The 57,671-nt window shown below is 36.7% G+C and carries 54 protein-coding genes (2 of these 54 cut by a window edge); 34 read left to right on the top strand and 20 right to left on the bottom strand.

Features of this window, described 5'->3' with window-relative positions; all coding sequences use genetic code 11:
- Together GSB9_00113 and GSB9_00112 are read left to right on the top strand one after the other, a co-directional pair.
- Nucleotides 1–933: the 3' portion of a M1 family metallopeptidase gene (locus GSB9_00113; protein UKM63570.2), read on the top strand. The gene continues 618 nt to the left of window position 1, outside the view; the window shows 933 of its 1,551 coding nt (coding positions 619–1,551); its start codon lies off the left edge, out of view; the stop codon is at nt 931–933.
- A 3-nt stretch (nt 934–936) separates the two neighbouring features.
- Complete coding sequence (locus GSB9_00112) at nt 937–1,506, top strand: YdeI/OmpD-associated family protein (protein ID UKM63569.1); 570 nt, start codon at nt 937–939, stop codon at nt 1,504–1,506.
- Between the two features lie 3 nt (nt 1,507–1,509).
- Here the strand turns inward: GSB9_00112 and GSB9_00111 are convergent, their stop codons facing one another.
- The 8 genes from GSB9_00111 to GSB9_00103 form a co-directional block, all read right to left on the bottom strand.
- On the bottom strand, nt 1,510–2,793 hold the full coding sequence (locus GSB9_00111; protein UKM63568.1) for a glycosyltransferase: 1,284 nt from the start codon (nt 2,791–2,793) through the stop codon (nt 1,510–1,512).
- A gap of 15 nt (nt 2,794–2,808) precedes the next feature.
- Nucleotides 2,809–4,893, bottom strand: coding sequence for an HAD-IIB family hydrolase (locus GSB9_00110; GenBank protein UKM63567.1), 2,085 nt, complete (start codon nt 4,891–4,893; stop codon nt 2,809–2,811).
- A gap of 209 nt (nt 4,894–5,102) precedes the next feature.
- Nucleotides 5,103–6,569: a magnesium chelatase gene (locus GSB9_00108; protein ID UKM63565.1), complete on the bottom strand. Its 1,467-nt coding sequence runs from the start codon at nt 6,567–6,569 to the stop codon at nt 5,103–5,105.
- An 80-nt stretch (nt 6,570–6,649) separates the two neighbouring features.
- Nucleotides 6,650–7,777, bottom strand: coding sequence for a VWA domain-containing protein (locus GSB9_00107; protein ID UKM63564.1), 1,128 nt, complete (start codon nt 7,775–7,777; stop codon nt 6,650–6,652).
- Between the two features lie 90 nt (nt 7,778–7,867).
- Nucleotides 7,868–8,545 (bottom strand): Crp/Fnr family transcriptional regulator, encoded by a 678-nt coding sequence (locus GSB9_00106; protein ID UKM63563.1) that lies wholly within the window; start codon nt 8,543–8,545, stop codon nt 7,868–7,870.
- 51 nt (nt 8,546–8,596) lie between these two features.
- Nucleotides 8,597–9,436: a universal stress protein gene (locus tag GSB9_00105; GenBank protein ID UKM63562.2), complete on the bottom strand. Its 840-nt coding sequence runs from the start codon at nt 9,434–9,436 to the stop codon at nt 8,597–8,599.
- Between the two features lie 85 nt (nt 9,437–9,521).
- The gene (locus GSB9_00104; protein ID UKM63561.1) at nt 9,522–10,574 is read right to left on the bottom strand and encodes a response regulator; all 1,053 of its coding nucleotides are present in this window, start codon (nt 10,572–10,574) and stop codon (nt 9,522–9,524) included.
- A complete protein-coding gene (locus GSB9_00103; protein ID UKM63560.1) occupies nt 10,571–11,815 on the bottom strand; it encodes a PAS domain-containing sensor histidine kinase in 1,245 nt (414 codons plus the stop codon). The genes GSB9_00104 and GSB9_00103 overlap by 4 nt, the downstream gene beginning before the upstream one ends.
- Nucleotides 11,816–12,035: 220 nt before the next feature.
- On the opposite strand from GSB9_00103, the gene GSB9_00102 reads away from it, so the two are divergent.
- The 12 genes from GSB9_00102 to GSB9_00091 all read left to right on the top strand — a co-directional run bounded on the left by GSB9_00102 (nt 12,036) and on the right by GSB9_00091 (nt 25,971).
- Nucleotides 12,036–14,411 (top strand): heavy metal translocating P-type ATPase metal-binding domain-containing protein, encoded by a 2,376-nt coding sequence (locus GSB9_00102; protein UKM63559.1) that lies wholly within the window; start codon nt 12,036–12,038, stop codon nt 14,409–14,411.
- Nucleotides 14,412–14,486: 75 nt separating this feature from the next.
- Nucleotides 14,487–14,675: a cbb3-type cytochrome oxidase assembly protein CcoS gene (ccoS, locus tag GSB9_00101; protein ID UKM63558.1), complete on the top strand. Its 189-nt coding sequence runs from the start codon at nt 14,487–14,489 to the stop codon at nt 14,673–14,675.
- 14 nt (nt 14,676–14,689) lie between these two features.
- Nucleotides 14,690–16,870, top strand: coding sequence for a cytochrome-c oxidase, cbb3-type subunit I (ccoN, locus tag GSB9_00100; GenBank protein ID UKM63557.1), 2,181 nt, complete (start codon nt 14,690–14,692; stop codon nt 16,868–16,870).
- A 24-nt stretch (nt 16,871–16,894) separates the two neighbouring features.
- Entirely contained in the window at nt 16,895–17,080 is a 186-nt protein-coding gene (locus tag GSB9_00099) for a CcoQ/FixQ family Cbb3-type cytochrome c oxidase assembly chaperone (GenBank protein ID UKM63556.2), read from the top strand.
- Nucleotides 17,077–18,042, top strand: coding sequence for a c-type cytochrome (locus tag GSB9_00098; GenBank protein ID UKM63555.1), 966 nt, complete (start codon nt 17,077–17,079; stop codon nt 18,040–18,042). Before GSB9_00099 ends, GSB9_00098 begins: the two co-directional genes overlap by 4 nt.
- An 80-nt stretch (nt 18,043–18,122) precedes the next feature.
- The gene (gene ccoG / locus GSB9_00097; GenBank protein ID UKM63554.1) at nt 18,123–19,547 is read left to right on the top strand and encodes a cytochrome c oxidase accessory protein CcoG; all 1,425 of its coding nucleotides are present in this window, start codon (nt 18,123–18,125) and stop codon (nt 19,545–19,547) included.
- A gap of 50 nt (nt 19,548–19,597) precedes the next feature.
- A complete protein-coding gene (locus tag GSB9_00096) occupies nt 19,598–20,044 on the top strand; it encodes a FixH family protein (GenBank protein ID UKM63553.1) in 447 nt (148 codons plus the stop codon).
- A gap of 1 nt (nt 20,045) precedes the next feature.
- On the top strand, nt 20,046–20,747 hold the full coding sequence (locus GSB9_00095) for a sulfite exporter TauE/SafE family protein (protein ID UKM63552.1): 702 nt from the start codon (nt 20,046–20,048) through the stop codon (nt 20,745–20,747).
- Nucleotides 20,748–20,874: 127 nt separating this feature from the next.
- Nucleotides 20,875–21,546 (top strand): TetR/AcrR family transcriptional regulator, encoded by a 672-nt coding sequence (locus GSB9_00094; protein UKM63551.1) that lies wholly within the window; start codon nt 20,875–20,877, stop codon nt 21,544–21,546.
- 2 nt (nt 21,547–21,548) lie between these two features.
- Nucleotides 21,549–23,216 carry an ATP-binding cassette domain-containing protein gene (locus GSB9_00093; protein UKM63550.1) on the top strand — a complete coding sequence of 556 codons (1,668 nt, stop codon included), beginning with the start codon at nt 21,549–21,551 and terminating at the stop codon, nt 23,214–23,216.
- Between the two features lie 2 nt (nt 23,217–23,218).
- A complete protein-coding gene (locus tag GSB9_00092; protein UKM63549.1) occupies nt 23,219–24,568 on the top strand; it encodes an HlyD family secretion protein in 1,350 nt (449 codons plus the stop codon).
- Nucleotides 24,565–25,971, top strand: coding sequence for a TolC family protein (locus tag GSB9_00091; protein ID UKM63548.1), 1,407 nt, complete (start codon nt 24,565–24,567; stop codon nt 25,969–25,971). The genes GSB9_00092 and GSB9_00091 overlap by 4 nt, the downstream gene beginning before the upstream one ends.
- A gap of 62 nt (nt 25,972–26,033) precedes the next feature.
- On the opposite strand, the gene GSB9_00090 is transcribed toward GSB9_00091, so the two are convergent.
- Both GSB9_00090 and hemN read right to left on the bottom strand, forming a co-directional pair.
- Nucleotides 26,034–26,867: a universal stress protein gene (locus GSB9_00090; GenBank protein UKM63547.1), complete on the bottom strand. Its 834-nt coding sequence runs from the start codon at nt 26,865–26,867 to the stop codon at nt 26,034–26,036.
- A 28-nt stretch (nt 26,868–26,895) separates the two neighbouring features.
- A complete protein-coding gene (hemN, locus tag GSB9_00089; protein UKM63546.1) occupies nt 26,896–28,260 on the bottom strand; it encodes an oxygen-independent coproporphyrinogen III oxidase in 1,365 nt (454 codons plus the stop codon).
- 125 nt (nt 28,261–28,385) lie between these two features.
- On the opposite strand from hemN, the gene GSB9_00088 reads away from it, so the two are divergent.
- Together GSB9_00088 and GSB9_00087 are read left to right on the top strand one after the other, a co-directional pair.
- Complete coding sequence (locus GSB9_00088) at nt 28,386–28,967, top strand: superoxide dismutase family protein (GenBank protein ID UKM63545.1); 582 nt, start codon at nt 28,386–28,388, stop codon at nt 28,965–28,967.
- 209 nt (nt 28,968–29,176) lie between these two features.
- Nucleotides 29,177–29,527 carry a ribose-5-phosphate isomerase gene (locus GSB9_00087; protein UKM63544.1) on the top strand — a complete coding sequence of 117 codons (351 nt, stop codon included), beginning with the start codon at nt 29,177–29,179 and terminating at the stop codon, nt 29,525–29,527.
- Nucleotides 29,528–29,570: 43 nt separating this feature from the next.
- On the opposite strand, the gene GSB9_00086 is transcribed toward GSB9_00087, so the two are convergent.
- Both GSB9_00086 and GSB9_00085 read right to left on the bottom strand, forming a co-directional pair.
- Complete coding sequence (locus tag GSB9_00086; GenBank protein UKM63543.1) at nt 29,571–30,203, bottom strand: hypothetical protein; 633 nt, start codon at nt 30,201–30,203, stop codon at nt 29,571–29,573.
- Between the two features lie 4 nt (nt 30,204–30,207).
- Nucleotides 30,208–30,702, bottom strand: a complete 495-nt coding sequence (locus GSB9_00085; protein ID UKM63542.1) for a sigma-70 family RNA polymerase sigma factor — start codon at nt 30,700–30,702, stop codon at nt 30,208–30,210.
- Between the two features lie 637 nt (nt 30,703–31,339).
- On the opposite strand from GSB9_00085, the gene folE reads away from it, so the two are divergent.
- The 3 genes from folE to yidD all read left to right on the top strand — a co-directional run bounded on the left by folE (nt 31,340) and on the right by yidD (nt 33,846).
- Nucleotides 31,340–32,017, top strand: a complete 678-nt coding sequence (folE, locus tag GSB9_00084) for a GTP cyclohydrolase I FolE (protein ID UKM63541.2) — start codon at nt 31,340–31,342, stop codon at nt 32,015–32,017.
- A 43-nt stretch (nt 32,018–32,060) separates the two neighbouring features.
- Nucleotides 32,061–33,542, top strand: a complete 1,482-nt coding sequence (cysS, locus tag GSB9_00083; GenBank protein UKM63540.1) for a cysteine--tRNA ligase — start codon at nt 32,061–32,063, stop codon at nt 33,540–33,542.
- An 82-nt stretch (nt 33,543–33,624) separates the two neighbouring features.
- The gene (gene yidD / locus GSB9_03230; protein UOR30058.1) at nt 33,625–33,846 is read left to right on the top strand and encodes a membrane protein insertion efficiency factor YidD; all 222 of its coding nucleotides are present in this window, start codon (nt 33,625–33,627) and stop codon (nt 33,844–33,846) included.
- 178 nt (nt 33,847–34,024) lie between these two features.
- On the opposite strand, the gene GSB9_00082 is transcribed toward yidD, so the two are convergent.
- Nucleotides 34,025–35,488: an aminoacyl-histidine dipeptidase gene (locus tag GSB9_00082; GenBank protein UKM63539.1), complete on the bottom strand. Its 1,464-nt coding sequence runs from the start codon at nt 35,486–35,488 to the stop codon at nt 34,025–34,027.
- A gap of 283 nt (nt 35,489–35,771) precedes the next feature.
- Here GSB9_00082 and GSB9_00081 point away from each other — a divergent pair, with 283 nt between their 5' ends.
- The 3 genes from GSB9_00081 to GSB9_00079 all read left to right on the top strand — a co-directional run bounded on the left by GSB9_00081 (nt 35,772) and on the right by GSB9_00079 (nt 39,013).
- Complete coding sequence (locus GSB9_00081; protein ID UKM63538.1) at nt 35,772–36,839, top strand: DUF3810 domain-containing protein; 1,068 nt, start codon at nt 35,772–35,774, stop codon at nt 36,837–36,839.
- Between the two features lie 21 nt (nt 36,840–36,860).
- Nucleotides 36,861–37,655, top strand: coding sequence for an RNA methyltransferase (locus GSB9_00080; GenBank protein ID UKM63537.1), 795 nt, complete (start codon nt 36,861–36,863; stop codon nt 37,653–37,655).
- 122 nt (nt 37,656–37,777) lie between these two features.
- Nucleotides 37,778–39,013: a M48 family metallopeptidase gene (locus GSB9_00079; GenBank protein UKM63536.1), complete on the top strand. Its 1,236-nt coding sequence runs from the start codon at nt 37,778–37,780 to the stop codon at nt 39,011–39,013.
- Nucleotides 39,014–39,169: 156 nt separating this feature from the next.
- Here the strand turns inward: GSB9_00079 and GSB9_00078 are convergent, their stop codons facing one another.
- On the bottom strand, nt 39,170–40,021 hold the full coding sequence (locus tag GSB9_00078; protein UKM63535.1) for a polyphosphate kinase 2 family protein: 852 nt from the start codon (nt 40,019–40,021) through the stop codon (nt 39,170–39,172).
- A 182-nt stretch (nt 40,022–40,203) separates the two neighbouring features.
- Between GSB9_00078 and GSB9_00077 the strand changes: the two genes are divergently transcribed.
- Complete coding sequence (locus GSB9_00077; protein UKM63534.1) at nt 40,204–40,950, top strand: hypothetical protein; 747 nt, start codon at nt 40,204–40,206, stop codon at nt 40,948–40,950.
- A 347-nt stretch (nt 40,951–41,297) separates the two neighbouring features.
- Here GSB9_00077 and GSB9_00076 read toward each other — a convergent pair whose 3' ends face one another.
- A complete protein-coding gene (locus GSB9_00076; protein ID UKM63533.1) occupies nt 41,298–41,483 on the bottom strand; it encodes a hypothetical protein in 186 nt (61 codons plus the stop codon).
- Nucleotides 41,484–41,558: 75 nt separating this feature from the next.
- On the opposite strand from GSB9_00076, the gene GSB9_00075 reads away from it, so the two are divergent.
- Nucleotides 41,559–41,945, top strand: a complete 387-nt coding sequence (locus GSB9_00075; GenBank protein UKM63532.1) for a nucleoside triphosphate pyrophosphohydrolase family protein — start codon at nt 41,559–41,561, stop codon at nt 41,943–41,945.
- A 91-nt stretch (nt 41,946–42,036) separates the two neighbouring features.
- Here GSB9_00075 and GSB9_00074 read toward each other — a convergent pair whose 3' ends face one another.
- The gene (locus GSB9_00074; GenBank protein ID UKM63531.1) at nt 42,037–43,104 is read right to left on the bottom strand and encodes a branched-chain amino acid aminotransferase; all 1,068 of its coding nucleotides are present in this window, start codon (nt 43,102–43,104) and stop codon (nt 42,037–42,039) included.
- A 95-nt stretch (nt 43,105–43,199) separates the two neighbouring features.
- Between GSB9_00074 and GSB9_00073 the strand changes: the two genes are divergently transcribed.
- From GSB9_00073 to GSB9_00071, 3 genes are all read left to right on the top strand, one after another.
- Nucleotides 43,200–43,703: a DUF4920 domain-containing protein gene (locus GSB9_00073; protein ID UKM63530.1), complete on the top strand. Its 504-nt coding sequence runs from the start codon at nt 43,200–43,202 to the stop codon at nt 43,701–43,703.
- Nucleotides 43,704–44,411 (top strand): tRNA (5-methylaminomethyl-2-thiouridine)(34)-methyltransferase MnmD, encoded by a 708-nt coding sequence (gene mnmD, locus GSB9_00072; protein UKM63529.1) that lies wholly within the window; start codon nt 43,704–43,706, stop codon nt 44,409–44,411.
- Nucleotides 44,412–44,551: 140 nt separating this feature from the next.
- Nucleotides 44,552–45,463 carry a TIGR01777 family oxidoreductase gene (locus GSB9_00071; GenBank protein ID UKM63528.1) on the top strand — a complete coding sequence of 304 codons (912 nt, stop codon included), beginning with the start codon at nt 44,552–44,554 and terminating at the stop codon, nt 45,461–45,463.
- 12 nt (nt 45,464–45,475) lie between these two features.
- Here GSB9_00071 and GSB9_00070 read toward each other — a convergent pair whose 3' ends face one another.
- The 3 genes from GSB9_00070 to GSB9_00068 form a co-directional block, all read right to left on the bottom strand.
- Nucleotides 45,476–47,077: a hypothetical protein gene (locus tag GSB9_00070; protein ID UKM63527.1), complete on the bottom strand. Its 1,602-nt coding sequence runs from the start codon at nt 47,075–47,077 to the stop codon at nt 45,476–45,478.
- A gap of 122 nt (nt 47,078–47,199) precedes the next feature.
- A complete protein-coding gene (locus GSB9_00069; protein UKM63526.1) occupies nt 47,200–47,673 on the bottom strand; it encodes a DUF2846 domain-containing protein in 474 nt (157 codons plus the stop codon).
- 225 nt (nt 47,674–47,898) lie between these two features.
- Nucleotides 47,899–48,555, bottom strand: coding sequence for a YceI family protein (locus GSB9_00068; GenBank protein UKM63525.1), 657 nt, complete (start codon nt 48,553–48,555; stop codon nt 47,899–47,901).
- A gap of 151 nt (nt 48,556–48,706) precedes the next feature.
- Here GSB9_00068 and GSB9_00067 point away from each other — a divergent pair, with 151 nt between their 5' ends.
- From GSB9_00067 to GSB9_00062, 6 genes are all read left to right on the top strand, one after another.
- Complete coding sequence (locus GSB9_00067; GenBank protein ID UKM63524.1) at nt 48,707–49,264, top strand: nucleotide exchange factor GrpE; 558 nt, start codon at nt 48,707–48,709, stop codon at nt 49,262–49,264.
- A 50-nt stretch (nt 49,265–49,314) separates the two neighbouring features.
- Nucleotides 49,315–50,430, top strand: coding sequence for a molecular chaperone DnaJ (gene dnaJ, locus GSB9_00066; GenBank protein ID UKM63523.1), 1,116 nt, complete (start codon nt 49,315–49,317; stop codon nt 50,428–50,430).
- A 294-nt stretch (nt 50,431–50,724) separates the two neighbouring features.
- The gene (locus GSB9_00065; GenBank protein UKM63522.1) at nt 50,725–51,651 is read left to right on the top strand and encodes an ATP-binding cassette domain-containing protein; all 927 of its coding nucleotides are present in this window, start codon (nt 50,725–50,727) and stop codon (nt 51,649–51,651) included.
- 5 nt (nt 51,652–51,656) lie between these two features.
- Nucleotides 51,657–52,967 (top strand): ABC transporter permease, encoded by a 1,311-nt coding sequence (locus tag GSB9_00064; GenBank protein ID UKM63521.1) that lies wholly within the window; start codon nt 51,657–51,659, stop codon nt 52,965–52,967.
- 4 nt (nt 52,968–52,971) lie between these two features.
- A complete protein-coding gene (locus GSB9_00063; GenBank protein ID UKM63520.1) occupies nt 52,972–53,853 on the top strand; it encodes a mechanosensitive ion channel in 882 nt (293 codons plus the stop codon).
- Nucleotides 53,854–53,936: 83 nt separating this feature from the next.
- A complete protein-coding gene (locus GSB9_00062) occupies nt 53,937–55,100 on the top strand; it encodes a sigma-54 dependent transcriptional regulator (protein ID UKM63519.1) in 1,164 nt (387 codons plus the stop codon).
- A 72-nt stretch (nt 55,101–55,172) separates the two neighbouring features.
- Here GSB9_00062 and GSB9_00061 read toward each other — a convergent pair whose 3' ends face one another.
- Nucleotides 55,173–57,209: a dipeptidyl peptidase 3 gene (locus tag GSB9_00061; protein UKM63518.1), complete on the bottom strand. Its 2,037-nt coding sequence runs from the start codon at nt 57,207–57,209 to the stop codon at nt 55,173–55,175.
- A gap of 190 nt (nt 57,210–57,399) precedes the next feature.
- Between GSB9_00061 and GSB9_00060 the strand changes: the two genes are divergently transcribed.
- A protein-coding gene (locus tag GSB9_00060) for an SRPBCC family protein (protein ID UKM63517.1) crosses the window boundary here: on the top strand, nt 57,400–57,671 show its 5' portion. Its footprint extends 751 nt past the window's final position; 272 of the gene's 1,023 nt are visible here — the first part of the coding sequence; it begins with the start codon at nt 57,400–57,402; the stop codon falls past the right edge of the window.

Below are 57,671 nucleotides of genomic sequence, written 5' to 3'. Positions count from 1 at the left end.
TTTTCTGAGGTTTACGACGGTATGGCGGGTAATTTAGATATGAATTACTATGTCCTAAGAGACCATTTAGAAAAGGCAAAAAAACAGTTTACCGATGCCCCTAAAATGATGGAAGCTTTCGAGCATTGGTTCGGGCAATATCCGTTTTATGCAGATAGCTTTAAACTGGTTGAAGTGCCTTATTTGGGCATGGAGCATCAAAGTTGCGTTACATATGGAAACCAGTATAGAAATGGATATTTAGGTACCGATCTCTCGGGTACGGGATGGGGCTTAAAATTCGATTTCATTATTATCCATGAATCTGGCCACGAATGGTTTGCCAATAGTATAACCAACAAAGATGTGGCCGATATGTGGATACATGAGGGGTTTACCTCCTATTCCGAAAATCTGTTTTTAGATTACTATTACGGAAAAAAAGCCGCTTCAGAATACGTTATTGGAACACGCCAAAATATTTTAAACGACAGGCCTATAATTGGAGAATACAACGTTAACAGCAAAGGCTCTGACGACATGTATTTTAAAGGCGCCAACATGCTTCACACACTAAGACAACTTATTGATGATGATGAAAAATGGCGCTCCATCTTAAGAAAACTGAATATCACATTCTATCATCAAACAGTAACATCCCAACACATTGAAGATTTTTTATCATCTGAAACCGGAATTGATTTAACTGCATTCTTTAACCAGTATTTGAGAACAGTAAAAATCCCAACTTTAGAGTACGAGATTAAAAAAAACAAGCTAAAATACCGTTGGACAAATATTGTTGACAACTTCGATATGCCCATTCAAATTGCCGTAAACGGAACGGGACAATGGCTATTTCCAAAAGCTGATTGGAATACTGAAACATTTCAAGATAAAATCGATAATTTTAAAATCGCCCCAGATTTTTATATCGAGTATAAAAAACTTTAACCCTTGACCAAAATACCAGAATTATATTTTACTGATAGTGGTTGGCGCAACTGGCTACACCAAAACCACGCCAAGCAGAATGGGGTTTATTTAATTTTCTATAAGTTAGACCATAAAAATGATAGTATGCGCTGGGAAGAAGCTGTAAAAGTTGCTTTATGCTACGGGTGGATAGATTCTACCGTAAAAAGTTTGGGCAATGGAAAGCGACGCCAATATTTCACTCCGAGAAACGAAAAAAGTGTGTGGAGCGCTTTAAACAAAAAATACATAAAAGCTTTGAATGCGGAAAATTTGATGCCCCAAAGCGGTTTGAAATGTGTTGAAACTGCAAAACAAAATGGAAGCTGGAATACCTTGGATGATGTTGAAAACGGTATTATCCCTTCTGATTTACAAACGGAATTCGACAAGAACAAAACAGCCTACAATAACTACAAAAGTTTTGCGCCTTCATACCGAAAAAGCTATCTCTACTGGCTAAACCAGGCAAAACGTGAAATTACAAGAAAAAAACGCATAATCGAAATTATTCGATTATGCGCTGAAAATATAAAATCTAGAAACGTATAATATTTAACTTGTATAAATACTTGATTCCATTGATTGTTGGTTAATTGAACTGTTGAATATTGCCAAGATACGTTTTGCAATACCCGTCCAGCCAAAATTTCTACGAGCAAATCTAGCACCTTCCACAGAAAGCTCATTTCGTAATCTAGGGTATTGTAATGGCATCGACATCATAGCTCCAAATTCAACGGGACGGTGAGGATCGGCAAAAAGCGCTTGATTTCCAAAATCAATTAAATCGTAAAGTCCACCATGAACCGTAACCACACTTGGCGTACCACAAGCCATTGCTTCAATAGCTACCATTCCAAAAGGTTCGTACCGAGATGGCATGGTAAAAATATTGGCTGCCCGGTACACATTGGCCAAATCCTTATCGGCCACATAATTCTTCCAAGTAATTTTATCCGAAACACCGAGTTCTCCAGCTAATTTTTTTAAACCGGCAACCCCTTTATCATCTTGTGCAGACTGGTCTCCGCCAATGGCTGCTACCAAACGGGCTTCCGGACAAAGTTCGAATACAGTTGGCAAGGCCTGTAACAATAAATCATACCCTTTATTGTGTGCCATTCTTCCCAATGCCAAAATATCGGTGGGATGAATATCATATTTGGCTCGAATTTTATCGTTTTCTTTTGATGGTACCGGATAAAAACGGTTTTCGTCAATACCCGGCGGAATCATACCACAATTACGAGGTAAAACATCATATTGCTGCGTAAGTAAATCAACTTGAGGTAAGGTGGTTGCAATCACGTAATTACACATTTGATAAACAAAATACTCTTTGCGTATACGCTCTTTAAAACGGTATTTTTTCTCCATTTCCTTTTCGTCCATATCGCTTCCCATGGTATGCTGCTTCCACCACCCTAGCGAATGGGGGGTGTGAACGTGGGAAATACCAAGCTCTTCGGCAATTTTTTGTCCTGCCCAACCAGCATCCCAATAATGGCTGTAAACAATATCGTACTTTTTGTTTTCCTTTTTTATAGCCGCTAAAGTGTTAGTTACAAACTTTTTTAGATGATCGTGCATATCTTCTTTCCTAATGAATTTTTTACCTCCAAAAGGAATACGCCAAATACTATAATTTTCATCTACGTGGTCGTATTCAGGTTGGTCCTCAAATTGACGGGTTACTAAATCGACACGCTTTCCTAACCTACTAAATCGCTCTGCAAGCTCTAAAACATAAACTACCTGCCCTCCTGTATCTGGTTTTCCTAATTCGGCATTTGCACCTACATATCCGTGCAAAGAGATCATTAAAATTGATTTCATAGTTTTTTATTTTAGTTATTTATTAATTATTTTTAAATGATGGCAAGCAGAAATATACTGTGCAGCAGACCAAGCCTGGTAAGCTTTACCCATGGCCTTACCTGTAGTACCATGGGCCCATTCGGTGAATTCCCATTCTTCGGTTAGACCTTCTTTATTTATAAGTGCCAATTTATGGAGCTCAGAAACGGCCACATCTTTAAGACCTAGTTTATTTATAAACTTCACCCAAAAGCCTCCCACAAATGGCCAAATACCACCGTTGTGATAATGGTTTGGCAAGTTTAACAGGTTAACTGTATAATAGGGTCTCCAATCTGGATCTCCTGGTGTTACCACGGGATAGACATTTGACACTGGAAAGGGATCATTTACTCCAACGCCCAACATAAATTTAAAAGTTTGGTGTGCTTTTTCGGCATCAACGGTGCCGTGCAAAAAGGCCAATACATTACCAAACACATCACAACGCCAACTAAAATCGAAAGGTGTAGTTTGTGCTATTAAATATGAGGTATCGCCTAACGTAAATTGTCGTTCGGCAAACGAAACCGATTGAAAAAGTTTCTGTTGGGTGGATGGCCAAAAGTTTTGTAAAATTTCTTTTTTAATAACTTGAGACCACCTGATATACTCCCCTGCTTCTTCATATTGACCCAACATTTCAAGCATTCGCCCAAAACACACATTGGCTCGGTACCACAGAATTTCATCGTAAAGGATATTATAACTACCACCGAATAAATCTGTCCAATCTCCTGCTTCGGGTATTTCTAAAAGCGCATCGTTATTACTGTCGTGCGCACCTAACCAACGCATGGTTTCTTTAATATCCGAAATATATTTACGAAGGAAATCAATATCCTTGGTTACATTTACGTATTCATAGAATGCAATAACCACCCAAATTCCACTATCAATCGAGCAGATACCTCCAACTCCCGAATAATCTGGCACGTTATCTTTAATTCTAACATTTGACGGTATTTGTCCGTTACGTGAAATGTGCTCAAACAACGTAATTAAAGTTTGTCGCTGACATTTATGAATTTCTTTATCCCTAATTAACGGAAGCGACCCAATAACAGTTATAGCACCATCTCTTGCCCATACACTGTGATAGTTTTCATCAGTACCACTAGGCACATTATCTTTTATAGAACAGGCCGAAAAACCCAAAGGCGTAATGTTTTTCTTTAAAGCCTCTATTGCCTTTTTGTAGCCCTCTTTGATTAATGCTATTTTTTCATCCTCATCCTCAAGAGCGATGGTATTTAATTCCTGTTGAATGATGAAGTCCTCGGAATGGTCTTTCTCCATAGCCACAAGTGCTTCATTTGGCAAAACACCATAATATACCAACCCCTCAATAACACCGTTGCTATGCTCGCCTTCTGCATGGTATATTTGTCTGTATTTAGTGAACTTATACAGTTCTTCATGGGCATTGGCTACAACAATACCCTTTATATCCTGAAGATCGAACATTGCCGAATCGTTACCACTATCTCCAGCTACAAGTGTTTCATTGGTCTTTATATCTAATTTTTTAAGCAACCACTGTAAAGCGTTTCCTTTATTGGCATATTTGGGCAAAATATCTAAAAATTTCTCACCTGAATAGACTACATTGATGTGCATATTGGCGTTGGCAAAATCTTTTTCTATGCCGTCAATAAGATCTGGTGTGGCATCATAAAAAAAGTAACTTCTCTTATATGAATGCTGAAATCTTGAGGGCTGTTCGCTAATGGGGTGGTTTATACTTTGAATAATATTCTCTACAGCTGCAATATCCCAACCATCATCCAATACATCGTTAAACTCCTTTACAACACATTGATTTGGATAATCGTATATATGTGTACCGACCCCTGAAATTATATAATCAGGTTCTGGTAAGACGCCCTTTTTTATGAGGTTTTTAACATCATCCACAAGACGCCCAGTGTTATAGGTTAGCAGGACGTTAGAATCATGCTTGTATTTATTCCAAATTTTGGTAAAATTACCTTTTAGGGTGTGAAATTCAATTAATGTATTATCAATATCAAATGATAAGAGCTTTATAGGGCTCTTTTTCACTAAATCTTTATCCATATGTTAAAAACCTTCTTTTTAAATTTTTCGACGTTTTTGCTCAAAAACCATCAAAAAAACTGCGTTTATTGGCTTAATATATGGAAAAATTACGCCAAAACCTACATTTTTAAGCATGCAGATTATTTTTTGCTAGAACAAAAAAATAAGATTGTTTTAAATATGGATTTAAAAATTTTACCGGGTTTAAGTTGTAAATTGAAAATGCACTAAATGCCGCTAATAAAACTTCCGTAAGGATCTTTAAATTGGGTTCCTTCAGAAAATCTGTGTTTACTTAAGAGTTTAAATTCAACTAGCCCCCAAAGCACAAATTCCCTAACAAAGCAATTATCATGTTCTGAAACATTGGGCTGAAACTCATTTAACAAAACGGTTAAAGGCGTAATGGATGTTAAAAGGCTTTTGTACTCCTTATCGCTTAAATCGTCTAGAAGTTCAAAACCTTCTTGATGGTTGAAAAACCACGAAACAACCTCATCATAAGGGCTTTCTTCATTTTGCTTTTGGAGTTTTTCAATTTTAGGAAACATACTAGGGAACAAACTTTTAACAGCTTCTCCAATTAAGTTTTGCGCTACGACTACCGCACCCTCTTGCTCACCTTCGTAAACCAACTCAACCTTGCCGGTAATGGAAGGAATAATACCTATAAAATCTGAAAGCCTTACCGTTGTTTCTGAATCTCCACTCAGGAGTGCACGTCGCTCGGCAGTACTCAACAGGTTTTCCAATGCTGTAATACTTAAACGGGCGCTCACACCACTTTTTACATCGATGTACTCACTCTTTCTGGCTTCAAAAACAATTTGTTCTAATAGGTCTCTGGCCAAATCAGGAACCTTCACTCCTGTCTTTTGGCTTTCAACCAATTTAGCTTCCTGTTGGGTAATCAGCTTGGCTGTTTCAATATTTACAGGATAGTGCGTTAAAATTTGCGAGCCAATTCTATCTTTTAAAGGCGTCACAATACTACCTCTATTAGTGTAGTCTTCTGGATTTGCTGTAAACAAAAATTGGATGTCGAGAGGCAAACGCAATTTAAATCCTCGAATTTGGATATCACCCTCCTGTAAAATATTAAATAGTGCGACTTGTATACGAGCTTGTAGATCAGGCAATTCATTAATAACAAAAATACAGCGGTTAGCTCTGGGTATCATCCCGTAGTGAATCACCCTATCATCGGCATAACTTAATTTTAAATTGGCCGCTTTTATAGGATCGACATCACCTATAATATCAGCAACGGTAACATCTGGAGTGGCCAGTTTTTCGGCAAATCGTTCACTTCTATGCAACCATGCAATTGGCGTGTTGTCTTCCTTTTCTTTTAGTAAGTTTTTTGCATAACGGGAAATTGGCGAAAAGGGGTCATCATTAATTTCCGAACCTTGTACATATGGGATATACTCATCTAACAAATTCAGCATTAAACGTGCTAACCTTGTTTTTGCCTGTCCGCGTAGCCCTAAAAGATTGATGTTATGGCGCGATAGTATAGCACGTTCCAACTCTGGAATTACAGTGTTTTCGTAACCATGTACGCCTTTGAATGTGGTTTCTTTGTTTTTAATTTTTTGGATTAAATTGTCTCGCAATTCATCCTTTATCGATTTACTTTGGTAACCTGACTTTTTTAAATCACCAAAGGTTTTTATTGTTTCTATTTTCATATTTTTTTTAATTATTGGGACATCTCGACAACGCTCGATGTAATAACTTCTTGATTTTAAACTTGAATTCTTATTCTGAATTACCCTCTAATACGCTTTTTTCTATTGGATTCGTAATCTTCAAAAATCATTTCTCCTAAGCCCTTTAATCCTGTGTAAAATGCTTTGCCTTGATTGGCATATGAAAACTCCCGTACAAATTGCATAAGGTAAGGGTCTTTGGCTATCATGAATGTTGTGATTGGAATGTGTAACTTTCTGGCCTGCTGCGCCATCATATAACATTTACCGGTAATTTTTGGATTTAGACCAAAACTATCCTTATAATATTCTCCATTTGGCAAACACAAGCAACTGGGCTTACCATCGGTAATCATAAAAATTTGCTTATTGGTGTTTCGCTTTCGCCGAAGTAAATCCATTGCCAATTCTAAACCAGCAACCGTATTAGTGTGATAAGGCCCCACTTTTAAATAGGGTAAATCTTTTATTTCTATTTGCCAAGCATCATTACCAAACACCAATATGTCTAGGGTATCTTTTGGGTAACGTGTTGTGATAAGTTCTGCTAACGCCATAGCTACTTTTTTGGCGGGTGTAATTCTATCTTCGCCATAAAGTATCATGCTATGGCTGATATCAATCATTAAAACGGTACTCATTTGAGATTTATGGAGGGTTTCCTCTACGACTAAATCATTTTCGGATAGTGTAAAATCGGAAATACCATGATTTATTTGTGCGTTTTTTAAACTTTCGGTCATAGAAACCCTATCCAAGGCATCCCCAAATTGATAATTCCTAAAATCTCCCGTACGTTCATCGCCTACGCCCAGGTTTTTGCTTCTGTGATTACCTTGACCACTGCGTTTTATTTTACCAAATATTTGGTCGAGTGCCTGTTGGCGAATGGCTCGTTCAGTTTTAGCGGTAATTGCCAAACCGCCATTGCCATCGAGGTCTATTTCTTCTCGCAGGTAACCTTTCTTTTTGAGGTCTTCAATAAAATCGTCAATAGTGTATTCCGGCGTAGTTAAGCTATATTCTTTATCCAACTCGCGAAGCCAGTCGATAGCCTCATCAAAATCACCCGAAGTGTGGGTTATCAACTCCTTGAATATTTCGAAAAGTTTATCGAAAGGCGATTGATTTGGTGCTTGATAGCTTTTAAAAACAAATCCTTTTTTGAGTGTGTATGTTTGTTTCATAGCTGTATAAAATTACTATTTTTTATACAACTCGAAAAACAAATACCATTAGATTTATTTATGCCACAGAAAGTTACATAAATAGTTTTTTTACTTGGCTTGCTTTAAACCTTCTAAGTTTTTAATTTTAATATGTTTTCCTGTAGTAGAAACAAGCCCTTCTTTTTTGAACTGCGATAGTACACGAATTGCAGATTCGGTAGCAGTACCCACAATATTGGCATAGTCTTCTCTTGATAGTAATATGCTTAGTGTATTATCTGGGTTTACACCAAAGCTATCGTGTATATAAATTAAGGTTTCGGCCAAACGCTGTCTAACCGATTTTTGCGCCATGTTGACTATAAAATCATCAGACTGTTTTAAATCCCTTGCCATTTCCTGCAAAACATCAAACGAAAATTTTGGGTTTTTCTGTAAATCTGCAATGATTTCACTTTTAGGTATAAAACAAACTTCCATATCGTTCAATGCTACAGCTTGTAAATTTGAGCTTTCACCGGAAATTAGCGAACGCTGCCCCAGCAATTCACCCTTTACAACCATTTTTACAATTTGGTCTTTTCCGTTTTCGCTTAATTTTGAAAGTTTGCAAATACCATCTTTTATGCAATACACACCATTCAATACCTCGCCCTCTTCAAAAATAACCTCGCCCTTTTTAATGGTTTTGGTTGTTTTGCACGCAGAAATACGTACCAACTCGGCTTTGGTTAATGATTTTAAAGCGTTAAACTGTTTAATGATACAATGTTCGCATTTTCCCATACCCTGATGAAGTTGAAAATTTATAAATTTATTAAAGAAGACTTCCGCTTTTTAATGCAATACCAAAAAAGGCACATCTTTGTAATAACTAATTTTATTTACTGCTGGATGAAATAAAATACGTTGAAAATAATTTAAATTTTTGGCCAACATAGCTATTAAATTTACACCCTTAGAGTCTACAAACTGCTGCACGGCATTCTCGATATACTGATCGGTTAAAAAGTGAAAACTATGCTTGTAGTTCGAAAAATAGTCGTCTAAATATTCCTTATTTCGTTGTTGGTCTTTATTCAAGCCTAATTTACTTTTATTAACATTAAGTATGCTTAATTCGCTCTTACTTTGGTCAATAATATCTATAATGGGCTGCAAAATATCAGGATGGTAAAAAATCGAGAAATCGGTAGGAAATGCAATTTCTTTAGGTTCAACATACTTGGCGTTTTCTGGAACCACCAAAGTTGTGCACTTTACCTTTGTAATTACATTTCCGGCATTCGATCCAATAGCCAGCCTATTAACTCCAGATTCACCTTTGGTTCCCATTACAATAAAATCAATCTTGTGCTGAGCAACCTGCTCGCGCATAGAATCGATAAGGTTATTGTGGTCTGAAATTGTAAAAAACCTATGGTTGGGAATTTCAGAAAAACTCTCCTTAATTCTGCTAACCGTTTCCAGTAAAAAAACTTTAGAAGGTTTGGTAAGCATTTTTGAAGTCATGCCACTATTTTGCATGTATTCATTTTCGGCCGTATCGAGAGTACGAACCGTATTTACATGCAACAAATAAAAATTACACGGCGACTGATCAAAAAACTGGAGTGCGTATACGATAGCATTCCATGAATTTTCCGAAAAATCAGTAGGTATCAAAATATTCTTCATGCGCTTTGTCTTCTTGGGACAAAGGTAAAAGCATGATGTATAATGAAATATGACCAAAATCATAATTCGGCCACCTTTAGGGCTCCTAGCTTATTTCTTCCAGCTTGTTAATATCTAGGATTCTTATGTTTCTGCCTTCAATTTCAATAAGCCCCATATCCTTAAAACTAGAAAGCGTTCTAATTAAACTTTCAATGGCCACACCAGCAACACTGGCCAAATCGTTTCTGGAAATCCTAATGGCTTCATCTGGTTTTCTGTTGAGTTTTTCGGCAAACTTCAATATCGTTGAAGCTGTTCTTCGCTTTACGGAACTATAGGCCATTTCTAACAATTGGTCTTTAACGTGTATTAGGTCGTCGGTCAACAGCTGAATAAGCTCTAAAGTGACCGTATGATTAGTATTGAGCACATCTTTAAGGTCATTTTTTGACAGTGCCATTAACGTAGAGTCTTCTACAGCGGCGGCAGTTTCTTGATATATTGTATTTTGGGTAAAGGAGGTATAACCAAAAAGGTCGTCTTCTTTATAGAGTGCCGTGGTTAGGTCTTTTCCTTTTTCGTCTAACCTGTGACATTTTACCAAGCCTTTAGAAATTAAATAAATATTGTTTGAATGCTGACCTTCTTCATATATTACCTCGCCCCTACTATAACTGATTTCCTTACCATTATCATCAAAAAAGTTTTTTAAATCGTTTAATGTTCTAAGTTCATCATCCTGTTCTTGCTCTACTTCCGAATTGGCATCATTGCTTTCCCTTAAAATCATTGCTTTTGCCAACCGGCTTTCTATAGCACTTATCAGCTCTTCTTCTTCAAATGGCTTTGTTATATAATCGTCTGCACCTAAATCCATACCTTTTCTAACGTCTTTGCGTTCTGTTTTGGCCGATAAAAAGATAAAAGGGATATGTTTGGTGTTTTCGTTTTTAGCCAATTCTTCCAAAACACCATAACCATCAAGCTCAGGCATCATAATATCACACACAACAATGTTGGGTAAATTGGCTTTAGCTGCTTCTACCCCAGCCTTACCATTGGGAGCCGTGATTAACTGATAACCTGAGAGTTCCAGTAGTTCTGCGGTATTTTCACGTAAGATAACATCATCTTCTATCAATAATACTTTTTTCATTCTTTTGCTTTGTTTGGTATTACAAATGTAAATTCGCTTCCTTTATTTTCTTCGCTTTTAAAACTAATGGTTCCCCCAAGCTTTTCCAAATGACTTTTTACTATGTTTAGCCCTATACCCGTTCCTTGAGTCAACAAAGCATTTTCTGCCCTAAAATAACGGTTAAAAATACGCTTTTGGTCCTTTTCCGGAACACCTATTCCGTTGTCCTTTATTTTAAAGGTCGTTTCTTTTTCACCTTGGTTTATTTTTATATCCACCAAAGTGTTCTCTGACGAATATTTAATAGCATTATTTACAAGGTTAGACAGGGCTAACTCAATAATTTTTTCGTCTTGATACAATGAGTATTCATCAATGTTTTCTGGGTAGTTGATGGTTTGCCCCTCTTTTAAAAGCATATTGGCATTATAAACCACCTCGTTGACCACCTTACTGATTTTAAAGGTGCTAAACCTGTAATTTACTTTACCTGTCTCAAGCTTTTCGATGGACAAAAAGTCATTTAAAATATTATTGAGGTAATGCACTTTATCGGTTATGGTTTTTATGTGCTTATCCCGTCTCTCTTGCTGTTCGGTTAGTTTGTATTTCCCAAGTAACATGGCCGACGTTAAAATACCACTCAACGGTGTTTTAAACTCATGGGAAACCAATGACAAAAACTTAGTTTTAAGCTCATTAAGCTCTTTTTCTTTTTTTAGGGCTTCCTTGGTTTTATTTTGGGCCTCGATACGCTTTTTTATCTCGGCATCGCGTTGTATATTCACCGTTTTAAGAGTCTCAACGGTACTTGTTAATGTCCTTGTGCGTTCTTCAACCTTTTTCTCCAATTGCATGTTGAGTTCTTGCAATTGCAACTCTTGCTCCTTACGTATGGTTATATCTATTACCAAAGCCATAACAAACGACTCGCCACCTATTTCTAATGGGTTTAAACCTGCTTCTACAGGAAATGTAGTACCGTCTTTGCGAGCACCGTACAAGTCGCGCCCATGCCCCATTTGCCTACTTTCCTTTTGTTTCATAAAACCCTCAACATGCTCGCCATGTGTTGCTTGATGGCTTTTAGGTATTAAAACAGTAAGATTTTGATGTAAAAGTTCTTGATTGTTATAGCCAAACATACGCTCTGCCGAGGTATTAACGGCAACAATTTTTTGTTGGCTATCAACAACTATTACGCCTTCTGAAACCGACTCAAAAAGAACGGCAAAAACATCCTTGTCGTTTTGGAACATGTATATGGGTTTTTTAAAATTGCTAAAAAATAGACAAAAACCGTTTCAAACCAAACGAATTGGTCTCTATTGTTAAATAATTGCTTTGGGTGTTAGGGTTAAAATATTTCATTTTTGGTTAAAATTGAAGTTGTGTAAAAGTAAATAAAACATGACAAATATCATATTTTAAAACAAGGTGTTTTAAGATTTTTGCTCCAGGTATAAATGAGCAAATATTATGGAACATAACACATGTTTCCACTGCGGGCTGGATTCCGCTTCGTCTGAAATTGTTTTTGACAACAAGTCGTTTTGTTGCCATGGCTGTAAAACGGTTTACGAGATTTTTAGCGCCAACGACCTCACGTGCTATTACGATTTGCAGCAAGCACCAGGAGCCACTCCAAAAGATATTCAAGGCAAATACAATTTTTTGGAAAATCAAAAGATTGTCAATCAACTTCTTGAATTCAACGATGAAAACACCCAAATAGTAACGCTTTATATTCCACATATTCATTGCAGTTCGTGTATTTGGGTATTGGAAAACCTCAACAAGCTTAACCCTGCAATTAACAGCACTACCGTTAATTTTGGCAGGAAAACGGTTAGGATTAACTTTAACATAAAAACCCTTTCGTTAAAAAACCTAGTTACCCTACTAAGCAGCATTGGGTACGAACCATTTATAAGCTTAGATGATTATAGCATTGGAAAAAAACAAGTCAACCGCAGTTTAATCTATAAATTAGGCATTGCGGGTTTTGCCTTTGGCAATGTTATGTTTTTGTCGTTTCCCGAATATTTTGAAATGGGCGAGTTTTGGCTCGAACAATTTAAACCTTTGTTTAGGTGGCTCATGTTCTTTTTTTCGTTGCCGGTTGTTTTTTACTCGGCCCAAGGCTATTTTATTTCGGCGTATAAAGGTTTAAAATCACGTCTATTAAATATTGATGTTCCTATTGCGCTGGGTATTGTGGTATTGTTTGTAAGAAGTACGGTCGAAATTATTTTCGATTGGGGATCGGGCTTTTTCGATAGCCTTACAGGTCTAGTGTTTTTTCTGCTACTTGGTAAGTTCTTTCAGCAAAAAACATATTCTTTTTTATCTTTTGAACGCGATTACAAATCGTATTTCCCCATTGGTGTGACCAAAATCCTCGACCAAGGCAATGAGGAGTCCATTCAGGTTTACGACATCAAAAAGGGAGACCGCCTGTTAATTAGAAACGAAGAACTTATTCCTGTTGATTGTATTTTGATAAAAGGAAACGCACAAATTGACTATAGTTTTGTAACGGGTGAGTCTAAAACCGTATCTAAACAATCGGGCGATAAACTTTTTGCAGGTGGAAAGCAACTTAACGGCAATATTGAAGTCGATGTTTTAAAATCGGTAGAACAAAGTTACTTAACACAACTTTGGAGCAACGATGTATTTAAGCGTGACAAAGAATTATCTTTCACCAATTTAACCAATACAATAAGCAAACACTTTACACTAACCATTCTTAGCATTGCCATTGTTGCTACTGCTTTTTGGCTGGCGGTTGATTCCAGTAAAGCATTAAATGTATTTACTTCTGTACTCATCATTGCTTGCCCCTGTGCTATTGCGTTAGCGGCTCCTTTTACTCTTGGGAATGTGCTACGTATTCTGGGTAAAAAGAAATTCTATCTTAAAAACACTTCCGTTGTTGAACAGCTTTCAAAAATCAATACCATTATTTTCGACAAAACCGGAACTATTACCACCAACAAAGAAACAAGCATAAGCTATGAAGGCTCAACACTCAGTAAAGAGGAGAAAACTCTATTAAGGAGCACATTGCGTGGCTCAAACCACCCTTTAAGCCGTTCTTTATATAGCATTTTGAACGAACATGATATTTTAACTCTAGATGCTTACAAAGAGCATTTGGGACATGGCATTGAAGCTAGCTACAACAACAAAAACATAAAAGTTGGATCTGCAAATTTTGTTGGTAGCTTAACTGATGTTTCAACGCTAAACACTAGTGTTCATGTTAGTACCGATAACACTTACAAAGGCAAATTCACATTTTACAATGCTTACCGAAAAGGGCTTTCAAAGCTATTTAACAAACTAAAAAAGGAATACGACTTGGTTATTCTATCTGGTGACAATTCGGGCGAAAAAGACAACTTAACCAAATTACTGCCCACTAAAACAAAACTTATTTTCAACCAAAAACCAGAAGATAAATTGGAATACATAAAATACCATCAAAGCGAGGGTGCCAAGGTGCTTATGGTTGGCGACGGCCTAAACGATGCCGGAGCCTTAGCACAAAGTGATGTAGGTATAGCCATTTCTGAGAACGTCAATGTTTTTTCGCCTGCTTGCGATGCTATTTTAGATGCCTCAAAATTCAACCAATTGTACCATTATATAAAACTATCCAAATCAGCCATAAAAATTATAAAATGGAGTTTTCTCCTCTCTTTTATCTATAACTGCATTGGACTCTATTTTGCAGTAACCGGACAATTAGCACCAGTTGTCGCCGCTATTTTAATGCCGTTGAGCTCAATTAGCATTGTAGTTTTCACAACCATTGCCACCAATATAGTCGGCAAGAAAATAAGATAATACCCAAAAACATGACAAATGTCATTTTTTTAGCAAAACCATGAAAGTACTTTTGAACCATAACTTCAATTAGGTATGAGTGTTATATATATTTTATTAGCCATAAGTATTATTGTGGCCATAGGTTTCTTTTTAGCCTTTATTATGGCCGTTAAAAAAGGGCAGTTTGACGATAGCTACACGCCATCTGTACGCATGCTTTTTGAAGACGAACTGGTTAAGGAAAACTCAAAAAAATCAATTCAAACTAACAAAGATCAATAATCAAAATCACACAAATGGAACAGTTTCACTACGATAACAAAATCGTTAAAAATTTCTTGTATGCTACCATGCTTTGGGGTGTTGTAGGAATGCTGGTAGGCCTGCTTTTGGCCTTTATGTTTTTATTTCCAAATTTAACCGATGGCATTTCATGGCTTAGTTTTGGCAGATTGCGTCCGCTTCATACCAATGCCGTTATTTTTGCCTTTGTAGGAAACGCTATTTTTGCAGGCGTTTACTACTCTACCCAACGCTTGCTCAAGGCGCGCATGTTTAGCGATGTTTTAAGTAAAATAAACTTTTGGGGCTGGCAACTTATTATTGTAGCTGCTGCCATAACGCTACCTTTAGGGTTTACTTCTTCTAAAGAATATGCCGAACTGGAATGGCCCATTGATATTGCCATAGCCGTTGTTTGGGTGGTTTTTGGTTGGAATTTAATCGGAACGATTTTAAAAAGAAGACAACGCCATTTATATGTCGCCATTTGGTTTTACATAGCAACATTTGTTACGGTTGCAGTACTTCATATTTTTAACAGTTTGGAACTTCCCGTTAGTGGGCTGAAAAGTTATTCGGTTTATGCTGGTGTTCAAGATGCTTTGGTGCAATGGTGGTACGGGCACAACGCCGTAGCATTCTTTTTAACCACTCCGTTTTTGGGCTTGATGTATTATTTTGTTCCAAAGGCTGCTAACCGACCTGTATACTCCTATAGGCTTTCCATTGTTCACTTTTGGTCATTGATATTCATTTACATTTGGGCGGGTCCACACCATTTATTATATACCGCTTTACCTGAGTGGGCTCAAAACTTAGGTGTTGCCTTTTCGGTGATGTTACTAATGCCATCGTGGGGTGGTATGATAAACGGCCTTTTAACCTTACGTGGTGCGTGGGACAAAGTACGTACAGACCCTGTTTTAAAATTCATGGTTGTTGCCATTACAGGATATGGCATGGCTACTTTCGAGGGGCCAACCCTTTCCTTAAAAAACGTTAACGCCATTGCACACTTTACAGATTGGATTATTGCCCACGTACACGTTGGCGCATTAGCCTGGAACGGTTTCTTAACATTTGGTATGGTCTATTATTTAGTACCAAGGCTGTTCAAAACCAAACTATATTCTTTAGGGCTGGCCAACCTCCACTTCTGGATTGGCACACTAGGTATCATCATGTACGCGCTTCCAATGTATGTGGCCGGATTTACACAAGCCAGTATGTGGAAACAATTCAATCCAGACGGTACTTTAACCTATGGAAACTTTTTAGAGACCGTTACAGAAATCATCCCCATGTACTGGATGCGAGCCATTGGAGGAACGCTATTCATTACCGGTATGTTGATAATGATTTACAACGTTATTGTTACCATAAAACAAGGAAGCGCTGTTGAAAATGAATTGGCCGAAGCACCTGCGCTTGAACGCGTAACGAACAAACGCACAGCATCTGAAGGATGGCACACCTGGTTAGAAAGAAGACCTATTCAGTTAACCATATTGGCTACAGTTGCCATTTTAATTGGAGGAATCATTCAAATCGTTCCAACCATTATGGTAAAATCAAACGTTCCAACAATTTCAAGTGTAAAACCTTATACACCTCTTGAATTGGAAGGCCGTGATATTTACATTCGTGAAGGCTGTGTGGGCTGTCACTCCCAAATGATTCGCCCTTTTAGAAGTGAAGTAGAACGTTACGGCGAATACTCAAAAGCTGGTGAATATGTTTACGACCACCCATTCCTTTGGGGCAGTAAACGTACCGGCCCTGATTTACATCGCGTTGGAGGAAAGTATTCCGACAACTGGCATTTTAACCACATGTACGACCCACAAAGCACATCATCTGGCTCAATCATGCCACGTTACCCTTGGTTGATATCAAGTGAATTGAACAAATCGCAAACCGAAGCCAAGATGAAAGCCATGGTTTCGCTTGGCGTACCGTACACCGAAGATGATATCGCCATGGCACAAGAAAACATGCTGAAACAAGGTGCTCAAATTGAAGAAAACCTACATAACGACCCCGATTTCGCAAAAGCTTATGAAGCCGATAAAAAGTATGCCGTTGAAAACGGTGAAGTCTTTGTAGAAATGAAAAACAGAGAAATTGTAGCGCTTATTGCATACTTACAGCGCTTAGGCACTGATATCCATGTTGAAACCACAGCACAAAATTAACCATCAAAACAAACAATACAAACCATGTTAAAATTTGTAAAAAACCATATGGAAAGTATTACGGGTATTGAAATATACCCCATAATATCCCTACTCATATTTTTCACCTTTTTTCTAGTGCTTTTTTGGTGGGTGTTTACCGCTAAAAAAGAATACATAAATACCGTAAGCAACATTCCATTAGACAACCAAAACGACAACACATTATGAGACAATTTATTCCATCTTGGATACGAGTTCCAGTAGCGTTTTTTATCATTTTTGCTGCCACAGAATTCTTTGTGGACTCAGGTAACCAACCCGCTTTTGTAGAGTATCCGGCAGTACTTTTATTTTTACTCTTAGTGTTGCTAATATTAATAGCCATAGAAGCTATTATTGGTGCCTTGGAAAATGTGATGCTGCATAAATTAGACGAGGAAGCCAAAGCCCGCTTTTTGGCCGAAAAAGAAAATGCTTTTAATTTCAATTGGCTTAAAAAAATCTATTTGAAACTTTTGGGGCAAAAACCTATTGAAAAAGAAGGCGAAATTATCCTAGATCATAATTATGATGGCATCAAAGAACTCGACAACAGTTTACCACCGTGGTGGCTGTATGGATTTTATGCGTCAATTATATTTGCGGCGGCATATTTATTAAGATACCACGTGTTTGATGGCGAAGGGCAATTTGATGAGCTGGAAACCGAATTAGCCCAAGCTAAAATCGACCTTGAAGAATACAAAAAAACAGCGAAAGATTTAGTAGATTTCAACACGGTTGAAATATTAACGGATGCGGCCGACTTAAAAGCTGGCGAAACCATATTTAACGAAAACTGTGTGGCCTGTCACAAGGCCGATGGAGGAGGCGGTATTGGCCCCAATTTAACAGACCAATATTGGATATTGGGCGGTGGCATTAAAAATGTATTTAAAACCATTTCGGAAGGTGGTCGGTCCGGTAAAGGAATGATTGCTTGGAAACAAAACCTCAAACCCTACGAAATGGCCCAAGTAGCCAGTTATGTGTTACAATTTCAAGGAACAACACCTGCTGAACCAAAAGCACCTCAAGGCGATTTATGGACTACAGACGAAACTAATATTGAAGATTTAGAAGTTCCTGCAACAATAGAAAAAGAGGTTATAGAAGTTGATTCTACGGTAACCCTCCAATCAAGTAATTAGCAAACAACTTCAAACTAAACAACAAAACCTGTCGGGTTTTAACTATTCACCCGGCAGGTTTTAAAAACGCCATATTAACTATGGGAACCCCAGACAACGAAGTATTTAGAGACTCCATTGGCACCGTTACCGAAGAAGGTAAGCGCGCCTGGGTTTACCCTAAAAAACCCAATGGAAGGTTTTACGACTACAGAAAATGGGTTAGTTACTTCTTGTTGGCGTTTTTATTCATTTCACCTTTCATTAAAATTAACGGTAACCAATTTTTGATGTTCAACGTGCTTGAACGCCGATTCAATATTTTCGGTTTCCCTTTTTGGCCTCAAGATTTTCACTTGTTTGTTATCTCAATGCTAATTGGTGTAGTATTCATCACGCTCTTTACAGTTGGTTTTGGACGCATCTTTTGTGGTTGGATTTGCCCACAAACCATTTTTATGGAAATGGTTTTTAGAAGAATTGAATACTGGATTGATGGCGACCGTAACAAACAGCGAAAATTAGACCGACAAAAATGGGATGCCGAAAAAATAAGAAAGCGCCTTTTAAAATGGTTTATATTTTTAGTGATTTCATTCTTAATCGCTAACATATTTTTGGCCTACTTAATTGGCAGTGATAAACTATTAAAATACATCACAGACGGTCCCTTTAGTCATTTGGGAACGCTTTTCCCTTTGCTGATTTTTACAGCAGTATTTTACTTTGTTTTCGCATGGTTTAGAGAGCAAGTTTGTATAATAGCCTGTCCTTACGGTAGGTTACAAGGCGTACTTTTAGATACAAAGTCCATTGTTGTAGCCTACGACCACAAAAGAGGTGAAGCTGAAAACGGAAGAAAAAAGTTTAGAAAAAATGAAGACCGCGAGGCGCTGGGCTTTGGTGATTGTATTGATTGTTTACAATGCGTGCATGTTTGCCCCACAGGTATCGACATTAGAAACGGCACACAATTGGAATGTGTAAACTGCACCGCTTGTATCGATGAGTGCGATCATATTATGGAAAGCATCAACAAACCCAAAGGGTTAATTAGATATGCCAGCGAAGAAAATATAGAAAAGAAAATCCCTTTCAAATTAACCGCTAGGATGAAAGGTTACATTGCCGTTTTAACCATCCTTATAGGCCTTTTAACAGGTATGCTGTTTTTAAGAAACGACATAGAGGCCAATGTGCTACGGTTACCTGGGCAATTATACGAACACAAAGATAACAACATAATAAGCAATGTTTTTACCTATAAACTGGTAAATAAAACTACCGAAGATATTTCTAACGTTAGTTTAAAATTGCTTTCTCATAAAGGCAAATTAAAATTGGTTTCAACGACTGAAAACTTAAACGTTCCGAAGCAAGGAATAGCCGAAGGCACACTTTTTATAGAAATTAATAACTCTGCCCTATCGGGCGACAGAAATAAAATAAAAATTGGGGTTTACGAAGACGATACACTTATTGAAACAACAACAGCAAACTTCTTGGGACCTCGGAGTTTTAGATAAAAATAAGAAATCAAGAATTAAAAAACCCTGGTTAAACAGGTAACAAGATTATGAAAATAAATTGGGGAACGGGAATTGTAATTGCTTTTGTAGGCTTTATAAGCTTCATTATGTACTTTATTATTACAATGAACGTAAACAGCAAGTACGACCACGATTTAGTGACCGAAGATTACTATGCCGAAGAACTGAACTATCAAAAGGACATTAACAAACTACAAAACGCTAATAAACTTAGTGAAAATATAACATACAAGCATGTAACCGAAGGGTTGGTTATTTACTTCCCCAGTAAGATTGATCATAAAGAAATTACAGGAAAAATGTTCCTATATAGGCCATCTAACAAACAACTGGACTTTGAAACCGACATTTCATTGTCCAAACCATATTTGCTCATACCTGACAAACGTTTGGTAGATGGCCGTTGGAACATTAAAATAGATTGGCAATACAAGGGCAACGCCTATTTATACAAAGAAACAATAAACTATTGATATGTTAATTTCGGCATTGGTTTTAGGGCTTTTGGGCAGTTTCCACTGCGCGGGAATGTGCGGCCCTATTGCATTTATGCTACCCGTAGACCGAAGCAATACCATTAAAAAAATCTGGCAAATTACCGTTTACCATATTGGTAGATTGCTTTCTTACAGCATAATCGGCTTAATTTTTGGCCTCATCGGTAAAAGTCTGTATATTTTTGGATTTCAGCAACAGCTATCCATATTTATAGGTATTATAATGATTTTGGTCGTTTTAATTCCTCAAAAATGGCTCAACAAATACAATGTTTCCAAACCAATTTACAGACTAATTGGTAAAGTAAAATCTTCTTTAGGGCAAGCCCTAAAAAGCAAAAGAACCGATACCTTTTTAACTATTGGCTTTTTAAACGGATTTTTACCTTGCGGATTGGTTTACATGTCAGTTTTTGCCGCTATTGCTAGTGGCAATGCCATAAACGGCAGCTTATATATGGCTGCTTTTGGGTTAGGAACTATTCCTTTGATGACATCTGCTATTTATTTCAGTCAATTTTTAAAGGGCACTGCCAGAAAGCGTATTCAAAAAGCCATCCCTGTTTTTGTTGTTTTTATTGGCGCATTATTTATTCTGCGTGGTTTAGGCTTAGGCATACCTTACCTCTCTCCTGCCCCCATGCAAGATATGGTCATTAATACAATGAACTGTCACTAAATCTGCTTCAAAACCTAATTAATTTTACCATGATATAAGATTTTATGATCGTGCATCAGTAAAATTGATAGTTTTACATTTTATTTTAATAGTATTACTATTATATTTGTGAGTATATTTTTTAATAATGAAAAACTTACTCTCTAATTTAAAGATTTCGGTTCCTGAAAAAATCTATGTAAAAGACCCAGAATCTTCAGATTTAGGAAAACGCATCGTAGAGCATGGTATCCTTTTAATAGACCAACTTGGTTTTGATAGTTTTACATTCAAAAAACTTGGCGCAGCAATAGGATCTAACGAAAGCTCAATTTACCGTTATTTTGAAAGCAAGCACAAGCTACTTTTATATCTATCCTCTTGGTACTGGGCGTGGATAGAGTACCAATTAGTTTTTGAAACGTACAGCTTAAAGCCTGAAGAAAAATTAGAAAAAGCTATAGATGTTGTTACCCGAAGTGTAAAGGAAGATTCCAATTACTCCCATATTAACGAAGTGCTTTTAAACCGAATTATAGTAAACGAAAACTCTAAATCTTTTTTAACCAAAGAAGTAGATCAAGAGAATAAAGATGGGTATTTTGTGGTTTACAAACGCCTTGTACATCGAATTAGCGAAATGATTTTAGAAAACAACCCTAATTACAAATTCCCGTTGAGTATGGCCAGCACCATTTTAGAAGGCAGTTTGCATCAGCATTTTTTAAAAGACCACTTTGTATCTATTACCGACTGCAAGTCGGGCTTAACCCCAACTGAATTTTACAAAAATCTCGTACTTAAAACCGTGAAATCTTAACTATGGAACATTCCAACATGACACCTTGGAGACGCTTAATTGGATTACTCCAACTAGAGAAACGCGACATCCGTCAAATTTTTTATTATGCAGTTTTCGGCGGTATAGTTGCCCTATCGTTACCACTTGGTATTCAGGCTATTATCAACCTAATTCAAGGCGCACAAATTTCCACCTCTTGGATAATACTGGTAATTATAGTAACCCTTGGCGTGGCATTTTCTGGGGCCTTACAGTTAATGCAACTACGCATTATCGAAACCATACAGCAGCGTATTTTTACGCGTTCGTCGTTCGAACTGGCTTATCGCTTTCCTAAAATAAAAATGGCCGAACTAAGAAATTACTATCCGCCAGAACTCGCCAACAGGTTTTTTGATACGCTAACCATTCAAAAAAGTTTGTCTAAAATATTAATTGATGTACCAACAGCTGTTTTGCAAATTGTTTTCGCTCTTATTCTATTATCATTTTACCATCCGTTTTTTATAATATTCGGCATACTACTCTTAGGGCTCATTTTTGTAGTTTTTAAATTTACGGCTCAAAAAGGTCTTGAAACCAGCCTTAAAGAATCTAAAAATAAATACAAAGTTGCCCATTGGATACAAGAAATTGCGCGAACGGTAATCAGTTTTAAACTATCTGGAAGTACCAATTTAGGACTCAAGAAGAATGATGCTTTAGTAAACGATTATTTAAAATCACGCGAAAGCCATTTTAAGATTCTTATGCTGCAATTCATTCAAATGATAAGTTTTAAAGTGGTTGTAACGGCCAGTTTATTGTTAATAGGTGGCGCTTTGGTTTTAAACCAAGAAATGAACATTGGGCAGTTTGTTGCTGCAGAAATCATTATTCTATTGATAATTGCTTCAGTTGAAAAATTAATTTTAGGTCTGGAACCTTTCTATGATACTTTGACATCTTTAGAAAAAATAGGTCAGATTGTTGACAAGGAGCTTGAAAGTCAAAATGGCGAAAGCCCCAATTTCGCAAAAGATATTGCTGTTGAACTAGACCAAGTTTCCTATAAAGTCTCCAATAGGGAAAAACCTATTCTAAAAGATATTTCGTTTAAAATCAATGCTAAAAGTCGAATTTTAATTCAAGGGGAAAGCGGTGCAGGTAAATCTACATTACTTCAGTTAATTGCTGGTGTTATGAAATCGACCTCAGGACATATTTACATAAACGATATGTTGATTGACAGTTTGCATTTAAATTTTTACAGGTCGCAATTGGGACTTTCCCTATCCGACGAAACACCTTTTGAAGGGACAATAAGAGAAAACCTCACGTTTGGAAACCCTGAAATAAGCGATGAGAAAATTTACGAAACTCTAGATATTGTTGGACTAAAGCCATTCATCAAAGACCAACTAAAAGGGTTAAATACCGTACTTTACCCTGATGGCAAGCAACTTTCGTTCACCATATCCAAAAAACTCGTTTTAGCCCGTGCGATACTTAAAAACCCAAAATTGCTCATTCTGGAAGATGCGTTAGACAGGTTCAATCAAGCCGAAACGAACACCATTATAGATTATTTAACGCACAAAGACAGACCATGGGGCCTTATCGTGGTTAGCAGCAACGATGCATGGATAGACAAATGTAACGAGCTGATTAATTTAGATCGAGGTACCATAAAATTTAAACGTAGTTAACCATGCTTAATATATCCCACAACCAACTGAACAAAAAAGTTGACCTTACTAAATTTGAGTCGGGTAAAAACATACTAGACAAATCGTACTACAAATACTTCAACAGATTTTTGCTAGCGGCTGCCATTATAGGGCTTATCGTTTTATTTCTTCCATGGACACAGAACATTACTGGAAATGGTATGGTTACCACCTTAAAACCTAGCCAACGCCCTCAAACCATACAATCGCAAATTCCTGGCAGAATAGAGGAATGGTTTGTACAAGAAGGCGACTTTGTAAAAAAGGGTGATACCATTTTAAGAATTTCAGAAATAAAAAGTGAATATTTTGATGACCAGTTGGTTGAACGAACCAATCAACAAATACAAGCGAAAACTTCTTCGGCAAACGCCTACCAAGACAAAGCTAAAGCCTTAAACAGGCAAATTGCTGCCTTGCAAAACGAACAACAATTAAAACTAAAACAAACCAAGAACAAACTGCAACAGGCCAAACTTAAAGTTCAAAGCGACAGCATTGACTTAGAGGCTGCCAAAACCAACCTGATAATAGCTCAAAAACAATTTAATCGTATTGAAACGCTTCAGCAAGAAGGACTTAAAGCAGTTAGGGATGTAGAAGACAAACGATTAAAACTTCAGGAAACACAGGCCAAACTCGTATCGCAAGAAAACAAGTTTTTAGCAACTAAAAACGAAGTTCTTAATGCACAAATTGAACTTTCCAGAATTAACCAAGCATATGCCGACAAAATAGCGAAAGCACAGAGCGACATGTTTACAGCGCAATCGGGCGAGTTCGATACCAAAGCCCAGGTAACAAAACTTGAAAATGCTTACTCCAATTATAGAGTTAGAAACAGTCTGCTTTATGTAACAGCGCCCCAAAACGGTTATATCAATAAAGCCCTTATGGGCGGTGTTGGCGTTACTTTTAAGGAAGGCGAAAAACTTGTTGGCATCATGCCACAAAACTACGATTTAGCCGTAGAGACTTATGTACGCCCCATCGACTTACCCCTTTTGCATATTGGAGAAAAAGTACGTGTACAGTTTGACGGATGGCCTGCCATTGTTTTTAGCGGTTGGCCCAATGCCAGTTACGGAACTTATGGTGCTAAAATAGTTGCAATCGAAAATTTCATTAGTCCCAATGGAAAATATAGAGTTTTACTTGCTCCTGACGAAACCGACTATAAATGGCCAGAAGCAATACGTGTTGGTTCTGGCGCACGTACCATTGCTCTTTTGGAAGATGTGCCCATTTGGTTTGAAATATGGCGACAAATAAACAGTTTCCCTCCAAACTATTATCAGCCCCAAACCAACAATAAAACCTCGAAAAAATGAGAATTCTTTTTTTGAAAATAACCCTTCTTTTTGGCTTTGCCTTACATGCACAAGACAACATTACGATAATAAGCTTATCGGAATACCTTGGCTACGTAAAGGCCTATCACCCTATCGTAAAACAGGCCAATTTAGTAATTACCGAAAGTGAAGCAAAATTACTAAAGGCACGCGGTGCTTTCGACCCCAAATTAGAGGTCGATTATGGCAGAAAAACTTTTAAAGGCACAGAATATTACGACAAACTTAATGCTACCTTTAAAATCCCTACTTGGTATGGCGTTGAGTTAAAGGGAAATTTTGAGGAAAACACGGGCTATTACTTAAACCCAGAATCAACACTACCCGACAACGGATTGTATAGTGTTGGTGTATCGGTTTCATTGGCTCGAGGATTGCTTTCCAATAAACGTATGGCCATGCTCAAGCAATCTAAACTCTATACCAAACAAGCCAGAGCAGACCGCCAATTATTAGTCAACCAGATTTTGTACGAAGCCACAACAACCTATTGCAATTGGCTAAAAATCTATAATGAAAAACGGGTTTACGAAGATTTTTTAAGCAATGCCCAAATACGTTTTAACGGTATTAAAAAAAGCCATGAAGTTGGAGAAGTACCGGCCATAGACACCCTTGAGGCCCGAATTGCATTAAACAACAGGAAGTTAAACTTTGAAAAATCCAGAATAAAATTCATCAAATCATCACTGGAACTTTCTAATTATTTATGGCTTAACGAAAACACGCCCATCGAAATTAAAGAAAACGTTATTCCTGATGTAACAACTGCACAATCGATAGATATTGTTCTAAACACATCGGAATTAGACATAGAAAACATGAGCTTAAACAACCACCCAAAGCTTCTGTCGCTAGATTATAAATTACAGCAATTAACCTTAGAAAAACGCTTAAAAAGAAACAACCTTTTACCGCAAGTAGACCTACAGTACAACTTTCTTTCCCAAACACCAGAAATTGCACGTTCCTTTAGCACATCAGCTTATAAAAGCGGATTAAATGTGAGTTTCCCTTTGTTCTTACGAAAGGAACGGGGTGATTTAAAATTGGCGAACATTAAATTACAGGATACTAAATTTGAAATTGAATCCACTAAAGTATCACTAAAAAATAAAATTAACGCCATTAACCAAGAACTAGAATCATTTAAAACACAAAGTGATTTTATTCAGGTTATGGTTGAAGATTACAACACCATGCTGAAGGCAGAAGAACGCAAATTCTTTTTAGGGGAAAGCTCTATGTTTTTGGTCAATTCCAGAGAATCTAAACTTATTGATGCCAAGCTAAAAGCTATAAATTTAGAAAACGACTTTTTCAATACAAAAGCTGGACTTTTTAATGTTTTGGCTATCTTAAAATTAGACAACAACCTATAAAAAAAGAGCTAAAAAAATTATTTAGCCCTTTTTCACTCAAAAACAAAATATATAATCAACCACTAAATTTTAAATGTCATAACGGGCAATGTTGCGTGGTTCGCCACATCTTCGCTCACGCTTCCTTCAAAAAAGTGTGCCAAACCTTTTCTGCCATGGGTGGATATGGCTACAATATCGGCTCCAATTTTGTTTGCAAAACTCAACACTCCACTTTCAACAGTATAATCTGAAACATAATTAACATCGTTCATTTTTTCTAAACTGCGTTCTGCTTTCGTAAAAAAGTTAACAACCAACTTTTCTATTTCAGTTGAACTTTTAAATCTTTCGTTGGGCAAGTTCACATAAACTAAATTCACTTTAGATTTAAGTTTTCGGAAAAACCGGCATGCTCTTAAATAAGATTCTATGGTTTCTTCGGCAAAATTGCAGGCAAACACCACCTCATCAAAATTAATATCGGCCACACTATTCTTAACAACAAGCACCGGTATTTCGGCATGTCTCACAACACGCTCGGTATTTGAGCCAACAAAAAACTCTTTAATACCAGATGCCCCCTGAGACCCCATAATGATAAGATCGGCATTATTTTTTAAGGCCACATCATTAACCTCGCTAAACACTTTAAAATGCTTTATTATAGGTTTGATGCGTACATCTTTTAAATAATCCTTTTTTAGAAAATCTTTAAATTTCTTTTCAGCCAACTGCAAAAAAAACATCGCTTTTTGATTTTGCATGCCGTCGGAAGCCGAGAGCATTATATCGGACATTTCGAGCATGTGTAAAGCCAGTACTTCGGCATCGAATTTTTTGGCCAACTTGGCTGCAGTTTTTAAGGCATATTCTGAATGTTCTGAAAAATCTATAGGTACAATAATGGTTTTCATGATGTTTTGGTTTTAGTGAAACATTTTTTTACACGGTCATTGAAAACAACTGGGCGTTTGGCTGCCTGCGTTGCAGCAACACATCAAAAGCCATGCAAACGTTACGTATAAACGGCTGCCCCAAAGGGGTGACTTCAATACCATTTTTGTTCATGTTTAGCAATCCGTCCTTTTCCATCTCTCTTAATTTTATAAGCACATCTGGAATTTCTTCGAACCACATGGCTTTATCGTGCCACGATGTTTTAAAATGACACATTAAGTTAAGAATATGTCTTCGGATGACCAAGTCTTCCCCATTTAAAATATGCCCTCTATACACTGGTATTTTATTTTTACCCAACGAATCGTAATATTCCTCTATAGTCTTTACATTTTGCGCAAAACCATACCAGCTATCACTAATCGCCGAAACCCCCAACCCAATCATGGCCTGGGTTTTTGATGCGGTATACCCCATAAAATTCCTGTGCAAATATCCACTTAACTTAGCTTTATATAAACCATCTGTTTTTAAAGCAAAATGATCCATCCCCACTTCGCTGTAACCTACTCTAGCCAAAAGGTTTTTACCTAATTCGTATTGTTGTCGCTTAAGTGCTGCAGAAGGCAAGTCATCATCGTTAAACCCTCGCTGACCATTTCCTTTTATCCACGGTACATGAGCATAACTGTAAAAGGCTAAACGGTCTGGAAGCAATTCTTTTGTTTTTAAAATGGTTTCTTTTACATGTTCAAGTGTTTGGAACGGTAGGCCAAAAATAATATCGTGCCCTATTGAAGTGTACCCAACAGCTCTTGCTTCTTCTGTTGCTCGTTTTACGTTTTCAAAGGGCTGAACTCTATGGATGGCCTTTTGAACGGTTTCATTGTAATCTTGCACACCATAGCTTACCCGCCTAAATCCAAGATTATACAAAACTTGCAAGTGTGTCTTTGTGGTGTTATTGGGATGCCCCTCAAAACTAAATTCATTATTCTCCGCAATTTCAGCCTCACTTAAAATACTACGTATTAACCGCTCAAGGTTTCTAGGACTAAAAAATGTAGGGGTTCCACCTCCCAAGTGCATTTCTTTAATAATTGGCCTTTTATCAAACAGCTTTAGATAAAGTTTCCATTCCTTCAAAACTGCATCTAAGTACGGAGATTCTACACTATGTTGTTTGGTAATACGTTTATTGCAACCACAAAACGTACACAAACTTTCACAAAAAGGCAAATGAATATAAAGGCTAATCCCCTCTTCTGCATTACTCTCGCAGAAGGATTTAACCAACGAACTCTCCCAACTTTCAGAAGAAAACGTATCCGAATTCCAATACGGTACCGTTGGGTAACTCGTATAACGCGGACCGGCCACATTGTATTTATCAACTAACGAATTTGACATACCTTACAATTATAAGCCAAAATTATAGTAATGGTTTTTTTAAAAATATGATATATATCAGTTAGTAATTTGCTATTGTTTCAATATTGTGTTAAATTCGAATGAAACAATAAAATCAAAAAACAATGAAGAAAATAAGCATACTATTTTTAATATTATCCATAGGGTTGATATCTTGTAAAGACAAAAAAAAGGAAGCTCCAATAGTTGCTCCCGGAACAGTACCAACGCCAACCCAAATGGAAGACACTAAACCTAAAAAAATAAAAATGACGCTTTCAGCAAAAAGCGAAAGCAACGTAAGTGGCAATGTTGTTTTTAAAGAAGAAGACGGCCAAGTAAGCATGACGGCCATAATTAGCGGTCTTGAGCCCGGCCAACACGCTATACACATTCATGAGTCATCAGATTGCTCGTCTGCCGACGGAAAATCTGCTGGCGGCCACTGGAATCCTACTGCACAACCACATGGCAAATGGGGTGATGCAGCAGGTTACCACAAAGGCGACATAGGTAATTTTAATGCAGATGAAAATGGTAATGGTACCATTTCGTTCACCACAGACGAATGGTGTATTGGTTGCGACGACGACACAAAAAACATTGTAGGCAAAGGCATCATTGTTCATGCCGGAGCAGACGATTTTACTTCACAACCTTCTGGCGCTGCTGGCGCAAGAGTGAGTTGTGCTGGAATTATTGAATAATTTAAGCACTAAAAAATAAAATTAGTTATTGAACCTTGGTTGCTAATAAAATTGGCACCAAGGTTTACTTTTTTTATACAGACATCTAAACGCATTACACCTATCGCTTACTAAGTAGTTAGCTCCTAAAGAAAGAAAAGGGAACTTTATCGCTGTAAAATATTCCCGACCACGCCACGCTTAATCTAATTTTCAAGATTGCCCAAAATATGCCAAAAACCAAATACAACGTATATGTCGTAGAATTATCAAAGCGTGTTTTTACCGAAAACACCAAATTCAGACATGCTAACCCTCAATTTAACGGTGTTCTTCAATGCTTGTATGTTGGCATGACCAGCAAAACACCTAAAGAACGTTTTACACAACACAAAACTGGCTACAGAAATAATAAGGGCTATAAAATCTCATCAAATATTGTTCAAAAGTATGGTTTGTATTTACGCCCAAGCTTGTACAACCACCTAAATCCTATCGATACGAGAGCTGAAGCTATGGACTTAGAAAAGAAACTCGCCCTTTATTTAAGGCGACAAGGCTATGCCGTTTGGTTTAATTAATAGTTAAAAAATATCCAACAGCTGGTAATACCACCAACAACTACTAATCATCTAATCTTTTCAATTCCCTGTAATTCCTGTTGAGCCTTTTTAGCAACAGACCATAAATAAGTTTATAGAACAGCCAAATAACAAGTATAAAAACCACTGTAGAAATGACAATTATAGCCGTAGCCATCATTGTTTCCTCTTTACTAAAATGCGCCACCTGATTGGCCAATTCTGGGTTATGGGTAAATGCAAAATAAAACCCAATAAGCAATGATACGCCAGCCATAACCAAATTGTAAAGCACATAATACTTGATTATTTTTCGTGTGCGCAAGATACTTTCCATTAATTGTCTAGCGCTATCGGTTACCGAAATGGATTTATAAGACTTGTAAAGTAAATAGATAAACAGCACAATTACGGCAAAACTAAAAACAGTAAGCCAGGTAAATAGAATATCATCGGTATAAACATCATCAAGTCGCTTGCGGTAAGCATCTGAAGTAAAGTACGGTATGGTATTTACCAGTATCCAAAACACTAGTTCAGCTACACTAATATAAAATAACGTCTTAACGATAGAAGACGATTTTCTATGCAACATGGGATAAATATCTGTAACGGTAAGCTTTTTATGCCCTGGTTGCTTATGCCACCCTTTTTTTAATAACTCTAATTCATCCATAACCTTACGGATTTAAAATGGTTTTTAGTTTCGTTTTAATCCTGTTCATTTTCACTCGGGCATTCACTTCACTAATACCTAATGTTTCACTAATTTCCCTGTAGTTCTTATCTTCAAGATACAGGAAAACCAAAGCTTTTTCAATATCGTTTAGCTGGTGTACGGCTTTGTACAAAAGCTTAAGTTGTTGTTCTTCGGTGTCATCATAATCCTCTGCTTTAATCTTAAATGCTACACCTTCAAAATCCTGTGTATTTATGGTACGTTTAGATTTTCTATAAAGCGTTATTGCTGTATTCAAAGCCACACGATACATCCAGGTACTAAATTTTGAATCGCCACGAAATTTAGGATAGGCTTTCCAAAGTTGAATGGTTATTTCCTGAAACAAATCGTTGTGGGCATCATAATTATTGGTGTATAACCTGCATATTTTATGCGCAATATTTTGATGCTTTTCCAGCAACTCCACAAAACTATGTTCGAGTTCTTTATTCAATGTTTTGGTTTGGTTACAACGTAAGTAGCTTTACGGGAAAAAATGTTACAGGAAAATTTAAAATAAGATTCACGGAAGCACTTCAAACTAATATAAAATTGACTAAAAGCATAAAAAATGAATCCACATAAAAAGTTAAAGAATAAATTTAAATAAAAAATATATGTAATTGGTTTTAAACCATATAAACAACACCTATAAATAAAATCTATAAGCCAAAATGAGTCTAATTAATAATAAAAACCAACTTATATAAAGGCTAATATAAAATAAAGTTTAAACATGCTAAATTACTGCTTAAAAAAAAGCACCTCATTAATCCTAAATCACTGAATTTTCACTGAATTTTTCTCGGAACAGCGCTCTTAAAAACTTTAAAACGTAAAATTGCTGTTGCCAATATCAAACAAAACTGGTGGCATTCTTAACAAACCTGGCTATTGTTTTTCGTAATTTTAACAAGATCATTGTAAGTATTAAATATTTGTAAACACAAAGCATAACAAAAGTGAAATGCTTATCTTTGCAAATTAAATTTTGATAGGTTAACCCCATTAACAATTAAAGCCAACTCACTGAAATTAAACAGAGTAACATAATGGCTATGGGCAAGACCATTGAAAACAACATAAGTAACATGAAATTCGACAACAATTTAGAAGATTTTGACGCTTTAGGTAACGAGCATATTGGCACATCTGAGGACACACCACTGCGCCAAGATGCCTTTAAACTTTCTAACGAAGAGAAAATAGACATCATAAAAGACGATGTGCGCCACATCATGGAAACTTTGGGTCTCGACTTGACTGACGATAGCCTTAAAGGCACACCTAACCGTGTGGCAAAAATGTTTGTTAAGGAAATTTTTGGCGGTCTAGACCCAGACAAAAAGCCAAGTGCTTCTACTTTCGACAATAAATACAAATATGGTGAGATGTTGGTTGAAAAAAACATTACTGTATATTCTACTTGCGAACACCATTTGCTTCCTATTGTTGGAAAAGCCCATATTGCTTACATTTCTAATGGCTCGGTTGTTGGGCTTTCGAAAATGAACCGTATTGTAGATTATTTTGCAAAACGCCCACAAGTTCAAGAGCGTTTAACAATTCAAATTGTACGTGAACTGCAAAACGTTTTGGGCACTAAAGACGTCGCTTGCGTCGTAGATGCCAAACATCTATGTGTTAACTCAAGAGGTATTAGAGATATTGAAAGCAGTACCGTAACCTCAGAGTTTGGTGGAAAATTTAAAGATATGGCCACAAGGCGCGAATTTCTTGATTACATAAAATTGGATACTAAGTTTTAACATTTATAGCCCCAAACAAATAACCATTAGCCAAATTCAACTGATGCAGCTTTACCAAACCCAAAAAATAAAAATATACAACTCGTTAACAGGCAAGAAAGAAACGTTTAAACCCATAGAGGAAGGCTATATTGGCATGTACGTATGTGGGCCTACCGTTTATAGCAATGTCCATTTAGGCAATGTAAGGACCTTTATGTCTTTTGATATGATTTTTAGGTACCTTAAACATTTGGGCTACAAAGTGCGCTATGTGAGAAACATAACCGATGCTGGCCATTTAGAAAATGATGCAGACGCCGGTGAAGATAAAATCACTAAAAAGGCACGTTTGGAGCAAATAGAACCCATGGAAGTGGTTCAACAATACACGGTTGATTTCCACAATATATTAAACACTTTTAATTTCTTGCCGCCGAGTATTGAGCCCACAGCCACTGGCCACATAATTGAGCAAATTGAACTGATCAGCACTATAATAGAAAATGGTTTTGCTTATGAAGTAAACGGATCGGTATATTTTGATGTGCACAAGTTTAACGAATTGAACGAATACGGTAAATTAAGTAAACGCAAACTTGAGGACTTAATTCACAATACCCGCGAACTTGATGGGCAAAGTGATAAAAAGAACCCACAAGATTTTGCCCTTTGGAAAAAAGCCGAGCCCCAACACATTATGCGTTGGCCTTCACCATGGAGCGATGGGTTCCCCGGCTGGCACCTTGAATGTACGGCCATGAGTACAAAATATTTGGGCGACCAATTCGATATACATGGTGGTGGTATGGATTTAAAATTCCCGCATCATGAGTGCGAAATTGCGCAAAACGAAGCCGCTAAAGGAAAATCGCCTGTTAATTATTGGATGCATGCCAATATGCTTCAGCTTAACGGACAACGTATGTCGAAATCTACAGGAAATACTGTTAACCCTAGTGAATTGCTTTCTGGGGATAATAAATTTTTCAGCAAGGCGTACTCCCCTAGCGTTATTCGCTTTTTTAACGCCCAATCGTCTTACCGAAGCGTATTGGATTTAACCGATGAAGGGTTACTGGCAAGCGAAAAAGGTTATAATAGACTTATGGATGCCTTAAACCTTTTAGATGGGTTAAAACCATCTGAGACGTCTTCATTCGATGTGGCAGCATGGAAACAAAAATGCTATGATGCTATGAACGACGATTTTAATTCGCCTATTTTAATTGCACACTTATTCGAAGCTTCAAAGTTTATTAATCAAGTTAAAGAAGGGAGTGAAACGGTCTCTGTGGACGATATAGCTATTTTAAAAGACGCCATGAACAGTTTTGTTTTTGATGTTCTCGGACTTGTAAAACAATCGAGTAACGACAACGGAACCGACAAATTAACGGGAGCTGTTGATGTTTTAATAAAACTAAGACAAGAAGCAAGAGCTAATAAAGATTTTGCCCTATCTGATAAAATAAGGGATGAATTGGCTGAAATAGGAATTCAACTTAAAGACGGGAAAGACGGCACGACGTTTTCAATGAATTAGTACATACTTTGATTCCATACTTATATCAGAATCACACAAATTAAACCTGATAAGAACCTGAAACACGTTAGGTTGACAAAAGATGAAAAAACTGCTAATTACACCGTTTCTATTTTTAATAAAGGTGTACCAAATCTTTATTTCTCCTATAATGCCTGCAACTTGTAGATACACGCCAACTTGCTCTCATTACTCTAAAGAAGCCTTACAAAAACACGGGCTTTTAAAAGGCGGTTGGTTAGCCATAAAACGGATTTTAAGTTGCCACCCCTGGGGCGGTTCTGGTTACGACCCAGTTCCTTAAACCTAAGAGAAAAAAAGAAAAAGCATTTGTTTCAATGTTTCTTTTTAGAGGCATGGGGATGCTTACTTTATGTTTCATTCAAAAAAAATGCTTTTTGTAAATATTTTAATTGAGCTCATTACAAATATTAACAAAACATAGATTAAAAGCAAATTTATTCGATGAAATACATTTTAGCTTAATTTTTAGCTGGAATATGTTTCAAAATTTCCAATACAAATTTCCAATATTTTTGCACCGATGAAATTTGGGCGTGTTCATCTGGAGAATGCGCACCTTTAATGTTTGGACCGAAACTTATCATATCCATTTCCGGATAATTTTGCCCCAAAATACCACATTCCAAACCGGCATGGCAGGCCGCCACATGTGGTTTTTCTCCGTTGAGTTTTTCATATAACGGCACCATCACTTTTAAAATGGCTGAATCCATATTGGGTTGCCAGCCAGGGTATTCTCCCGAAAACGCAACCTCGCAACCGGTGAGCTCAAAAGTGGCGCGTAGTGTTTTTGCCAAATCTATTTTTGAACTTTCTACAGACGAACGGGTTAAACAAGCCACCGTAATTTGCCCTTCTTTAACTAAAACTCGAGCAATATTGTTTGATGTTTCCACCAAATCGGGCATATCGGCACTCATACGGTATACTCCATTTATAGCCGCATACATCGCTCGGGTAAACCCTTCCTGAACTCCCAAGTCCATGATGCTCTCTGGGGTATCAGTTTTTGAAACCTCAACAACCAAATCGGGTTCCATTGTTTTTAATTCTGCCCTTATTGTTTCCGAAAGTTTACTGATTTCAGACAAAAAAACATCTTCCTTAGCAGCATCAATAGCTACTATAGCCCTACTCTCTCTCGGAATGGCATTGCGCAAGCCACCACCATCAATTTCAGAAATTCTTAGTCCGAAATTTTCAAAACCATCAAACAACAACCGATTCATTATTTTATTGGCATTGCCCAAGCCTTCATGTATCTGCATCCCCGAATGACCACCCTGCAAACCTTTTACTTTAATTTCGTAACCTATTTTAAACTCGGGGGTTTCCTCTTCTTCGTAACTTCTTGTAGCGGTAACATCAACACCACCGGCACAGCCTACGCCAATTTCATCATCCTCTTCGGTATCTAAATTCAGTAAAATACCGCCTTTTAACAATCCGCCTTTTAGTTCCATGGCTCCGGTCATTCCGGTTTCTTCATCTATGGTAAACAAGGCTTCAATAGCTGGGTGCTGAATATCGGTACTTTCTAAAACAGCCATAATCGTTGCAACACCTAAACCGTTGTCGGCTCCAAGTGTAGTGCCTTTGGCTCTTACCCAGTCCCCATCGACATACATATCGATGCCTTGGGTTTCGAAATCAAAATTGGTATCATTATTTTTTTGGTGAACCATATCTAAATGCGATTGCATAACCACCGTAGTTTTGTCTTCCATGCCTTTGGTGGCCGGTTTTTTTATAATCACATTTCCTACCTCGTCAACCAAGGTTTCCAAATCTAAATTTTCACCAAAATCTTTCATGAATGCGATAATGCGTTCTTCCTTTTTCGAGGCACGGGGTACTGCATTTAAATCGGCAAATTTATTCCATATTGCGGTTGGCTGAAGTTGTCTGATATCTTGGCTCATTTTATGTTTTGTTTTGAATTCGAACAAAGGTAGCAAAAAGGGCCGGATTTTTGCTGCTGCTCCTGATTGCAGCGGCATCCTGTTTAAAAAAGAAAACAACAAATAATTAAGGCTGAGGCAAAGCTTATAAAAAGGCTTTGCAATATTGAACCGCCACACAGTTTTCAAACAGATATAGCGAAAAGCAGGAACAAACTACAATAAATTTACAGCTGGTTTTGGGGCAAATTTTTATTGTTCACTATCATATTTTTATCGAATTATTTTTCTTTACTTTTGAAGCATGCTGAAGAACACAAAAAACCTACTGGCGTTATCGCTTATTCCGCAGTATTTCCTTGTGAAATGTATTTCGTATTTCCCAGATTTTGTAGAGCATTTTTACAGTAATGGCATCTATCCTTTTATTTCAAAAATTTTTAGATACATACTGGGCTGGATGCCTTTTTCGTTTGGTGATTTTGTGTATGCCTTTGCTATAATTTACATCCTGAGATGGCTTTACAAAAACCGTAAACGCGTACGAAAGGACACCAAATACTGGGTGCGGGATGTGGCAGCCGCATTAAGTGTCATCTATTTTGCGTTCCATGTGCTTTGGGGATTGAACTATTACCGATTGCCCTTGCATAAAAATTTGAATTTAGATGCCGATTACACCACCGAAAAACTGGTTTTGGTTTCGGAACGGTTGATAGAAAAATCGAACGCCATTCATTTAAAAATCGCTAAAAACGATACGGCAAAAGTTGATGTACCATTTAGTAAAGGTGATATTTTAAAAATGGCACCTCTGGGCTACAAGCGATTGAAAGACTTTTTTCCTCATTTGGAGTACAAACCTAAAAGTATAAAAAAATCGTTGTTCAGTTACCCGCTAACTTATATGGGATTTAGCGGGTATTTAAATCCTTTGACGAACGAAGCTCAGGTTGATGCTTTAATTCCTGTTTATAAATTTCCCACTACCACATCGCACGAAATTGCGCACCAGTTGGGCTATGCTGCCGAAAACGAAGCCAATTTTATTGGCTTTTTGGCGGCGATTAATCATGGTGATATCTATTTTAATTACACCGGATACACGTTTGGTTTACGGTTTTGCCTGAATGAAATTTACCGTCGGGATGAAGCCCTTTACGAAACTATGCTTGAAACCGTTAACCCAGGTATTTTAAAAAACTACAAAGAAGTACGTAAGTTTTGGGAGACACACCAAAACCCAGCCGAGCCATTTTTTAAATTGTTTTACAGCAATTTTTTAAAAGCCAACCAACAGAGTAAAGGCATGGACAGTTATAATTATGTTGTGGCTTTACTGGTTAATTATTTTGAAAATAATGCACTGTAACATTACTTTTGTGAACATTCTATGAAAGAAATAACAAGTACCAATAACGCCTTTATCAAACAATTGGCTCAATTAAAAGACAAGTCTCGCGAACGCAAAAAATTGGGCATGTTTTTAATTGAAGGCCAGCGCGAAATTGAGCTTGCCTTAAAAGGCGGTTACGTTTTGGATACGGTTTTATTTTACCCTGGGCTATTTTCAGTTGAACAACTACAAGACTTAACGACGAAACAAAGCAAATCTGTTGAAATTTCGAAAGAAGTTTACCAAAAATTAGCCCTGCGCAGTACTACCGAGGGTGTTTTAGCCGTTGCAAAAAGCAAACCCCATCTGCTTGAAAACCTAAAGTTCGATGCTAAAAGCCCATTGGTTTTAGTGGCCGAAGCCCCTGAGAAACCAGGAAATATTGGTGCCCTACTACGAACAGCCGATGCCGCCAAAGCCGATGCCGTAATTATTGCTAACCCAAAAACTGATTTGTACAACCCCAACATTATCCGCTCCAGTGTGGGCTGTGTGTTTACAAACCAAATTGCCACAGGCACTACCGAAGATATTATTGGTTTTTTAAAAAATGAAAGTATTAATATTTACTGTGCTGCCCTGCAGGCCTCAGTAAATTATAGTACTCAGGATTTCACTCAACCAACCGCCATTGTTGTGGGTACGGAAGCCACTGGGTTAAGCGATGACTGGTTAAAACATTCCAATCAAAATATTATTATCCCCATGCAAGGCGAAATAGACTCCATGAATGTTTCTGTTGCTGCAGGAATTCTTATTTTTGAGGCCAAGAGACAACGGAATTTTGAATAATCCGTTATGCTGAATTCGCTCGTGCTGATTTTTTTTTCAGTATTTAAGCATCACATCACGCTATAAATAGATTGGCCCCTGAAACAAGTTCAGGGTAACACAAATTGACTATATAAAACAGTATGACAGCAAACACGCTTTTTTACATCATCATAGCTATTATCGTTATCAATTTTATTATCGATAAAATTTTAGATATGTTGAATGCCAAACATTTTAACGACCAATTACCAAAAGAAGTTGTAGATGTTTATGATGAAGACGAGTACAAAAAATCACAAAATTATAAGGCTACAAAATATCGTTTTGGGATAGTTACCTCAACCTTTTCTGTACTATTAACTTTAGGGTTTCTGTTTTTTGATGGTTTTGAATTTGTTGACAACATTGCACGAGGTTATAGTGACAACCCTATTGTGGTCGCTTTAATTTTCTTTGGAATTATAATGATTGGAAGCGATATTGTATCGCTTCCATTTTCGTATTACAGCACTTTTGTGATTGAAGAAAAGTTCGGATTTAACAAAACAACCCTTAAAACCTTTATACTGGACAAAATAAAAGGCTGGTTGATGATGGCTATTCTTGGCGGTGGTATCTTGGCTCTAATTGTTTGGTTTTACCAAACAGCAGGTTCTTATTTTTGGCTTTACGCTTGGGGATTAGTTGCTGTTTTCACCTTGTTTATGAATATGTTTTATTCCAAACTTGTCGTGCCTATATTTAACAAACAAAAACCATTGGAAGACGGAGAGTTACGTGATAAAATTTCGGCATACGCCAAGACCGTCGGGTTCAAGCTCGATAAAATTTTTGTGATTGACGGCTCTAAGCGCAGTTCCAAAGCCAATGCTTACTTTTCGGGGTTTGGAAGCGAAAAACGCGTGACACTTTACGACACATTAATCAATGATTTGGAGGATGAGGAAATCGTGGCCGTTTTGGCACACGAGGTGGGGCATTATAAAAAGAAGCATATTATTTTCAACCTTTTTGTTTCTATTTTAACCACAGGGTTTATGCTTTTTTTACTGTCGCTTTTTGTTTCCAACCCAATATTGTCTAATGCTTTGGGAGTTGAAACGCCAAGTTTTCACATCGGACTAATTGCCTTTGCTTTGCTTTATGCACCTATTTCTGAAATTATGGGGTTAATTATGAACCTATTTTCCAGAAAATTTGAATACCAAGCCGACGATTATGCCAAAACCACATATAAAGCCGAACCGCTTATAAGTTCTTTAAAAAAACTGAACAAAAACAGCTTGAGCAATTTAACGCCACACCCGGCTTACGTGTTTATGCATTACTCGCACCCTACGCTACTGCAAAGAATAAAAAATTTAAAGACATCGTAAATGGATGGCTAAAAGCAACCCTCTCTCACGTAAATTCAACTTTATCCTGTGCATTGGTTTCAAATATTGCAATTGGCTGCGTTAGCGATTGCAACGGCATCCTTTTTGAGGCACGAGAAAAGATATAGTGGAAAGCGCGGTTAAACGCCCAAAAAATTATTCGTTTTGGAGTTCTTCTTTGTAAGCATCTATGTTTGCTTTTATAGCATCGTCAAGTTCTGGCTCTTTTATATCTTTATAGGCGCTTAAGGTCTCGTAGAGAATTTTAGCGACCAAATAACGTGCAGAGGGTTTATCGTCTGCCGGAATGATATACCATGGTGCATGGAATTTAGAGGTTTTGTTTATGGCGTCTTCATAACAGGCCTGATACTGATCCCATAATTCGCGTTCATCCAGATCGGCCGGAGAAAATTTCCAATTTTTTTCGGGCTTGTTGATCCTACGTAACAAACGGTTTTTCTGTTCCTCTTTTGATACATTCAAAAAGAATTTAAATATTATGGTTCCGTTGTCGGCCAAATGCTTTTCAAAATTATTTATTTGCTGAAAACGGTTTTCCCAAAAAGCCTCATCAATATCTTCCACAGCGTTTACCGATGGTATTTTTTCTCCTAAAATATATTCTGGGTGAACACGGGTTACCAAAACATTTTCGTAGTGTGTTCTATTAAACACACCAAACTTACCGCGCTCGGGCAATGCGATGTAGTGCCGCCATAGGTAATCGTGACCCCGTTCTTTATCGGTAGGCACTTTAAAGCTGTGCACCATAACGCCACGGGCATTAAAATCTTTGAAAACCTCACGTATTAAACTGTCTTTACCTGCGGTATCCATGCCCTGTAAACAGACCAAAACAGCATATTTGTCGTGTGCATACATACTGTTTTGCCATTCGCCCAGTTTTTTACGTACAGATTTTAGTTTTTTTTTAGCCTTTTCTATATCGACTTTAGTTTGGGTATCTGAAAGTTTAATTGGTGCTGTAACTTTATATTTATCCATATTTTTTTTTTATAACTGTCTTAAATATAAAAAATGATGCCGATAAAAGCACTAAAAATCTAAAATTCATACCGGTACAACGAAAAGTGTCCCCCTATTCGATGAACGGCACCAAGATTAATCAAGTTTTTTATATTTTCGTCTTCACCTACTTAAAAAAATTTAACTGCCAAACCCAAATCATGAAATATTTTAAACTTATTTTATTTGTATTAACATCTTGTATTATTAGCGGCCAGAGCAATTGCGATACGGCCAGCAGCTATTTGGTTAATGCTTATTCGCACGTTAAGGATTCATACGAGTCGAACAACATTAGCCACCTTAAATATTATGCAAACCGATCTTTGGAATCTTTTAAACTTTCTAAAGAAAACCTAACTCAGTGTGGCTGCACTAAATCGTTTGAATTAGCTGATAAAAGTATTGACCTTTTGGCTCATGTTGAACAGGCAGAAACCTATGAAGACGGACGCTTTTATGTAAAACGCGCCAAAGAATTGGCCCAAAAAAGTATTGTTGAACTCGATAAATTTACAGCTTACGCTAATAAAGTTGAAAAACTTCCCTCAAACGAGGAACTTATTTTATTAGAATTAAAGCAGCAAGCCCTTAAGGAACAACAATTGGCATTACAACAAAAAGAAAAAGAAATAAAACAAAAGTTCGCTGAACAGAGAGCAAATTTGTTGCAGAAGGAAAAAGAAAAGCTAATCAAAGATTATAAAACTATAATTGCTTCCAGTATTGACACTTATAACAAATCGCTACAAGTTTGCAACTGTAACGAAAAATTAACCGATGACAAAAGCAACTACACCTCTTTAAAATTAGGGGATATTGCTGAAATAAAAAAACAATACCTCAGCCATTTGAAAAGCATAACAGCAACATACCTAAACAGGCTGGATAATTGCGGGAATCAGTAAATTTATCAATAATAATATTCTTAATCTTTAGTCTTCTTAGAATAATACGATAAGTCAAAATCGGCAAGAAAACAGAGTGCTATTTAAGGCTCTGTTTTTTTGTTGACACTAAAAACCAACAATAAAATATTAATGACAATAAGAACGCTGAGAATTAATAAAATATTCATCTTTAGTATGGTTTAGTACTTAATAGATGCAGCACTTTTAAAAAGGTTGCGTAGAAAAGTGAAATTTATTTTAAACAGATTTAAAAAATTCATTAACATAAACAAAACCAAACACTTAAAACCTAAAAGCGAAGATTTTAAATCAAACACTTATCAAACTAGATTAGGCTCGTAATATTATTTAAAGAAAAACTTAATAGCCGAAATAAAAAGAATAAAAGCAATAAAGGCGATAAGTATCCATACGCTACCCGAATAAAATTTTTTATGGAGTTTTAGGTCTTTTCTATATGTATACGCAATGATGACAGCAAATACTATAAAAAACAAAACTCCAAAAATGATTTGACCTTTACTGAACATATGGTTACTTTTATGCAAATTTAACGAATTTATTAATGATAAGATTCCCAACATAACGGGAATGAGAAAAAAAATATGAAGAATAAAATTGAAGCTGTAAAAGCGTTTCATACGGCATTTAAAATCGGACATCGGGAAACACCAAAAGCCGACCTCGGTGAGTCTAAAAACTTACTACGCTACAAACTCATGCGCGAGGAAAATGAAGAATACCTCGAAGCGGCCAACAACAATGATTTGGTTGAAGTCGCCGATGCGCTTGGCGATATGCTTTACATTTTGTGCGGCACTATAATAGAACACGGTATGCAGCATAAAATCGAGGAAGTATTTGACGAAATACAACGTAGCAACATGAGCAAATTGGGTGAAAATGGCGAGCCTATTTACCGCGAAGATGGTAAAGTACTGAAAGGCCCCAACTACTTTAAACCTGACATCCAAACGATTTTAGATAAGTAAGTGAATTTGATTGACATAAAAAAGAGAAACGGTTTCGTTTCTCTTTTTTTTTTTTTTATAATATTTCCCTTTTCGTCTAAAAAGGTTTAGTTTATTTTACCTCATAACGCCAACCAAATGGATCGTCAACCTTGTTGGTTTGTATGTCAGTGATACGCTTTTTTAAGAAACTGGCATAGGTATCTTTCAGCTTAGGTAATTCGTAATCTTCATCTTTATAACCAAAACCGGCTATTGGCGAAATAACAGCCGCTGTTCCTGCGCCAAACATTTCTTTTAATGTTCCGTTTTTGGCAGCTTCAACAACTTCACTAACTTTTAGTTTTCTTACCTCAACAGGAATGTTTTCTGCTTTAGCCAATTCAATTATACTTTTTCTGGTAATACCATCAAGAATTCTGTCGCTTGTTGGTGCTGTTATCAACGTATCGTTTATACGAACGAAAATATTCATTGCTCCAGCTTCTTCGATATATTCATGAGTATTATCATCAGTCCAAATTACTTGTTGGTATCCTTTTTCAATGGCCAACTGGGTAGGGTAAAATTGCCCTGCATAGTTTCCACCTGCTTTTGCAAACCCAACGCCACCATTGGCAGAACGTGAATATTTTTCTTCAATTAACACTTTTACGTCCCCTGAAAAATAAGCTCCAGATGGCGCAGTACAAATAATGAATTTGTATTCATCGGCCGGTGATGCGTGAAACCCATTTCCGCTGGCAAAAACAAACGGACGAATATACAACGAGCTTCCTTCTTTTTTCGGAATCCAATCTTTATCAACTTCCAACAATGCTTTCAAACCATCCATAAAGTAACTTTCTGGTAATTCTGGAATAGCCAGACGTTTTGAAGAAATATTCAAGCGTTTAAAGTTTTCCAACGGTCGAAACAACCAGACGTTTTCATTGGCATCTTTATAAGCTTTCATGCCTTCAAAAACCGATTGCCCATAATGGAAAATCTTCGATGAAGGGTCTAATGTAATAGGTTGATAAGGCACCACTTTTGGCGCTTGCCATTCTCCATTTTTAAAATTACATTCTAACATGTGATCCGAAAAAACATGTCCGAATTTCAAATTATCGAAATCTATCTCGTTGATTTTAGAAGTTTTAGCTTTTTCAACCTCTATATCATGGATTATAGTACTCATAAGTCCGGTTGTTTAAAGAGACAAATTTAAATAAAATCGTTATTAAAAAAGCGGTATATTTACATAATATCGTTTAAAGTTGAAATATTAACACCATGAGGTTTATTATTGTCTTCATTTTTTGTGCCCTAACACTATATTCATGCAAAAACAAAACTGAGGAAAACCCAAATACACAAACTGAAACCCCACAAAAAAACTATACCTCTTTTGGAAAGCAAATTATTCCAGATGATGCTATTTCCGCAGGCTCTATGGCCAACCATTATGAAACCATGCAAATGGGAGACCGTATTAATTCTAAAATAAAAGCGAAAGTTAACAGTGTTTGCCAGGCCAAAGGCTGTTGGATGCGTTTGGATTTGGAAAACGGACAAGACATTATGGTAAAGTTTAAAGACTATGGCTTTTTTGTACCTAAAAATATTATGGGAAAAGAGGTAATTGTTAACGGTAAAGCCTTTGTTAACGAAGTGCCTGTTGAAGAATTACGCCACTACGCTGAAGACGCTGGAAAATCAAAAGAAGACATAGCACAAATTACGACACCAAAACGCACCTATTCGTTTGAGGCAGATGGTGTTTTAGTTATACAATAAATGAGCTTAAAAAGACAAATTATTATTACGGGCGATGGCTCAGCTACGATACATATACCCGAGTGGAACGAGCAATACCATTCTAAACACGGGGCCATTCAAGAAGCCTATCATGTTTTTATAAAGCACGGCTTGGAACATGTTTGTGACGTTGAGCGGAGTGGAAACGCAAATCCTACTGTTTCAATTTTAGAAATTGGTTTTGGCACAGGACTCAACGCTTTTATTACATTTTTAGAAGCTGAAAAACTACAACAGTCTATTAATTATGTGGGTATTGAAGCCTACCCTGTTTCGTCCGAAGAAATTTCAAAACTGAATTATTCTAATGTGCTAAAAACAGAAAATAGCGCTGTTATTTTTAAAAAAATCCATGAGGTTAATTGGGATGAAAAACATGCTATATCATCGGCATTCTCTTTAACAAAACGTCAACAATTCTTTTCTGACATTAACGATAAAAACGCCTATCATTTAATTTATTTTGATGCCTTTGGTGCCCGGGTACAACCCGAACTGTGGACAGAAGACATTTTTAAAAGTATGTATAATACTCTAAAAATAGGAGGTGTTTTGGTTACGTATTCGGCTAAAGGTAGTGTGCGCCGTGCTATGCAATCTGTTGGTTTTTCGGTTGAAAAATTGCCTGGCCCACCTGGAAAACGTGAAATGCTTAGAGCAACGAAACATGCAACGACTTCAAAATAATATTGCTGAGCTAAACATCGAAGACAATGAAATCTTAGCGATTGTACACTAATGCTAAAGCCCATTCGGCCAAATCTGTTAAACCTAACCTAAAACTAAATCACAAACCAATTCATTTCATAACTTTATAAAAAAAGAATATGCGCGTTTTAATAACAGGAGCTACGGGATTAATTGGAAATGAAATTGTAAAGCATTGCCATAAAAACGATATAAAAGTCAATTATCTCACCACGAGCAAATCTAAAATTGAACATTCTGATAATTACAATGGATTTTATTGGAATCCCGATAAAAAAGAGATTGATGCTAATTGTTTTATAGATGTAGAAGCTATTATTCATTTGGCAGGCGCCACCATTTCTAAACGGTGGACGCCCGAATACAAAAAAACCATTTTAAATAGCCGAAAAGACACGACTCAACTTTTAATTGATGCTTTAAAAGGTGAAAACCATCAAATTAAACAGGTGGTTTCTGCAAGTGCTATTGGTATTTATCCCGACTCGTTAACCAATTATTACGACCAAAAGTTTAACCAAATAAGCCCTTCGTTTTTAGGAAAAGTGGTGCATGTTTGGGAAAAGGCTGTAGATGGTTTTAAAGACGTTGGTATTGCCATCTCTAAAATAAGAATTGGCCTTGTACTTTCTAACGATGGCGGGGCCTTACCTCAGCTGGCTAAACCTATAAAATACGGATTGGGCGCTCCTTTTGGCAGTGGCCAGCAGTGGCAGTCTTGGATACACATCCACGATTTAGCCAACATGTTTCTTTTTGTTATTCAAAACCGGTTATACGGCACTTACAATGGTGTAGCACCAAACCCAGTTAGTAATAAAGAGCTTACTAAAACAACGGCAAAAGTGTTAAAGCGCCCGTTATTTATGCCCAATATCCCCAAGTTTTTTATGAAATTGGTTTTAGGTGAAATGCACATTATATTGTTTGAAAGTCAACGCGTAAGCTCTAAAGCCATTCAGGATAAAGGGTTTAATTTTAAATTTAACTGTTTAGAACCTGCTTTACAGGATTTGTTGTCTAAACATTAATATAAATTGTTACTAATTCAGTTTAAAGGTTAGGAACTGCTTTTGCTTTTCATTTGAACCAAAAATCACCATTTGCGAATTATAAACCGCTTTCCCATTTACCGGGTAAAACATAATATCGTTAAAGCGATTTAAATGTAGGGCATCACAGGATATATTGCCATTGCCGTCAATTTTTACCATGTATAGGTTGGAGTTTTTTTTATTAATATTTCCAAATTTATTCTTCTGAAAATTTAGGTTATTATTAACAGGCATTACATTTTTAAACTCGTTAAAAAAAACATATGAATTTTCATTGTTGAACAATGTTGAACAAGATAGTGATCTAACCCTTAGTGTAAGTTCTCTTTGATGCTTATTTATATTTCTGGCCCAGGCTAAATTTCCTAATTTACCAATGCGAAATATCAAAATATCATTAAAATTAGAAGCTATATAGCCATTATTTCCATATTCCAAAAGTAATTCTTCTGCAACAAATAAAAATCCGCCATCGGCTAATGCTGTAATATTCTTTATTAAATAAGCTCCATTTTCCTTATAACCACTTACATCATATTTGTTAGTTAAAAATTCAGGCGAAAACTCCTGAAAAAGTGTATTTCTAATTTTCATATTGTCCTTATATATTGAAAAAAATAAGGTTCCTGAAATTTCGAATTTATCATTACCTGAAAAGAACCCTATAATGTTTAAATCACTTTTTTCTGAATAAATGCCTATACAGCTCACTTGATCTTCCTTGAGCACCAAACTCATAGTATGCGCAAAACGGCCTAAGAGGTTTAAATAAGTGTGCTCAGTTTTGTTTTGGGTTACCTTAAAAACTTCGTAATGGTAATTAACCTTTTTCTTTACAATATTTTGTCTTCTGTTGTGATATACTTTTCCTAAAATGTAAACGTCACCTTGGCTGTCAACCTCTACTTGACGAATATCAAACAGTCTATCCTTTTCACTATGGTTAAATTCTTTTTCCCAAACCATTTCGAAATCACTGTTAAAAACGAAAATTTTATGGGCTTCGGTATCGTTTGTGTACGAGTCCATATGGAAAGCAACGTATTTTCCATTTTCAGAAAATTCCATGTTTCCATAATAATTAGAATCTAAATTATCACTCAACGCTGGAATAATAAAGTTTGGAAACTTTTTAATATCAATAGAGAAAATTTTTTCCCTTTTTAAGGCATTGGTATAGTCTGTGGGTTTGTGTATAAAACAATCCATGGTTTTATCTCTTCTATTTTTTTCATATTCTAAAACATGTAATTTTTCATCTACAATGGTAAACCCCGAAATTACACCTTTTTTACCAGTTTCAATTTTATAATTATTATACGACATTGATTGTTGTAAACTGTCCCAATGCTGCACTATAAAACCTGTTGAATTGCTATGATGGTGTTTCATAGAGACGTATTCATCATAATACCTAACGGTATAAACGCCACCAGCTTGGTCTTCAACGCTCGCCACCAATTGGGTTTTTACAAAAGGTTCTACAAACTTTCGGCTTTTTACTATTGTATATTCTTTGTTTTGGGCAAAAGCAACTATTGATACAAAAAGTAGAGCTGGCACCAAGCAGTTTTTTTTGTTCTGTAGCATTTTAAATTAATTTGGGATTTTTACAAAATAATTAAAGTTGAGCAAAAGGTAAACATTTAATCTAATCATGTTGCCTCTAAAGCTTTTTTAGATTACAAAATAAGAGCATCATAACACTAAAATTAATCTAAAACGCTTTTATCTGTTCTTTTTATATAATGCTTTTCCTTTAGCTCACTATTGGGAATCGGAGAAGTTAGCTGTTCTATAATGAAGCCGCCCTTAAAAACACCAACTTTAGGCTCTATTTTAAAGTAATATTCTTTGCCTTTTTCGGGTATTAACTGCAAGGCTTCGGCTCCTAAACCTCTCTTTATTTCGATTGCCTTTTCCGAAAAATCATAAATAACATACTCTAAATAACCACCGTTTTTAACTTTTTCAACAAGCTCCCCATTTATTAAAAGATTTGCTGCGATGGCAGAAGCAACTAATTTTTTAGGTCTAAAAAACTTAATTATGGCAAAGTTGTTTACAGGCTTTTTGGTTTTTAATTGCTGTTGTTCTGAAAGTAGCTTAAGTGCCAAAGCCGTTTGAGGATGAAACGAAGAGTGTGCTAAATAATAAAAATCATCATTATAACTATTATCAACCAAACTGATGCCGGACGATTCTGGTTGTAATTAAACTTGAGAAATCACGAATTGCGAACACAATAACAACGTTACAAATATTAAGTAGATTTTTTTTCATATCGTAATTACTTATAGCCAACAAACCAAATATAAATGATTTCCTATAAAGTTCAGATTATAAATCAAATAAAAAAACCACCCTGCTCATACAGAATGGTTTCTTTTCAATATATTTTATGGTGCCTATTACGACTTAGTTGCTTTCACAGAAACTTTCAACTCAATATCATCATTAATAAACTTGTCTCCCAAGTTATCAAAAAATGACTTAGAACCATATTTTACGTTCCATTTTGATCTATCAATGGTAAACGTTTCACTCTCTAAATTTAAATCATTACCCATTATGGAAACCGATACCGGAAATGTAATGTTATTCTTAATATCCTTTATGGTTAAGTTTCCTGAAAGCATCGTTTTGCCTTCAACTTGCTCTACGCCTGTAATGGTAAAACCAGCACTTGGGTGGGTATCTACATCAAAAAAATCTGGACTTTTTAAGTGCCCAGTAAGTTTGGCATTGTTTTCATCTTCCAGGGGCATGTCTTTTACCACAATAGATTTCATATCGATAATAAACGATCCGCCAACAATTTCACCATTCGCTACGTCGAATACCCCACGCTCGATGTCGATGGTCCCAAAGTGTTCACCAGTAGGCTTAAACCCTTTCCATTCAATCGTCGATTCATCCACCTTAGTCTTATAGGTTTCTGAGGCCGCCTCTGTACTTGCTGGTGTTTCAGCTTCAGATGTTTTGGCTTCCTTAGCCTTATCTTTGCACCCTAAAACGGTTACAGATAAAGCGGTTACAAAAAATAGTACTGTCAATTTCTTTTTCATTGTAAATTATTTTTAATGTTATGCTATAAATCTACACAATCAAATGTTAAGAAAAAACTAAAATTATTTTTGTGACATTATGGCATTTTTACAATAATGGCAGTACTTTTGCCACCCAATTTGAGTATTGGATTAAAAATTAAAATACGCAATGAGCAAGAAAAATAAAACAAACGATATAGAAGCCTCACAAACCGAGGAGGCTGTTCAAAACGAAACGATTGAGGCCCAAGAGCAAGCCACAGAAGAGCAATCTGTTGAAGAACAACTTAAAGACGAGCTGCAGCAGGAAAAAGATAAGTTTTTACGCTTATTTGCTGAATTTGAAAATTACAAAAGGCGTACGGCTAAAGAACGTGTCGAGTTATTTTCTACAGCCAGCGAAGATGTGATGAAAACCCTTCTTCCCATTATCGACGATTTCGAGCGTGCGCTTGCACACATTGAAGAAGACAAACAGACCGAAGAGTTGCGCAAAGGCGTGTTTTTAATTTACCAAAAACTAATAAATACTCTAGAACAAAAAGGCCTTAAGGCCATGAACGTTGAAAAGGGAGATGCCTTTAACGCAGATACACACGAGGCTGTAACCCAAATTCCAGCTCCGAGCGACGACCTAAAAGGTAAAATTATCGATGTCATTGAAAAAGGATATAAACTTGGTGAGAAAGTAATCCGTTTTCCGAAGGTAGTTATTGGGCAACAGTGAAATAGAAATTAAAGTCCTTTAATTTAACATAAAGGGTTTAAAACAAGATTATGGCAAAAAGAGATTATTACGAAGTATTAGGTTTAAGTAAAGGAGCAAGTGCTGCCGAAATAAAAAAGGCCTACCGCAAAAAGGCTATAGAATTTCATCCAGACAAAAACCCAGACGACAAAGAGGCAGAAACTAAATTTAAAGAAGCAGCTGAAGCCTACGAAGTATTAAGCAACCCCGATAAAAAAGCGCGCTACGATCAATTTGGCCACCAAGCTTTTGAAAATGGCGGCGGATTTGGCGGAGGTGGCATGAATATGGATGACATATTCAGTCAATTTGGCGATATTTTTGGCGGTGGCTTTGGCGGAGGTTTCTCTGGTTTTGGCGGTGGCGGTGGCCAGCGTCGCGCAAAAGGCAGCAACCTACGCATTCGTGTTAAACTAACTTTAGAGGAAATTGCCAATGGCGTTGAGAAAAAAGTAAAGGTAAAACGTAAAGTACAGGCACCAGGCACTACTTATAAAACCTGTCCTACCTGTAACGGTACCGGGCAAGTTACACGTATAGCCAATACCATTTTAGGAAGAATGCAAACCTCTGCCCCTTGTAACGCATGTGGCGGTGCCGGAGAAACCATGGATAAAGCAGGAAGTGGTGCCGACGCACAAGGCTTGAAAGTTGCAGAAGAAACTGTTTCTATAAAAATACCTGCTGGCGTTGTGGATGGCATGCAGCTTAAAGTTTCCGGAAAAGGAAATGAAGCCCCTGGAAATGGCATATCTGGTGATTTAATCGTGCTTATTGAGGAAGAACAACACAGCAAATTACAACGCGAAGGTGATAATTTACATTACGACCTATACGTAAGTTTCCCTGAAGCTGTTTTAGGAACTTCAAAAGAAATAGATACTGTTACCGGAAAAGTTCGTATTAAAGTTGAAGCGGGCGTACAATCTGGCAAAATTTTACGCTTACGCGGAAAAGGTATCCCGAGCATTAACGGCTATGGAAAAGGCGACCTTTTGGTACATGTTAATGTATGGACACCAAAAACCTTAAACAAACAACAAAAGGAGTTTTTTGAAGCGATGCAGGATGACGAGCATTTCTCGCCAAAACCTGAAAGTTCAGACAAATCGTTCTTTGAAAAAGTAAAAGATATGTTTTCATAACATATGTTAATTAACAAGAAAAATCTGCTTATTTAGCGGATTTTTTTTGTTTAAAACGGTAAGATATCCAAGAGTTTTACCGTTGGTATTGAAAAAAAAACTATATTTGACTATCACTAATTTATATTAGTGGTAATTTTTCTTTTTCATAGCAATTTTTTTCCCATCCTTAATTTTTAAGGGTGGGTTTTGTTTTTAGGGTGTTAGCTTATTAAATTCCTATTTCAATTTTCACCAAAATCACTTAAGCTTCTCACATAACATTTAATATCTTTACGAACTAATTTTTTTTACATGGGCAACTTACTTGAAGTTACAGAGGTTTCAAAGCGTTTTGGAAACCATAAAGCACTAAACAATGTGTCTATAACTGTTCCTGATGGCAGTATATTTGGACTTTTAGGGCCCAATGGTGCTGGAAAAACAACTTTAATTCGTGTGGTAAACCAAATAACCATGCCAGACTCTGGGTTTGTAAAATTAGACGGCGAACCGCTAAAAGAACACCATATAAAAGACATAGGCTACTTACCAGAAGAACGCGGCTTGTACAAATCGATGAAAGTAGGCGAACAGGCTCTTTACCTCGCCCAACTAAAAGGTTTGAGCAAAACTGAAGCTAAAAAACGACTATTACATTGGTTTGAACGTCTTGAAATTGGAGATTGGTGGAACAAAAAAATCCAAGAACTATCGAAAGGTATGGCACAAAAAGTACAGTTTGTGGTTACCGTTCTGCATCAACCTAAACTATTGATTTTCGATGAACCTTTTTCAGGCTTCGACCCGATTAACGCCAATTTAATAAAAGACGAAATTTTACGCCTGCGTAACGAAGGAGCTACGGTTATTTTTTCGACGCACCGCATGGAATCGGTTGAAGAATTGTGCGATAATATCGCACTAATCAATAAATCCAATAAAATTTTAGAAGGTAAATTGGCCGAGGTTAAGCGACAGTACAAAACAAACACCTTTGAGGTTGGTATCCGTACCGAGTACAACGACATTTTAAAAAGAGAACTCCGGGAAAAATTCAGCATTTCTGACGCCAATTTTAAAACTTTGGAAGACGATTTAAAACTGAACATAAAACTAAAGCCGAACGAATCGCCTAACGACCTGTTGCAATACTTAACCTCTAAAGGCCAAGTATCTCATTTTATTGAGTTGATACCAAGTGTAAACGACATTTTCATTAAAAACGTAAGAAACAATTAATTTTTATGAACCACTTACCGCTCATAATAAAACGTGAATACCTAACCAAGGTTAGAAATAAGTCGTTTATAATAATGACATTTCTTAGCCCTATGATTTTTATGGCGCTAATTGCAGTTGTGGCATATCTGGCTCAACTGAACAACGATAAAATACGTATTATTTCGGTTCTTGACGAAACGCATACCATCAGCGACATTTTTAAAAATTCTGGTAATACGACGTACAATATCCTAAATATACCTCTTGATGATGCCATAGCATTAGTAAAGGAAACCGATGGCTACGGATTGCTTCATATTAGTAAAGAATCACAGAAAGACAACACTCAAAATACCGTTACTTTCTATTCAAAAGAATCGCCATCATTGTCAATCATATCAGATATTGAGAGCAGACTTGAAAAAGAGCTTACCAACCGCGAACTTGAAAAACGAGGTGTAAATACTGATATGATAAACGCATCAAAAGTCCATTTAAATATTGCTCAAGAAAGTTTTGAAGGTGAAAAAACATCAAAAATGGACAGTGTTATCAAACTTATTTTTGGTGGTGCGGCAGGTTATTTACTATTTATGTTCATTATTATTTATGGTAACATGATTATGCGTAGCGTAATTGAAGAAAAAACGAGCCGTATTATCGAGGTTATTATTTCTTCTGTAAAACCTGTGCAATTAATGTTAGGAAAAATTATAGGCACCTCTTTGGCAGGAATTACGCAGTTTATAGTTTGGCTATTGGTTGGAAGTATTTTAATGTTTGGGGGTTCCCTTTTCTTAGGCATTGATGTCATGGAAATGCAAAGCCCGCAACAGGAAATTATGAGGCAAGCTATGGAAAATCAGGAAACCAACATAGAAATTCAAAATATAGCCACTGCATTTTTACATTTACCGTTAACAAACTTAATAATAGCGTTTATTTTGTTTTTTATTGGCGGATATCTTCTGTACAGCTCCTTATATGCATCCATTGGTGCTGCTGTAGATAACGAAACCGACACCCAACAGTTTATGCTACCCATATTAATGCCTTTAATTTTAGCGGTATATATCGGTATATTTACGGTTATTGAAGACCCACACGGTACGGTATCTACTATTTTTTCATTTATACCGTTAACATCTCCCGTGGTTATGCTTATGCGTATTCCTTTTGGAGTTCCGCTTTGGCAACAATTGGTGTCGTTATTAATTTTAATTGCTACATTTATATTTGCAGTTTGGTTTGCTGCAAAAATATATCGTGTGGGTATTTTAATGTATGGCAAAAAGCCGACCTATAAAGACCTTATAAAGTGGATTAAATACTAAATACATGAGTCAAAACTTAGAAAAACTAGAAGAGAAAATAGCTGGAAGCTCTGTTTGGGAAAACATTAAAAACTTCCTAGACCTTCATATTAATTTCACCGAGAAAATAAGTGTTTCTATTCTCGATTTGATTATTGTCGTTACGACAATATTTATAACAACAATCATTCTAAGGATTCTGTTCAGAATACTCACCAGAAATTTACCAAGAGAAGAAAAAAGCAAATTTAAAGTAGTATACGGCTATTTTAGGTGGCTTATTTATGTGGTAATTTTATTGATTACACTACATTCGGTTGGTGTAAACGTAACCGCTGTTTTTGCAGCCTCTGCCGCTCTGTTAATTGGTATTGGTTTGGCTCTTCAAACCCTGTTTCAAGATATTATTTCCGGAGTTTTTATATTAATTGACCAAACCGTTCATGTTGGCGATATTATTGAAATAGACGGCAAAGTGGGCCGTGTTGAAGAAATTAAACTGCGTACCACAAGAGCGGTAACTATAGACAATAAGGTTTTAGTAATCCCCAACCATTTATATTTAGAAAACAGCCTGTACAACTGGACCCAAAACGGAAGCACCACAAGAGAGGCCGTAACCGTTGGAGTTGCCTATGGAAGCGACGTTCAACTGGTAAAAAAACTGCTTATTCAAGCGGCCAGCACCCACCCAGAAGTCCTTAGCGAGCCCGAACCCACTGTTGTTTTTACTGATTTTGGTGACAGTTCCCTTAACTTCAAAATTATTTTTACCATTAACGATAGCTTTAAAGCACAATTTCCTAAAAGTGATATTCGTTTTGAAATCGATAAACTTTTTAGGGAAAACAATATCACTATTCCATTCCCACAAAGAGATGTACATATATATAACCAGCAGAAATAACGCCAATTAAATAAAAAGAAATTATAGATTATATTTTGCCAACCCGTACTTAGGTTGAATACAGAAAAACTTAAAACATCATTATGCCGAAAATATTAGTAATAGAAGACGAAGCCGCAATTAGAAGAGTACTTGTTAAAATTCTATCGGAAGAAAACGACGCCTATAAAGTTGAAGAAGCAGAAGACGGTTTGGGTGGTATTGAAAAAATAAAAAACGAGGATTACGATTTAGTACTTTGCGATATTAAAATGCCTAAAATGGACGGTGTTGAAGTCTTGGAATCTGCAAAAAAAATAAAACCTGAAATACCTATTGTGATGATTTCTGGCCACGGTGATTTAGATACGGCCGTTAACACCATGCGCATGGGTGCTTTTGATTATATATCGAAACCGCCAGATTTAAACCGCCTGTTAAATACTGTTCGTAATGCTTTAGATCGCAAGGAATTGGTAGTTGAAAATAAAATACTGAAGAAGAAAGTAAGCAAAAAGTACGAAATGATTGGTGAAAGCGAGGCCATTTCACAAATTAAGGACATGATAGATAAAGTAGCTCCTACCGATGCCCGCGTATTGATAACAGGTCCCAATGGCACCGGTAAAGAACTGGTAGCCCATTGGTTACATGAAAAAAGCGAACGTTCTAAAGGGAATTTAATTGAAGTGAATTGTGCCGCAATACCATCGGAGTTGATTGAAAGTGAACTGTTTGGCCACGTAAAAGGTGCTTTTACAAGTGCCAATAAAGACCGCGCCGGAAAGTTTGAGGCCGCTAATAAAGGTACCATTTTTCTTGATGAAATAGGTGACATGAGCTTATCGGCGCAAGCCAAAGTACTGCGTGCGTTACAGGAGAATAAGATACAACGTGTTGGCAGCGATAAAGATATTAAGGTTGATGTGCGCGTTATTGCCGCCACCAACAAAAACTTAAAAAAGGAAATTGAAGATGGTAAATTTCGGGAAGACCTTTACCACAGGCTTGCCGTAATTTTAATTAAGGTTCCTGCCTTGAACGAAAGGCGTGACGATATTCCACTTTTAATAAACCATTTTGCTAATAAAATATCCGAGGACCAAGGCACAGCAAAAAAATCATTTTCCGATAAGGCCATTAAACTACTTCAAGAATACGATTGGACGGGCAATATCAGGGAACTTCGTAATGTTGTGGAGCGCCTCATTATTTTAGGAGGCTCTGAGGTTAACGAAAAAGATGTTAAAGCATTTGCTTCAAAATAAATATGATACTTAGTGTCTACAAAAAATGGCGGCTCTGTTAAAGAGCCGCCATTTTTTGTAATAATATTACTTTTAATTTACTTCAGGCAAAAAGTTGTAATTCGAACTGTAATTTAACATTTGTTCTTCAAACGATTTAGGTTGGGTTACTTTTATTGAGGTTATCTCTCCAGATTCATTTTTATTTGCAACCAACACCGGGTTCACATAACCTGTATACGGTGCACTATTAAATTGTTCATTTCGCTTAAGAACTTCAGCATGAATGGCTTGATCTACTTTTACACCATAGTTTTCAACCAATGCTTCAGCAGCAGCATAATCCCCTTCCGATTTTATACGTTGGGCTTCTCTTAAAAGCTCCCCGAACAACTCCCTTAGTTTTTCGTAATCATTAATATTGAAATAGGTTTTTCCGTTTTTGGTCACTTTTTCAATAACATTGTCTTTTTGTCCTTTTTCGAAAACCCAAGCTGAAATCCATTGCCTGTTTCGCATGTGGGCTTCTTCAACATCATCGCCTAAATTCAAACGAATTAATTGTGTCATCAATCCATTACGGATATAGGCATCGTATGAAGCACGGCCAACAGCTTTCCAATCATCAACCAAGCCTAATTCTTGCAATTTAGGTTGATACATATAATATAACGCCACCAAATCGGCTCGGCCTTCTTCTAAAGTTGAAGCATAATTTTTAAGGGTTTCTTTGGTTTCTCCCACGCCTGGGTTTAATTTTCCAGATGCATGACCAATAACTTCGTGTAATGCCGTTTCCAGTTTATCGGCTAATTCACCATATTTTTCATGGTTATTAACCTCATCTTCATCATGTGCAAATTCCTTTAAACGTCCTGTGCTACCAGCATTATTGGAAGCATTGATAATATTTCCTAAAGAAACAGACTTGCTCCCTACTGCTGCACGAATCCAGTTTGAATTAGGCAGATTAACTCCAATTGGCGTACTTGGCGATGCATCACCAGCTTCACCCGCAACATTAACCACTTTATAGGTTACACCTACGACATTTTCTTTTTTATGGGCATCCATTAAAGTAGAATTGTCTTCAAACCATTGTGCATTATCGCTCAGCACCTTCATTTTTTGAGACATATCAAAATCATTAATCTGCACAATCATTTCGTATGAACCTCGATAACCTAAAGGATCATTGTACACTTCGACAAAACCATTAATGTAATCTACATTGCCTGCTGTGGCATTGGTCCAGGCCACGTTATAATCGTCCCAAGTTTGCAAGTCGCCCGTTTTGTAATACTCGATTAGTAATCCTAAAGCATTAGCTTGAGCCTCATTTTCGGCAACTCCCTTTGCCAACTCCAACCATTTAATAATTTCGTCGATGGCTTCGCCATATAGCCCTCTAGATTTATAAACGCGTTCTTCAACAACACCGTTCTCCTTTACTAACTGCGAGTTTAGACCAAAAGCAAGTGGCCGTTCTGGGTTTGGCGATGTTTTGGCTTTGTAAAAATTAACAACGTCGGCATTGGTGACATTTGGGCCATAAAAGTTTACTGCAGACAAAGCAACATTATCAATACCCTTTGCTTGGTTTACTTTTTTATTATCTACATCGTTAAAAATAACTTCGAAAGCTTCTCCCTCTAAATTGGTGTTGGTTTCTGTTAATAACATCTTTAAATAATCGGCTGAAAACCCTGGTTTCAATTTGTCGTTTGAATAGTGGTGGTGAATACCATTGCTAAACCAAACACGTTTTAAATACGTTTCGAAAGCCTTCCAATCTTCGGTAGATTTATCACCCGAATAATTTTTATAAATTGCTTCGAGCGCCTTTCTAATTTTAAGATTGTGACGGTAATTTTGGTCCCACATAATATCACGGCCCGCCAAACCTGCCTGAGTTAAATAATACACCAACTGCTGCTCTTTTAAACTGAGTTTTTCCCAACCCGGAATTTGATACCGCAGTATTTTAACATCGGCAAATTGATCGACATTGTAATTAAAATCGGTTGATTTTTCGTGTGCCATAGTTTCCTTTTTTTCTGATTTCTTATCAGCACACGACCAAAAAATAGTGGAGACCACTATTGCTATTAGCATGAATTTTAGCTTCATTGTATTAATTTTTTAATTTAATAATCCTCAAAGCAACCTTAATTGTTTGCTTGTTTTTTATTGAATAATTTAAAAATTAGCCTTTTGAGTAAAAAAAACAAATTTTTATTACGGCAAATGTAATAATTTATTAATCGAAAATTAAAAATCCTTATCTTTGATTTAACTAATTCTCCAAAAAATTCAATTAATGAAAGCACTTAAATACATTCTTTTCTTATTGCTCATATTTATAATCGGTTTAGCCATCTTTATTGCGGTGCAGCCCAACGAATTCCGTTTTGAACGTAGCAGAATAATCGACGCTCCAGCGCAGGTAGTTTATAACAAGGTTAACGATTTTAAAAATTGGACCAGTTTTTCACCGTGGATAGAACAAGAACCCGATGCGGCATTGACTTATGGTGAAAAAACCTCTGGTGTTGACGGTAATTATGCTTGGAGCGGAGAAGTTTTGGGTGA

The sequence above is a fragment of the Flavobacteriaceae bacterium GSB9 genome (assembly GCA_022749295.1).
Lineage (GTDB): Bacteria > Bacteroidota > Bacteroidia > Flavobacteriales > Flavobacteriaceae > Flavisericum.
This window is presented reverse-complemented; position numbering and strand designations above follow the sequence as displayed.

Bases quoted from the DNA above. Each gene is read 5' to 3' on its own strand.
- GSB9_00111 (UKM63568.1), bottom strand. From the start codon at position 2,793: ATGAAATCAATTTTAATGATCTCTTTGCACGGATATGTAGGTGCAAAT.
- GSB9_00110 (UKM63567.1), bottom strand. From the start codon at position 4,893: ATGGATAAAGATTTAGTGAAAAAGAGCCCTATAAAGCTCTTATCATTT.
- GSB9_00108 (UKM63565.1), bottom strand. From the start codon at position 6,569: ATGAAAATAGAAACAATAAAAACCTTTGGTGATTTAAAAAAGTCAGGT.
- GSB9_00107 (UKM63564.1), bottom strand. From the start codon at position 7,777: ATGAAACAAACATACACACTCAAAAAAGGATTTGTTTTTAAAAGCTAT.
- GSB9_00106 (UKM63563.1), bottom strand. From the start codon at position 8,545: ATGGGAAAATGCGAACATTGTATCATTAAACAGTTTAACGCTTTAAAA.
- GSB9_00105 (UKM63562.2), bottom strand. From the start codon at position 9,436: ATGAAGAATATTTTGATACCTACTGATTTTTCGGAAAATTCATGGAAT.
- GSB9_00104 (UKM63561.1), bottom strand. From the start codon at position 10,574: ATGAAAAAAGTATTATTGATAGAAGATGATGTTATCTTACGTGAAAAT.
- GSB9_00103 (UKM63560.1), bottom strand. From the start codon at position 11,815: ATGTTCCAAAACGACAAGGATGTTTTTGCCGTTCTTTTTGAGTCGGTT.
- GSB9_00102 (UKM63559.1), top strand. From the start codon at position 12,036: ATGGAACATAACACATGTTTCCACTGCGGGCTGGATTCCGCTTCGTCT.
- ccoS (UKM63558.1), top strand. From the start codon at position 14,487: ATGAGTGTTATATATATTTTATTAGCCATAAGTATTATTGTGGCCATA.
- ccoN (UKM63557.1), top strand. From the start codon at position 14,690: ATGGAACAGTTTCACTACGATAACAAAATCGTTAAAAATTTCTTGTAT.
- GSB9_00099 (UKM63556.2), top strand. From the start codon at position 16,895: ATGTTAAAATTTGTAAAAAACCATATGGAAAGTATTACGGGTATTGAA.
- GSB9_00098 (UKM63555.1), top strand. From the start codon at position 17,077: ATGAGACAATTTATTCCATCTTGGATACGAGTTCCAGTAGCGTTTTTT.
- ccoG (UKM63554.1), top strand. From the start codon at position 18,123: ATGGGAACCCCAGACAACGAAGTATTTAGAGACTCCATTGGCACCGTT.
- GSB9_00096 (UKM63553.1), top strand. From the start codon at position 19,598: ATGAAAATAAATTGGGGAACGGGAATTGTAATTGCTTTTGTAGGCTTT.
- GSB9_00095 (UKM63552.1), top strand. From the start codon at position 20,046: ATGTTAATTTCGGCATTGGTTTTAGGGCTTTTGGGCAGTTTCCACTGC.
- GSB9_00094 (UKM63551.1), top strand. From the start codon at position 20,875: ATGAAAAACTTACTCTCTAATTTAAAGATTTCGGTTCCTGAAAAAATC.
- GSB9_00093 (UKM63550.1), top strand. From the start codon at position 21,549: ATGGAACATTCCAACATGACACCTTGGAGACGCTTAATTGGATTACTC.
- GSB9_00092 (UKM63549.1), top strand. From the start codon at position 23,219: ATGCTTAATATATCCCACAACCAACTGAACAAAAAAGTTGACCTTACT.
- GSB9_00091 (UKM63548.1), top strand. From the start codon at position 24,565: ATGAGAATTCTTTTTTTGAAAATAACCCTTCTTTTTGGCTTTGCCTTA.
- GSB9_00090 (UKM63547.1), bottom strand. From the start codon at position 26,867: ATGAAAACCATTATTGTACCTATAGATTTTTCAGAACATTCAGAATAT.
- hemN (UKM63546.1), bottom strand. From the start codon at position 28,260: ATGTCAAATTCGTTAGTTGATAAATACAATGTGGCCGGTCCGCGTTAT.
- GSB9_00088 (UKM63545.1), top strand. From the start codon at position 28,386: ATGAAGAAAATAAGCATACTATTTTTAATATTATCCATAGGGTTGATA.
- GSB9_00087 (UKM63544.1), top strand. From the start codon at position 29,177: ATGCCAAAAACCAAATACAACGTATATGTCGTAGAATTATCAAAGCGT.
- GSB9_00086 (UKM63543.1), bottom strand. From the start codon at position 30,203: ATGGATGAATTAGAGTTATTAAAAAAAGGGTGGCATAAGCAACCAGGG.
- folE (UKM63541.2), top strand. From the start codon at position 31,340: ATGAAATTCGACAACAATTTAGAAGATTTTGACGCTTTAGGTAACGAG.
- cysS (UKM63540.1), top strand. From the start codon at position 32,061: ATGCAGCTTTACCAAACCCAAAAAATAAAAATATACAACTCGTTAACA.
- yidD (UOR30058.1), top strand. From the start codon at position 33,625: ATGAAAAAACTGCTAATTACACCGTTTCTATTTTTAATAAAGGTGTAC.
- GSB9_00082 (UKM63539.1), bottom strand. From the start codon at position 35,488: ATGAGCCAAGATATCAGACAACTTCAGCCAACCGCAATATGGAATAAA.
- GSB9_00081 (UKM63538.1), top strand. From the start codon at position 35,772: ATGCTGAAGAACACAAAAAACCTACTGGCGTTATCGCTTATTCCGCAG.
- GSB9_00080 (UKM63537.1), top strand. From the start codon at position 36,861: ATGAAAGAAATAACAAGTACCAATAACGCCTTTATCAAACAATTGGCT.
- GSB9_00079 (UKM63536.1), top strand. From the start codon at position 37,778: ATGACAGCAAACACGCTTTTTTACATCATCATAGCTATTATCGTTATC.
- GSB9_00078 (UKM63535.1), bottom strand. From the start codon at position 40,021: ATGGATAAATATAAAGTTACAGCACCAATTAAACTTTCAGATACCCAA.
- GSB9_00077 (UKM63534.1), top strand. From the start codon at position 40,204: ATGAAATATTTTAAACTTATTTTATTTGTATTAACATCTTGTATTATT.
- GSB9_00076 (UKM63533.1), bottom strand. From the start codon at position 41,483: ATGTTCAGTAAAGGTCAAATCATTTTTGGAGTTTTGTTTTTTATAGTA.
- GSB9_00075 (UKM63532.1), top strand. From the start codon at position 41,559: ATGAAGAATAAAATTGAAGCTGTAAAAGCGTTTCATACGGCATTTAAA.
- GSB9_00074 (UKM63531.1), bottom strand. From the start codon at position 43,104: ATGAGTACTATAATCCATGATATAGAGGTTGAAAAAGCTAAAACTTCT.
- GSB9_00073 (UKM63530.1), top strand. From the start codon at position 43,200: ATGAGGTTTATTATTGTCTTCATTTTTTGTGCCCTAACACTATATTCA.
- mnmD (UKM63529.1), top strand. From the start codon at position 43,704: ATGAGCTTAAAAAGACAAATTATTATTACGGGCGATGGCTCAGCTACG.
- GSB9_00071 (UKM63528.1), top strand. From the start codon at position 44,552: ATGCGCGTTTTAATAACAGGAGCTACGGGATTAATTGGAAATGAAATT.
- GSB9_00070 (UKM63527.1), bottom strand. From the start codon at position 47,077: ATGCTACAGAACAAAAAAAACTGCTTGGTGCCAGCTCTACTTTTTGTA.
- GSB9_00068 (UKM63525.1), bottom strand. From the start codon at position 48,555: ATGAAAAAGAAATTGACAGTACTATTTTTTGTAACCGCTTTATCTGTA.
- GSB9_00067 (UKM63524.1), top strand. From the start codon at position 48,707: ATGAGCAAGAAAAATAAAACAAACGATATAGAAGCCTCACAAACCGAG.
- dnaJ (UKM63523.1), top strand. From the start codon at position 49,315: ATGGCAAAAAGAGATTATTACGAAGTATTAGGTTTAAGTAAAGGAGCA.
- GSB9_00065 (UKM63522.1), top strand. From the start codon at position 50,725: ATGGGCAACTTACTTGAAGTTACAGAGGTTTCAAAGCGTTTTGGAAAC.
- GSB9_00064 (UKM63521.1), top strand. From the start codon at position 51,657: ATGAACCACTTACCGCTCATAATAAAACGTGAATACCTAACCAAGGTT.
- GSB9_00063 (UKM63520.1), top strand. From the start codon at position 52,972: ATGAGTCAAAACTTAGAAAAACTAGAAGAGAAAATAGCTGGAAGCTCT.
- GSB9_00062 (UKM63519.1), top strand. From the start codon at position 53,937: ATGCCGAAAATATTAGTAATAGAAGACGAAGCCGCAATTAGAAGAGTA.
- GSB9_00061 (UKM63518.1), bottom strand. From the start codon at position 57,209: ATGAAGCTAAAATTCATGCTAATAGCAATAGTGGTCTCCACTATTTTT.